We start from the raw sequence: 42,382 nt of genomic DNA, 5'->3' as shown, positions 1-42,382 counted from the left end.
CCGCCAAGCCGCCACCGTTAGACCTCAGGAATGAGGGGTCCTTATTCGACGCCGATCACACCGCTAACGGGGTCCCTTTTCCACGCCGATCCACAGCCTGCGCGCTCAAACCCAACTGCTGCCCCAACGGGCCGGCTCGGAAGGTGACCCGTTCCATCCACGAAGACGCCAGGGACGTCGCCCGCGACATCGCCAGGACCGACGCCTACGTCACCTCCCGACGCGAGCGGAAGAAGGTCGAGATGTTGTTCGCCCACCTCAAGCGCATCCTCCGGCTGGACCGGCTGCGCCTTCGCGGTCCCTGCGGCGCCCGCGACGAGTTCCTACTCGCCGCCACCGCCCAGAACCTGCGTAAAATGGCCCGTCTGATCCAGTTGCAGACCGCCCCGGTGTCCGCCTGAAGGCCCCCGAGCCCCGCGATCTCGTCACCGCCTGACCAATCAGCCGAGCCGCCTCGTCAGCCTGCCGACTTTTTCAACGGTATCCGCCAGAAGCGGACATTGGCGGCTTTGCAAGAACGCGACATAGAAGCTCGGCGTGGGCCTGGTTACTGATTGTTCGTTGAGTTCTGATCTAGGCCCGTCGCCGATGTTTGAACAGTTCACCTTCGATGGATAGTGCGAATGTCAGCCAAAGCGCCATACGATCCGACATCCGCAGTGTCGCCATCCATTCCGATGTCGAGATAGAGTTTTTTGTTCCTCCCGAGCTAACGGATTTGTTGGCGCCTGACGTCATCGACGCAGGTCAGAACGCAATGTTCCACACACGACCCAGACCCCGCCATAGATGACAGCGAGGCCTGTCAGAATGGCTGCCAAACCTGAGACTTCCCAAAGGCTGGCGCCCATGGCGTTCAGGCGAACAAAAGCCTGAACGGCAGCGGTAGACGGTGAAAAATGCGCGAGCCAGACAAGACCTTCAGGCATCATGAAATGCGGCCACGCAGCGCCGGACAAGAAGAACAAGGGCGCGGAAGTGCCGACCAGAACCTGCAAGACCCGTTCGTGGCGATCGAAAAGCGCGCCTAGAAGCAGACCCACAGCGGCGACCGCCGCTGAAAAAATTGGCGCTAGCAGTAGGACGCCGATCAGGTTGCCTGCGCGGGGATAGTCCTGAAACCAGAACACGAAACCGAAATAGAAGAGGCTGGAGGCTGTCCCAATCGCCGTAAGCGCCAGCCACAGACCGAAGCGCGCGCTGCGTTTCAGCCTAGCCGCGCCGGTCTCTCGACGCACGGCTGTGATCACGCCGGCTCCCAGCAATAGCGTCTGCTGCAAGATGATAAGACTGACCGCCGGCACGGCGTAACCGCCGTAGCCCTCCGTCGGGTTGAAGAGGGAAACCTGCTTCAGGGTCGGCGCTAATCTGACGGCGCGGGCGATATCAGGCAGCCCTTTCAACTGCGCCTCGGCGACCTGCGCTGTTGCGGCGGCGACGGCTCTGCCGACCGCTGTGACACGAACCAGATAACCGCCGTTCAGCCAGATGGCCACGCCCGTCGGCGCCCCCCTGACCAGATCGGGCTCAAAACGCTGAGGCAGGACGACGACCCCATCGACCACGCCCCGCCGCATCAGTTCAAAGCCCTCAGCAGGGGATGAAATCACGGCGGCGACCTCGATCTCGCGCGAAGCATTCAGGTCTTCGACAAGAGTGCGCGTCAGCGCGGTCTGCGTCGGTGTCGCTATGGCGATGGGCAGTCCCGTCGCGGCCTGTCCGGCATAGGCGGCCGGATAGTAAAAGGCGTAAAGGACGACGGCCAAGATCAGCAGACTGCTGACCGGCCGCGCACTCGGCAGGTTCCGGAACGTCGCGGCGAAGGCGGCGATAACGCCCTGTTGCGGAAGCGGAAAGTTCAAATCCTCAGGCTTGGGGACAAGACGCGCTCGTACCCGGATGAAAAGCGCCGATAGAAGAAGACCAATGACGGTGACGCCGCTCAGAATCATCAAGTCTCGCCATGCCGATGCGGAAGTCGCACCCGTGACCAGCTGGCCCGTCTGCAGCCGTAGATAGTGCGTATAGGGAAGGATATCGCTCCAGATCCGGGCGAAGCGCGGCCCATGGTCCAACGGGAGAGTGCCGTTGGAAAAGGCGATAGCCGCGCCCGAATAGATGGCGGTGGCCGAGAACGCCATATCCACCTCGCCAAGCGCAGAGACCAGAAAAGCCGACAAGACAACGCTCACCGCCATCAAGGCGAGTATGCCAACGATCAGCAAAGGGAGAGAGCCTGCTACACCCCAGCCCCGGACGCCGCCGAGCCAGGCGATCCAGGCCAACCCCCACAGGCTGAAGATCACGAAGTGCGGAATGAGTCGCCCGATCAGAGCTGTCGTCGTGAAGCCGCCCATCTCGGCCTTGAAGCGTTTGAATGAGCCGCCCTGCATTTGCCGACCAACCGCCAACACCGCGGAACAAGCCGCCAGCAGATGAAGGACACCCGGCGCCAGAAGTCCGCCGAGAAAAAGCTCGAAGCTGAGCTGCGGATTGCCGACGATCGACACCTGAACAGCGGGGTGTTGCAATGCGGTTTCGGGCAATCCTCTCTGGCGCGCGCGTTCTTGCAACTGCTGGCCGGCCGCTGATGCGATGGCCGCGCTCTGCCCCAAGGCCGACAAGGCGCCGACCGTCTGGAAGGCGCCATTGAACGACACGGTCACCTGTTCCGGCCGACGAAACGCCCCGTCAGAAAAACCTGCTGGGAAATGAGCGACGCTGTAAATCTTGCCCCGTCGCATCAAGGCCATGGCCTCCGTCATCGTCGCCGGAGCATGGGTCACGCGAACACCGGCGCTCGCCTCCATGTTGCGAATTGCGGCGCGGCTGAAGACCGAATTGTCCTGATCGACCACGGCGACCGGGGCCTGACGGATCACTCCAGGGGCCAGCATCGTCGCGATGACCATCAGCAGGATCAGTGGCAGGCCAAAGGCGACGAACGCGTCCCACCGTCGGCTCACCAGGACGCGCGCCTCGTCCCGAACGGCCGATACGAAGACGGCCGCGAGGCGTCTCACCGTGCGGACCAATCGAACAGCACGCTCATGCCAGGCCTCAGGCCGCTGACAGGTCGAACAGGCTTGGCCTTGACCTGAAAGCTTCGCACGTCATAGCCGCTCGACTGCCGGGTTGAGCGCCAGGTGGCGAACTCACCTTGAGGATTGATGGCGGTGATCCGGAAGGCGACGTCAGCGAGGCCGAGTGCGGGCACATCGCCACGCACGATCGCGCCGATTTTCAGATCGCGAAACTGATCCTCGCGCACACTGAACGTAACCCAAGGGTCGCCGATGTCCACGATTGTGAAGACTGGCACGCCCGTGAGCACGAGCTCGCCGACATTGGCGAAACGCTCCGCAACCTCGCCGTCGTTTGGAGCAAGCAGTCGTGTCTCACCCTGGAGGCTTTGGACCTCGGCGACTGCGGCCTGCGCGCCTTGCACATTGGCATCGGCAACGGATTTTTCCTGCGGCCGTGTCCCTGCCAACGCCTTCAGATACTGCTGACGGGCGGCTTCGGACTGCGAGGCTGTAGCAGCGCGAGCGGCCACGGCTTCGTCACGGCGTTGGGCGGAAATCACGCCTTCGGCGAACAGATTTTCCGCCCGCCGCGCAGTCTGGTCCGCCAAACGAGCCGTCGCCTGAGCGGCGCGCCAGACGGACTCGACCGACTTCACATCTTCGCGGCGAGCGCCTTCGCGGCTCATCGACTGAATGGCCTCACTCGACTGAAGCAAGGCGCGGGCTTGAGCCTCCTTTGCTGCAACCTCCGGGCTGCTCATCAGAGCCAACTCTTGACCTGCCTTCACGTGATCGCCCTGTGACGCGAGGAAACGCTCCACGCGGCTGGGCACCTTGGTCGCAACGGTGAAGGTTTCGGCCTCGACCATGCCCTGAACCTGATCCTTGGCAGGACGCGCCGCAAGGAAGAGGCCCACGATGATGAAGCCGATCAGCAGCACGAGACCGACGCCTACGATCACAGGCAGAACGCGTCGTCGTGCAGACGTACGACCGGCCGCAATGGTCGGCGCACCGTTTGTCGGGGCATCGGCAAAGGGAGGCGTATCGCTCATGGCGCGCTGATCCGATCTTCGCGTTGCAGATAGTCGTTCAAGGTCAGATCGCTTCCCGACGCCGCTAGCAGGGCGGCCAGACTGAGATCATATTCGAAAGCTGCTGCCGCGCGTTGCAAACGCGCGCCCCCCAGAAGATTGCGGGCGTCAACGACCGAGGCGGCAGTGGCCTCGCCTTCACGGAACCCAACCTCCTGAACCCTAAGATTCTCGCTGGCGGCCTGCAGGCTGCTGTCCATGCTCAAAAACTGACGACGCGCCAATTCCGCCTGATTATAGGCTCGCGTGACCAGCAATCGGGCGTCGTCTCGAGCCTGTCGTTCCACCTCCGCAGCAGCCGAGGCCTGAGCGCGCGCTGCGCCCAGCATGCGTCGTCGATCCACCGTCGATATCAGAGTGTAGCGGGCGCCGATCCCTACCGCCCAATCCGGCTCGGTCGGCAGAGCGTCGTCTGGATTCAAGTTGTAGGTTCCGAATGCATAGACGGACGGCTTCATTCGTGACGCTGCAAGATCGGCGCCCGCCTCGGCCAGATCGCGCCCGGCTTGAGCCTGCGCAAGGCGAGCGTTCGCCTGGCTTGCCTGGTCAAGAAACACGCCGGCGGGACCGACTGGGTCGCGGTTTACGAACAGGGGCGTGGTGGGAACGACGGCGTCATTGGTGTCAACGACTCTGGCGAGGGACGCCACGGCGTTGTCGTGCTCCAGTTCGGCCCTGTTGACCTGCCGCTGCGCCGCATCGCGGGCGACTTCCACCTGAAGCGTCTGGGCGTGGCTGAGCACGCCTTGCGATTCCAGCAGTCGAGCGTTGCGCAAATGCAGATCGAAGCCGTCACGGGTCTCCCGTGCGATCTTCAGTGCTTCGGCTGCCAGCACCTGGCCAAAGTAAGCCCGCGCCAGATTTACGTCCTCCAGACTGACCGCTTCCTGCTGTTTCGCCTGCGCCAGATCCACATTGGCCGACGCCGCTCGTCGTAAGGCTGGGATTGCGCCGCCGGTGTAGATCGGCTGAAGCGCCGTCACTGTGGGGCGAAAGGTCGTGTCGTCGATCTGCAGTCGGACGTCTTGCGGCAAGGCGGCGAAAAATTCGGGAAGCGCCGCTTCCAGCCGCTGACCGACACTCTGCAACATGTCACCCGGCACACCGGGCAAGTCCGCGATGAGCCCAGGAATGGCGGCGCCGAGCTCGGCCTGCGCGCGGTCCAGCGTGTCACCCAGCGAGAGATCGAATGTTTTGCGATAACGGATCAACTGAGCATCGAGCGCTACGGTCGGCCGATTCAGCCCGGCAGCCACATCCGCCTGGGCCCTCGCGGCCTGCATCCCATAGCCCGCAGCGCGACCGAGACTGGAATTGGAGCGCAAACGTTGTTGAGCAGCCGCAAAGGTCAGAGCGACTGTGGCCACGCCTTGGGCCGCCTCTTGGGGCGCGGCCTGAACTTGGGAGACCGCCGCAAGGGCGTTCGGCGCTGATCCGGCCAAAACGCCGACAGCAACTGAACCGATCCAAGCTGCACGCATCGTTTCACCCCGCCGTCAGGAACGACCAAATAACTCAAGCGCAGCCGTTACGTCCAGCAACTGGCGTTGCGAAATCGGCCAAAGGTCCAGCCCTATCCTCGTTATCGAGCGCACGCCGTTGAAGGTTAATTGGCTAGAAGCTGACATCCCTTAGTTCGCCTTGGAGTCAAAAGCGGTGCCACCGGACCCTTGCGCAAAGCGGACGTTGGGAGATTAGAGCTCCTTTCGCATCCGGTCGGCGCGACGCTTCACACCGATTCTCGGATCGAGCGCCAGAGCTGAATCGTAGCTCCGCAGCGCACCGGGATAGTCGCCCAAGACCTCAAGGCAGGAACCTTTGAGTTTTAGCGCCAAGGCCCGCGTGCGCGGGTCGGGATCACCTGCGTTGACAAGGAAACTGTCGAGGCTCAGCACGCATCGGTTCGCCAAATCCGGCGGCGGCACGTCGCCGGCAGCGCGCAGCAGGCGATGGACGACATACACGTCACCCTTGGCAAGGGACGCCTCGACCCATTTTTCTCGCTCCAGGAACGTGCCGTCGAGGCCGTAATCGAAGCCTTCACCCTTGAGATAGACCAGCCGCACAACGGGCCGATCCGTCGGAAACTCGTAGCTGGCCGCCCAGCCCGACTCCGGCACGCAGCTCCCTGTCTCAACCCCGGCTTCGAGGTCGAAGATGACCAGCCGCGAACTATCCTCAGAGTTTGGCGCATTGCACGCTTGGCAGACGGCCAAACGCCCGTCTGGTGACAAGCCGCTCTCATAGATGTTCGCCGCAAAATCACGGGCGATGATCGGGCTACCGTCCGCGCGGAAGGCGAGGAACCTCCCGCAGAGCGCGGAGGTGAACCGCCAGTCGTTGAGGGTGAAAGTGCCGTTGTCCGCAACATGGCCGCTGTTAGGCCGCTCGACCCGACCCTCAGCCACGACGACATCGCCATCAATGAGATAGTAGCGGCCCAAGCCAGATTCTCTGGCCCCGCCCCTTGTCCCTTCGTCGTTGCCGTCCCGCCAGAGGAGCGCGTAGCGCCCATTCGGTGACTGGACACAGTGACCGATGAACTTCAGCTCCGGGATATGGACAATGCTGCCAAGGCTGTCGTCCAGAGTTTGTCGGCGAATGCGGCGACCGGCTGAGGCGCGCGTGGCCGTCTCAGCCGAACCCTCTTTGGCTCCGAACAGCCATTTCAGCATGTCGCCCCCAGCGCTCGCTTATCGACCGCTGGCGATTGGCACCGCCGCCAGCAGCCGTTCAATCTCTGCCGCTACATCCTTCGAGACGGGAAGGTTTGCCCGCTCCCGCGGCCAAACATCCCGGAAGCGTTCGACGGCTTCGAGCGCCGCCGTCCGCGCCAAGGTTTCCGGGAGCCCCGCCTTGGCGGCCATGTAGGTGATTTCGTCGATGCTCAGATCGGTCATGAGCTTGGAGCGGCCAAACCGCAGCGCCATGCTATCGTCGGGAATGTAGACCGTCGTCGACAGGAAATCGTAGGCTGGAGCGAGCTGCGGCGTCCTGCCACCCGGGTAGATGAGCGACCAGTTTTTGAGGTGCATATCGGCATTGCCGATGAGGGTGTTGAATATGAGCCGCGTGATGAACTCGCGGATGCCCGCCTCGCCCGTTTCGATCCAGAGCACCCGTGCGATCGAGCGGTAGCTGCCCTTTCCATACTTGTCTTCGGGATAGATGCCGAAGACCTGGGCGAAGTCCTCGATATGAACCAGACCGCCATCACCCGTGCGATCGAAACGACGGATAGCGAAGGCGCCCTCCTCGATCTTGCCGATCCCGTCGGGCAAGCCTTCGATTTCATCCAGCGGCATGAGGCGGACTTCCGGCACATCCATGCCCATCCCGCTTGCCAATTTCATCATCGAGAACTCGTTCTCGGATACGCCGGCAAAGCGCGTTGAAGGCAGCTTGATGATCCAGTCACCGCCCGCACCACTCGCCGGGATGGTCAACCCGCCCCGCGCCTTTTCGACTGCTGAGAACTTGAGCTGCACGCCCGCCAGCGAAAAGCGAAGCGGGCCTTTCCCCGGCTTCGCCTGGACAGCTTCCGGCAGCTCCTCATCGTCAACCGTCCCCGCCCCAGCCGGGCGGACAGTGACCGCGCCGGGTAGATCCGGCCCAAGCACTTCGAGCAGTGGATATTCCCGCACGACCTTCACATGGGCACGCTTCGCCAAGTAGTCGCGCAGCGATCCTTCCGGCAGCAGGTTCGAGAAGAACGGCAGCAGCCGGGTTTGCTGGTGGTTGAAGTCGCGGATCAGGCCGCCATGCGCATCTTTGAACGAGAGGCTGAGCGTCGGCCGCGCGGCGTCATCGGCATACTCATCCGTGAACGAGAACACCGAACGGTCCCCGTTGAGTGCGGTGAGTGCGCCAATCGGTCGGCCACCAAGGAGAACTTCAAGAACGTCAGCGGCCATCTAGTCCTCCTCATCGAGGCTATAGGCTGGCATCTGCTTGAGGCCTTGGCCGTGCACGGCGATGTTGCGCAGGGTGCGCAGCTCGTGGGTTGCGGCCTTGATGTCGCGGGAGAACCGGGCAGGCGACCGTTTTTTGGTTGTTGCTAAATCTTCGAGACGTTGGGCGACGCCGCCGATCACCTGATTGGCCGCTTTCGGGACGAGGATATAAGCCATTTCCTCGACTTCGAGCGCCGCATCCTTGAGGTGCAAAATGCTCGTCAGATGAGGGTGCGTCTGCTCAAAGGTGCTGACCACCTGGATAAGGCGTTTGAGCGTTTTGCGTAGCGCCGCCTCTTCGGCCTCCCCCTCGCGCTCCTTCACGACCGCAGCGACCGCTTGAACGGCTGAGCGGGGGACAAGCTGGAGATCGAGATCGAGCGTCCTGGCCAACTCGATCAGGCTCGACAGCTGCATGTCGACATCGCCATTTTCAAACCGCGAAATCTGCGGTTGGGCAATGCGCGAACGAGCACTCAGCTCACGCTGACTCCATCCTTTATTGTGGCGAGCCTCTTTGAGCGCGCTGGCTATTTGCTCAAGGCTGTACAGCTTCGATATATTATCCCGCATCAAACACATCCTTTGATGCCGCATTACATATCACACGGAGGATGGAAATGTCAATTTCTGATATATAAAAACATATCAAAAATGACGTTTGATATGTTTTTATATATCACACGACCTGATGGGCGCAAGCGAACCTAGCCAAACACCTGAGCCTTGGGCGCTTCCTCCAGAGCCTCGCGAACCTTCGCTTGATCCTTTCCGCGCTTGGCAACCTGAATACGGAAGGTCTCAAGCTCGTCTAGGTCGGCTTTCATGTCATCAGGCGTAGGCGCAGGAACGTTCTTTCCGGCAGCCATGTCATGGCCAGAACGTTCGGAAACGCGCTTCATCGCCCAATAGACCGTCTTGTAGTCCGAATCTTCGACGACAACATTCTTGAGGCTCTGCGTTTTCACTTCAGAGTTAAAGCGCTCAACGGTCTTCCCTAGCAATACCTCCTCAACGAAGCGCTCCCACGTCTCCCGCAAGTCCGTGTAGAAATCCTTGGCTACCGCTCGATAGGCATCGGTTGAAAAGTCCGCGTGCTCAGCAGCTATTTTGTTCCGCCGATCCGCAGCGTCTCGCGGCGTTAATGGAGCAACTTCTGGATCGTCGGGAGGAATGGGCTGACCAGAGGCGCGGCCATGTCGCGGAGATGCGCAAGCGCGCCACTGAGGCCGAGGCCAAGCTCAATCGGCTCTACGAAGCTATCGAGAACGGTCTGCTGTCGCCGGACGACGCCTCGCTGAAGGATCGGGTCGCTGAACTCTCCGGCGTCCGCGATCAGGCCAGAGCAGACGCTGAGCGAATCAGCGCGTCTGTGGAGCGGCTGGCGCCGACGATCACACCGGACGCCTTGGCGCGCTTCGCCACCGCCGCACGGCGCAAGCTACGGGATCGCACCAGCGGCTATCGTCGGGATCACCTGCGGGCCCTAACGCAGCGCGTGGAGGTCATCAGCAAGACCGAGGCGCGCATCATCGGCTCACGAACCGAGCTTCTGCGGGCCTTGGCGTCTAGCGATGGTGGGAGTTACGCCGCCGCTGGCGGAGTTCTCGGTTTTAAACCGAAGTGGCGCGCCCGGCGCGATTCGAACTTCTATATCGACATGTTGAATCTATCCGCGATCGACAGACGCTTGAGTCGCCCCGACCGCTGTGAACACCGTCTGCATGGAGCTCACGGTCAAAGGGACGGCACAACTAGAAAGCTACCGGGAGCAGCTGCCAACGGCAGCGGACGAAGCGCGGTCTCCGTGGGCCGCCGAGTCATTGACGTGGGAATTCGTGCTCGTTCGCGAGAACGAAAAGGAAAGAAAACCAGAACTGCGTGTGCAAATTTTGCACACGTCGCCCCACAACCTACTGATTACACACCATAATCAGCACCATCCATCATCGGGGCGACGGAGAGTTTGCGGGATTGGTTCTGGGGCATTGTTTGAGCAATATCTCAGCGCACACGGAGCGCACAGGAAAATGGCGGCCTGGTCGAAGCTCCCGTCCAGAACATGGCGGGGCCAGGCCGGGTGTGAGGGGCGCTATATAGGCGAGACCTGTCTCAAAGGCGACGAGGCGTTACGCGGGGCGCGCCATCCACTCGGATCGAAGGAGGGCGTAGATGAACTCATCGCCCCAGATGCCGTCGAAGCAGTCGTTCTGGATCAGGTGCGCCTCGCGTCGAAACCCGAGGCGCCGCATCAAGGCGACCGAGCCAGCGTTCGCCGCGTCGAGGCGTGCGAAGATCCGATGCAGCCCGGCTTGTTCAAACCCCACGCGCACCAGGGCCTTTACCGCTTCGACGGCATAACCGTGTCCGGCCCAGGCGGGGTTGAAGATATAGCCGACTTCCCCCTGCGCGGCCGATTGATTGGCCAGCTTGAGCAGAACTTCGCCGATCATTTCGTCTTTGCCCGTCAAGGTGACGGCCAGGCGGAAGACGTCTCCATCTTCGGCGAATTTCGGCTGCGTAGCGTCCAAGAACTGGGCTTCAAGCGCCTGGTTCTGCGGCGGCGCCGCGTAGAGGAAGCGATAGACATCCGCGCGGCCGTGATAGGTGGCGTAGGCGGGGAAGTCGGCGGCTCTGATTGGTCTAAGGGTCAGGCGGTCAGTGACCAGAGGGAAGTAATCTAGGCTAGGCATTGCCGCCATCTGGTAATCGCCACGGCCTGTGTCCATGCTCCGCGCGGGCGCTTGTTGTCGCAGGCTGTGGGATGAGAAAGCGGATCGTTGGTAATCCTTGGGGGTGCCGGCGTAGCCGCTGCTCAGACCGGCTCTATTGTGCCGCCTTCAGGGCTTCGCCCCGGTCGTCGCTTAGCGCCAGGTCGCGCAGGGTGCGCAGTTGTTGGGCCGTCACGTCGGGGCGAGCGCTGACGGCCATGATCTGGGTGTAGTTGGCCAGACCGCGCTCGAAGGTGTCGCCGTAACCCTTGATCAGGCGCTGGCACAGGATGATCTCCAGGGCGAGGTCGGGTTCGATCGGCGCGGCGCGTTCGATGCGTTCCAGCCAGTCCTCGATCCGGGCCTGCTCCTCGACATAGCGCAGGGAGCGGGGGCGAATGGGGCGCAGGCTGGCGAGGGTGCGCAGGACCAGGAACCAGGGCAGGCTGCTGGTCTTCACATAGCGGCCTTCACGGAAGAAGGGCTCCAGAATGCGGCGCATCGTTGCATTCTTCAGGATCGCACGACCCAGCCCGGCGGGCAGGGTTTCGCAGACTTCCTGAAGGCGCGGGTGCATGAACTCGGTCACCCCCAGCAACTGGCTGTCGCCAACCTTGACCTCGGTGCGGACGCGGTCGATGCGGCTGGCGCGGGTCTTCAGGTCGGCGACGCGGATGGTGTCTTCATAGGCCATCCAAAGGGCCAGGTGACGGGCGGCTTCGACGATCAGGACGTCAGGTCCGTTCAGTCGCGCGATCCGCTCCAGCCGATCAAGATAGAGGGTTCCGTACTGCGGGCCCTGATAGTCGAGCAGTTTATGCAGGCCGTGCAGCGTATTGCGGTGCGCTGGGCGGGGAAGGGTCTTCTGTACGCGCGCGTACAGGGCGCGTCCGGCCTCGGTGGAGGGCGTCGGGGTGTCGTGGTCGACCTGTTCGGGCAGGGCGACCGGGGCCTGGGCGGCGCGATAGCCTTCGTCGAAACCCTTCAGATTGCTCTCGACGGCGATCTTGCTGTGGCGGATCGCGGCCTCAAAGGTTTCGCGCGCGAAGGGCAGGGCGCGGCTGCCCGCCAGAGCGCCGAACATGATCGAGCTGATCACGCTGCCGGAGCGATCGGTTGCGGCCTCCATGTCGAAGCCGATGAAACGCTGGGCGCGCTTGTGCGCGGCCTCGATGATCTTGTCGCCGTCGCCGCGCCCGTCGCCCATCGCCGACTTTTCAGAGATGGCGTAGATGCGGTGGGTTGAGCCGATCAGGGTGGTGCGGTCGGGGCTAGCGAAGCCGCGCACCAGGGCGCGGCCGACCTCCATCAGCTCCGAGGCGATGACGATGTCGACGTCTCCGGGCGCGGGCATCTGGGCCATGATGGGCGCCCGCTCTCCGGTCTGACGCGCCAGTTCGACATAATAGACGGTCGATCCGGTCCGCTGGGCCACGCCCGGCACCGAGGTGCCCTGGGCCAGCCAGCCCTCTGCGCGGGCGACCTCCTGAATCCAGTCTGCGAGAACCCCGCCGCCCTGACCGCCCAGGGCCAGGATCGCGATGCCGATACGTTGTCTTTGGTCGGTCATCAGAAAGCTCTGGCCGCGCGGGCGCGATTGTCCTGGGTTTGAAGAAAGCCGATCACCGCCTGGCGGATGTGCGAGGCGAACCGCTCCCACGCGCCGGGGTTGGAGACGATGTCGGCGCGATAGAAGCTGGGGCACAGGACGGCGGCGTGGCTGACCTCGCCGCACAGGCCGCAGCCGACGCAGCTGTTGTCGACATGGGCGATGGGGTCCTGACGCAAGGGGTCGGGGTTGGGCTTGATCGACAGCGAAGGGCAGCCCGACAGGCGGATGCAGCTGTGGTCGCCTGTGCAGGTGTCGGGGTCGATGCCGAAGCGCTCGCGCACCACACGACGGCCCTGTTTGATAGCGGCCCGCACCAGCGGCTTCTCGCGCCGCTGTTTGTTCAGCATGCATTCGGACTGGGCGATGATGACCTTCGGTCCAGCCTCCTTGGTGGTCAGGGCCTCTTTCAGCGCGTCGCGCATCTTGCGCAGGTCATAGGTGCGGTTGATCGAGCGGACCCAGTCGACGCCGATCCCGCGCACCGCTTTTTCGATGGGGTTGCGCGTGCTTCGGACGCGGTTGTCGGCGCGGGATGACAGGATGTCCTGACCGCCGGTCGCGGCGGAATAGCCGTTGTCCACGATCAGGGTGACGGAATCGTCCTTGTTGAAGACGGCGTTGCCGATCCCGGATGTCAGGCCGTTATGCCAGAAGCCGCCGTCACCCATGACGGCGATGGCCCTGCGATCCTTGGGCTTGAAGGCCGAGGCGCCGGCGCCGCCCAATCCGTATCCCATCGTGGTGTTGCCGATGTTGAACGGCGGCAGGATCGAGAACAGGTGGCAGCCGATGTCCGCCGAGACGTGGGTCGGGCCGATCTCGCGCTCCACCATCTTCATGGCGGTGAAGATCGGGCGTTCGGGACAGCCCGTGCAGAAGCCTGCAGGCCGGGCTGGAATCTGTGAGGCGGTCGTGGGGTCCAGCGGCGTCTGCACGCTCTGGGGCAGGGCGCGGGACGGCCGCCATTCCTCCAGAAACTTCATCAGACCCTTGCGGATGACGTCGCTGGTGTATTCGCCTGCGCGTGGCATGACGCCCTTGCCGACGATGCGGGTCTGCAGATCGCCGCGCCGAACCAGGGTGTTCAGTTCGTGCTCGATGAACTCGGGCTGGCCTTCCTCAAGCACCAGCACCGCCTTCTTGCCGCGGCAGAAGGCGACGACCTCTTCCGGGATCAGCGGATAGGCCACGTTCAGGCAGTAGATCGGCAGTTCGCTGTCGCCATAGGCGTTGGACAGGCCCAGCAGTTCCTGCGCGCGGTTCAGGTTGTTGTAGAGTCCGCCCTGGACGATGACGCCGATGTCGCCCTCTTCGGGGCCGAACAGTTCGTTCAGATGGTTGTCGCGGACGAAGGCGATGCCCGCCGGCCAACGTTTCTCGATCTTCTCGACTTCGTGCAGGAAGTTGGCGGGCGGCAGGACGATGCGGTTCAGGTCGCGCGTCGGGGCGGCGGCCGCTTCAGACACGGTCAGGGGCGGACGACGGTTGTCGCGGGCGGTGAACTCGCCGGTCATGTGGCAGGAGCGGACCCGCAGCTCCAGCATGACGGGGGTGTTGGAGGCCTCCGACAGTTCGAACCCCTTCTCCACCATGTCGACAATGCTGGGCAGGTTGGGGCGCGGGTCCAGCAGCCACATCTGTGACTTCATGGCGAAGGCGTGGGTGCGCTCCTGCATGATCGAGGAGCCTTCGCCATAGTCCTCGCCGACGATGATAAGGGCGCCGCCCTTCACGCCGCCGGACGCCACGTTCGACAGGGCGTCGGAGGCGACATTGGTGCCGACCACCGATTTCCAGGCCACCGCGCCCCGCAACGGATAGTTCACCGAGGCGGCCAGCATGGCGGCGGCGGTGGCCTCCGACGCGCTGGCCTCAAAGTGGACGCCCAGGCTTTCGAGCAGATCGTTCGCGTCGGCGAAGACGTCCATCAGGTGGCTGATGGGCGAACCCTGATAGCCGCCGACATAGGCCACGCCGGACTGGAGCAGGGCCTTTGTGACGGCCAGGATGCCTTCGCCCCGGAAGGTTTCCCCTTCAGAGGCGGTCAGCTTCAGGACCTCGGACTTGAACGAACGCTCGGCCATGACCTCAGGCTCCGACGAGCGCCAGAACGCGCAAGGGGCTGCCCGACCCGTCGCGGATCTTCAGCGGCGGGGCGATGATGACGGCGCCGGTCGGCGGCAGCAGGTCCAGGTTCTCCAGGCACTGCAAGCCATAGCGGCCCGCCGCGTGGAACAGGGTGTGCGCGGGATAGGGCGGCGTCAGCAGATGCGCCTGTCCGGCGTCGGTGCCGATGGTCTCTACGCCGAACCCAAGGGCGTCGCGGTCTTCGACCAGGAAGCGCACGGCGTCGGTGGATGGTCCGGGCGTATGGGCGCCGTCTTCACGACGGTTGGTGTAGGCCTCGCCGATGCGCTTGGACCAGTCGGTGCGGAACAGGATCCAGCTTCTGGGCGGGATGCGGCCATGCTCGGCTTCCCAGGCTGTGATGTGTTCGACTGTCAGCAGGAAGTCGGCGTCGGCGGCGCAGTCATTCGAGCAGTCGATGACGACGGCGGGGGCGATCAGGTCCTGCGTCGGCAGAGTGTCGACCGTATTGTCCGCCAGGTCCTTGCCGCTGACCCAGTGGATCGGCGCGTCGAAGTGGGTACCGGTATGCTCGCCGACGGTGAAGTTGCTCCAGTACCAGGCGACGCCGCGGTCGTCGTAGCGCGAGATTTCATTGCGGCTGAACGGCGCGCACTGGCCGAACTCGGGCGGCAGCACCAGCGTCGGCGTGTCCTCCGAAAGGGTCTGGGTCAGGTCGATCACCCGGATGTCGCCGGTGGCGATTGCGGCGGCGAATTGATTTAGGGTTTGGCTCGTTGGGGTAGACATCTTGCCCTCCTCTATCCCAGTGAGACCTCAAGCCTTGTCCAATAAACTTGCAAACGCAACAAAAATTCGACGGCCATCATGACGGGAGCAGTTTGACATGGCGGATGATCCCAGGGCGCTGGGCGATCCGGGATCGGAATCTTTTCGTGTGGATTCCTACCCCTTCTACCTGCTGAATCGCGCTGTCAGCCGGTACAATGTGATCATCGAGGCCCAGCTTCGGGCCATCGAAATCGACATCCCGACATGGCGCGTCCTGATGGTGCTGGGCGAGGAATCGCCGCGCTCCATCGGCCAGCTGTCCAAGACGGCGGTCATCCACCTGTCGACGATGATGCGCATCATCGAGCGGATGATGAAGGCGGGTCTGGTCGAGCGCGCGCCGGATGCGCAGGACGGCCGCGTCACCAATGTGATCCTGACCGATCTGGGGCGCGAAAAGCTGGCGGCGGCGCGAAAACTCACGGCGCCCCTGTATCGCCAGGTGATCTCGGGCTTCTCGCAGAACGAGTTCACACGCCTGCTGGAAATGCTGAACCGTCTGCACGCCAATCTGGGCTGAACACGGCGACAGGCTTGCCTCCTGCCGAAAACTATTTTAGGCCTAAACTAACTTGAGGGTCTGAAAATGCGTGTTGCCTGTCTCGGCGGTGGACCTGCCGGCATCTATTTTGCGATCTCGATGAAGCTGCGGGACCCCTCGCACGAGGTCCATGTGTTCGAGCGGAACCGTGCGGGCGACACCTTCGGCTGGGGGGTGGTGTTCTCGGACCAGACGCTGGGGAATCTGACGCGCAACGACCCCGTCAGCGCCGAAACCATCATGTCAAGCTTTGCGCACTGGGACGATATCGAAGTGGCCATCGACGGCGCTTCCGAGCGGTCGTCAGGGCACGGTTTCATCGGCATCGGCCGGTTGAAGCTGCTGCAGATCCTGCAGGCACGGGCGCGCGAGCTGGGCGTCATCATGCATTTCGAGCATGAGTTCAGCGCCGATCTGACGTTCTTTGCGGACTATGATCTGATCGTCGCCGCCGACGGGGTGAACAGCCGCATTCGCACCCAGTACGAGGACCGTTTCGACGTCGACATCCAGACGCGGGCCAACAAGTTCATCTGGCTGGGCACCACCAAACAGTTCGACGCCTTCACCTTCGCCTTCGAACAGACCGAGGCGGGCTGGATATGGGCCCACGCCTATCGGTTCGACGAAACCCATTCGACCTTCATCGTCGAGTGCTCGCCCCAGACCTGGGAAGCGTTGGGGCTGGAGCATCTGGATCAGGCTGAGACCATCGCCCTGTGCGAACGCATCTTCGCCCGCCATCTGGACGGACACGCCCTGCTGACAAACGCCTCGCACCTGCGCGGCTCGGCAGCCTGGATCAACTTCCGTCGGGTGATCTGCGGGCGGTGGTCGTTCGACAATGTCGTCCTGCTGGGCGACGCGGCGCATACGGCGCACTTCTCGATCGGATCGGGCACCAAGCTGGCGCTGGAGGATGCGATCAAGCTGGCCGAGGTGCTGAGCCGTTCGGGTCTGGAAGGCCGCGACGACCTGACCAGAGCCCTGGCGGAGTATCAGGACGAGCGTCAGGTCGAGGTTCTGAAAATCCAGAACAGCGCCCGCAACTCGACCGAATGGTTCGAGACTCTTGAGCGATACGCCGGGTTCGACCCGCGCCAGTTCGCCTATTCGCTTCTGACCCGCAGCCAGCGGGTCAGCCACGAGAACCTGCGCCAGCGGGACGAGGCCTGGCTGTCCAAGATCGAGCAATGGTTCGCAGACGAAGCAGACAATGACGACGTCGCCCCACCGCTGCTGACGCCGTTCACGGTCGGCGGCCTGACCCTGAGCAACCGCGTCGTGGTGCCGCCCATGCTGGTCTATGCGGCCCAGGACGACGGCGCGGCCACAGACTTCCACCTGACCCACTATGGCGCGCGCGTGCTGGGCGGGGCGGGTCTGGTCATGACGGAGACGCTGGCGGTGTCACCCGAGGGGCGGATGACCCCGACCTGCCCTGGTCTGTACGACGACGTCCAGATCGACGTCTGGACGCGGATCAATACTCTGGCCCGCAGTCATGACGGCGCCGCCACCTGCGCCCAGATCGGCCACGCCGGGCCGCGCGGATCGTGCCAGCCCCCTGATGCGCGCGGTCGGATAGATGTTCCCCTGGCCCAGCCTTGGCCGGTGGTCGCGGCTTCCGACCGCCCGTGGCGTGACGGCGGCCTGACGCCCCAGCCGCTGGATGAGGCGGGCATGGCGCGGATTCTGGATGATTTCGTCGCGGCGACGCGGCGGGCGGATGCCGCAGGGTTCGACATGCTTGAGGTCCACGCCGGTCATGGCGGGCTTCTGTCCAGCTTTATCACTCCGCTGATGAACCACCGCACGGACGCCTATGGGGGTGACCTGGATAACCGTCTGCGCTTCCCCCTGGCTGTGGTCGCAGCGGTCCGCGCCGTCTGGCCGGCGGCCAAGCCTCTGGCCGTTCGCCTGTCGGCGACCGACTGGGCGGGCGAGGCGGGCGTCACCATCACCGAGGCGGTCGAGATCGCCCGACGCCTGAAGACGGCTGGCGCCGATCTGATCGACGTGTCGGCAGGCGAAACCGATCCGAAGGCGCGCCCTGTCTATGGCCGCATGTTCCAGACGCCGATGGCCGACCAGATACGCAACGAAGCGGGCGTGCCGGTGATCGCCGTGGGCAACATCACCGAGGCGGATCAGGCCAACTCCATCCTGGCGGCGGGCCGCGCCGATCTGGTGGCGCTGGGCCGTCCGCATCTGGCCGACCCGGTCTGGACCCTGCGCGCCGCAGCCCAGGCCGGGCGCGCGATCAGCACGCCTGCGGCGTATCGCTCAGGCCAGGATCAGCTTATTCGCCAGTTCCAGAAACAGGCGGAAATGGCGCGTGGGTGATGGACGACAAGACTAGACCGGCCTCGATCTCCATGCCGGAAAAGCTGGACGGCGGGGCCAGCGGGCCGATGGACGTGCGGGTGTGGCTGCGGATGCTCAGCTGCACCATGACCATCGAAAAGATGCTGCGCCGCAATTTCCAGGATCAGTTCAACACGACCCTGCCGCGCTTCGACGTCATGGCCTCGCTGAACCGGCACCCGGACGGCCAGACCATGGGGCAGCTGTCGCGCGCGCTGCTGGTGTCCAACGGCAATGTCACGGCCATTGTGCGCCAGCTGCAGGAGCAGGGATTGGTGGAGGCGCGGGCCGATCCAGAGGACCGGCGCTCGTCCATCGTGGTGCTGAGCGCGGCGGGCAAGGCGCAGTTCGACCAACTGGCGGCGGCGCACCATCGCTGGATCGCCGGGGTGTTCGCCGAGGTCGGCGTCGAGGATCAGACGCAGCTCTACGGGCTGCTGGCGACACTAAAGGCGTCCATCGCCGGAAAAGGACAAGGATGAGTTTCGAGACCCGATTGAAGGTGCGTTTCGCCGACGTCGATCCCGCCGGGATCGTCTTCTATCCGCGCTATTTCGAGATGCTGAATGCGGTGCTGGAAGACTGGTTCGCCGACATGGGCGCCGACTTCGCCGCCATGCACCTGACCCGCCGCACCGGCGTGCCGACGGTCAAGCTGGAGTGCGAGTTCATGGCGCCGGGCATGCTGGGCGACGAACTGTCGGTGACGGTGCGTCCCACCCGCATCGGCCGCAGCAGCTGCAATATCGAATATGGGATCACCGGCGGCGGCGTGGACCGCATCCGCGCATCCGCCGTTCTGGTCTGCATGGACCTGGATCGGCAGAAGGCTGTCGAATGGCCTCAGGACATCCGTGAGCGGATCGAGGCATTGCTGGCGGACTGAAGGTCGAGCGACTATGCAAAAGTAGAAGGGGAGGACGGATGTCCTCCCCTTTTTTCGTCAGGCGGCGATGACGGCGTGACGCAGTCGGCCGATGCCCTGCACCTCGGCTTCGATGGTGTCGCCGGGCCACAGCCATTCCTGCGGATCAAGACCGGCGCCGACGCCTGCGGGCGTGCCCGTGGCGATGATGTCGCCCGGCTCCAGGGTGATGCCCTGGCTGATGTCGGCGATCAGCTCATCGACCTTGAACAGCATATAGGCGGTGTTGCTGGACTGTTTCTGCACGCCGTTGACCGACAGGCTCAGGTCCAGGGTCTGCGGGTCCGGGATCTCGTCGGCGGTGACGATGCACGGGCCCATGGGGGCGAAGGTGTCCTGGCCCTTGGAATAGATCCACTGACCGGCGCGGCGGCAGTCGCGGGCGCTCATGTCGATCAGGACCGTATAGCCGAAGACGTGGGCCAGGGCGTCCTCACGCGCCACGCCCTTGGCGGCGACGCCGATGACGGCTGCCAGTTCGACTTCCCAATCAAGCTGCTGGGTGATCTTGGCGTTGTGGACGATGGGATCGCCGGGGCCGACGACCGTGGTCGGAGGCTTGGAGAAGATCACCGGTTGGCGCGGCAGGTCCGCAGAGGTGTCCAGCGACCGGGCGGATTCGGCGACATGTTCGGTGTAGTTCAGGCCGATGCCGAAGATGTTCTTGCGCGGGCGCGGGATGGGGGCCAGCAGCTTCACATTGGCGAGCGGCGTCGCGACCCCGACCGGGAACAGGCCGTTGACCACAGCGATCAGATCGCTGGCGATGGTTACGGCATTGGGGCCCAGGTCGATGAACTCCAGCATGGTGGACGGCAGCGGCGTGTTGGTCGCCGCGCCCAGTCGTTGCAGGTCCACCACCAGAGAGCCGCTGATGGCTCCCAGCCGGGCTTCCGCCTCTATGGACGCGCGGTAGGTTACAAGGCGCATGGTCTGGTCTTTCTAGCGAGAGAGAATGGGTTGACGGCCGTCGTTCTCGCTCAGGGCTTCCTCGCGATAGAGGCCCAGGGCGCGGATGGACGGCAGGTCGTTGAACGAGAACAGGCAGGCGTCTTCGCGGTCCGAGGCGTTGGCGTGCTCGTGATAGGCCCAGGACGGAACCACGAAGATGTCGCGTTCCTTCCAGTCGAAGCGGCGGCCGTTGATGATCGAATATCCGGCGCCCTTGGCGCACTGATAGACGATGCTGCCGGTATGGCGGTGGGCGCGGGTGTGCTCGCCGGGACGAAGCATCTGCATCGCCGCGCCTATGGTCTGCATGACCGAGCCGCCGGTGTGGGGGTTCACATATTCCATGTGGACGCCGTCGTAGGGCGAGCCGTCCGTGACGCGCGCGAACTTCTCCAGCGCCTCATAGGTCGGCGCCCATTCGTATTTCAGCAGGGGCGAATAGCGACGCGTCCAACTGTGTCCGGCCGGGCGCAGGCCAGCCCCCGCCCAGGTCGCCGTGCTGTCGTCGATAGGGTAGGCGATGGCCTGGTTCAGGTCCGGGTGGACCTCATAGAAGTTGGCCTCAAGCGCATTCATCAGCGGGATATCCAGGCCGTCCTGCCAGATGCAGATGGTGCCCGATTCATCGACGCCGTGTTCGTGCCACGTGCCGTTTGGCGTCAGGACGAAGTCGTTGGCGCCCAGGGTCATCTTGTGCCCGTCGACATTTGTGAAGGCGCCGCTGCCCTCCATGATGAAGCGCAGGGCAGAGGCGCTGTGACGGTGGCTGGACGCGCATTCGCCGGGCTTCATCACCTGCAGGCCGGAATAGAGCCAACCGACGGCGGCGACCACGTCCGCGCGACCTTCGTTCTCCAGATAGATGACGCGGCGTCCGGCCTGTTCCGGCGTCACCAGCTCCAGCGCCTTCAGCACATGGTCGCGCAGATCGTCATAGCGCCACAGCATCGGCTTTGACGTCGAAACCGGCTCCCACGGCTCGATCTTGTTGGCGACGGTCCACAGGGCGCCGACGCCCAGTCTGGAAAGCTGTCTGTAATAATCGACGAGCGCGGGGGTGTCGGCGACATTGGCGCGGCCGATGACGTCCTCCCGGTACTGATCATATCCGCCAGCGGACATGGACGCCTCCCTTCGGTCAATATATTATAGGTCTAAAATATCTTCCATTTACTGTCAAATGCAACTAATCTGCAGAACGTCAGTCGAGGTATCGGAGAGACCCGCATGAGCCCGTCCTACAAGGCCGCCGTCGTCCAGGCCGCGTCTTCGCCACATGATCCCCAGGCCTCTGCGGACAAGGCGGCGGGCCTGATCCGTGAAGCGGCCGCTGCGGGCGCGCGGCTGATCGTTTTTCCTGAGGCCTTCCTGGGCGGCTATCCCAAGGGGGCGTCGTTCGGCACGCCGGTGGGAATGCGCAAGCCGGAAGGGCGCGCCGACTATCAGCGCTATTATCAGGGGGCGGTCGATCTGGACGGGCCCGAGGTCGCGGCGGTGGTCGAGGCGGTCGCCGAAACCGAGGCCTTTGTGGTCATGGGGGTGATCGAGCGCGACGGCGGCACGCTTTACTGCACCGCCCTGTTCTTCGACGGCGCGCGGGGCCTGATCGCCAAACACCGCAAGCTGATGCCTACAGGGGCCGAGCGTCTGATCTGGGGCTTCGGCGATGGTTCGACCCTGCCGGTGATCGAGACCAGCCTGGGACGGATCGGCGCGGTGATCTGCTGGGAGAACTATATGCCGATGCTGCGCATGGCGATGTACGACCAGGGGATCGGCATCTATTGCGCGCCGACGGCGGACGACCGCGACGGCTGGGCCGCGACGATGCAGCATGTCGCGCTGGAGGGGCGGTGCTTTGTTCTGTCTGCCTGTCAGCATATCCGTCGGGGCGCCTACGCCGCCGATTATGACTGCGCGCTGGGCGACGATCCTGATACGGTCCTGATGCGCGGCGGCAGCATGATCGTCGCGCCGTTGGGCGAGGTTCTGGCCGGACCTGACTATTCGGGCGAGACGATCCTCTACGCCGACATCGACCTGTCGGCTGTGACGCGCGGCAAGTACGATTTCGACGTGGCGGGCCATTATTCGCGGCCGGATGTGTTCCAACTCAGCGTCAACGCCGCGCCCCAGACGCCGGTCGCCTGGAAGGGCGGCAAGGGCTGATGCAGTTCGATTTCAGCCGTCTGGCCGCCGCCGACCGCTACAAGCTGATGAGCGCCTCGATCACGCCCCGGCCCATCGCCTGGGTGACCAGCCTGTCGAAGGCGGGGATCAGGAATGCGGCGCCCTACAGCTTCTTCAACATGATGTCGGCGGAACCGCCTTTGGTGGCCCTGGGCCTGATGCGGCGTCCTGACGGCGCCTATAAGGACACCTGCGCCAATATTCTGGAGACGGGCGAGTTCGTCGTGAACCTGGTGGCCGAGGCCGATCTGGATGCGATGAACTTCACCTGCATCGACGCGCCGCCGGGCATCGACGAACTGCACGCCGGGGCCATAGAGACGGTGGCGTCGATCGATGTGGCGCCGCCGCGCATCGTCTCGGCGCCGGTCAGCATGGAATGCCGCCTGAAGCACCGGATCGATGTCAGCGACGCCTCGACCGTGGTGCTGGGCGAGGTGACGGTTTTTCACATCGACGACCGTTTCGTCGATGGCGAGCGTCTGCATGTCGATGCGGCGGCCATGGGCCTGATGGCGCGGATGCATGGTGCGGGCTGGTATGCGCGCCGACCCGACATGGTGCGGCGCGATCGTCCGGCCTGGGCGGATTTCTGCGAACAGGCGCGCTGACGCAGGTTGCGGCCTGATCGGGTGCGCCGGAAAGCCGCGCCCCGTATGTTGCGAAAAACGCAACTTCATGAGGCTTGTTGTTGCATTGTTACTTCCGAACGGACTTTTAAAGTGATCCTGCGGGGCGCGTAAAGCCGGTCTGTTTTCGGAGGGGAAAATGAGCAAATCGATCCTAAATCGCTGGTTGCGAGGCTGCGCCTTGATGGTGGCTTTCGCCGCATCGACCGCTGTCGCCGCGCCTGCGGACAAGCGCGTGGCGCTGGTCGGCGGTTCGGTGGTGTCTGTTGAAAACGGAACCACGCTTAATGACGCCGTGGTCCTGATCGAGGGCGAACGGATCGTGCAGATCGGCCCACGCGCCTCGGTCGTGGTGCCCCAGGACGCCGAGGTGGTGCCGATGGACGGCCGCTGGCTGATCCCCGGCCTGATGAACATGCACGTCCATTTCGGGCTCAAGCTGCCGGGCGCGGCGGGCGCGGAATTGCAGAATGAAACCGACGCCCAGCAGGCGCTGCGGATGGCGGCCAACGCCCGGCGGTCTCTGCATGCAGGCGTGACCACTGTGCGTCTGGTCGCCGAAAGCCACGGCAATGATTTCGCCCTGCGCCGCGCCATCGAGCGTGGCGAGGCTGTCGGTCCGCGGATCGAAACGGCGGGCGAGCTGATCGTGCCGACCGGGGGCCACGGCTTCCTGGAGGTGGATGGTCCCTACGCCTTCGCCCGCGCGGCGCGCGAACAGATCAAACAGGGCGCCAGCTGGATCAAGATCGCCATCTCCGGCGGCATTTCGGACGTGCACGGCGACATCGCCGCCGCCCCCATGACCAATGACGAACTGTCGACCCTGATCGAAGTGGCGCACCGCAACGGCGTGCGCGTCACGGCCCACAACGGCTCGCCCGAGGCCGCCATGCAGGCGCTGGAATACGGCATCGACTGTTTCGAACACGGCTATCACCTGACCGAGCCGGTGCTGCGCCGCATGGTGCAGCAGAAAGCCTGGCTGGTGCCGACCATCGTGGTCAGCCAGCCGGGGGCCAAGGACTTCTATCGCCGCATCGGTTCGCCTGACTGGTACCTGGCGCGCGTCGACAGCGTCGGCCGCGACCACTGGGCCGTGCTGCAGTCCGCCATCCGCATGGGCGTGCCGATCGCTCTGGGCACCGACCAGTTCCCGTTCGAAGACAACGAGGGCACGACGGCGACGGTGCGCGAGGCCGAACTGTATGTCGACGCCGGCATGACGCCCGTGCAGGCGCTTCAGGCCGCGACCATCCAGCCCGCGCGCATGATGCGTCGTGACGCCGACATCGGCAGCATCACCGTCGGCAAATATGCGGATATCGTCGCCGTGCGCGCCGACCCGACCAAGGACATCAGCGCCCTGCGCACGATCGACTTCGTCATGAAGGGCGGGGACGTGGTTCGCCACGACGCGCCCGCCGCCGCGCACTAGCCGACCGCGATCCGAGTAAGCTTATGACCGCTTTATCGCCGCGCACGGCGTCCTGGAAACTCTATGGCCATCGCTGGCTGTTGCTCATTCCCTTCATCTGGCAGATCGGCTGCGCGCCGTTCGTCAACTCGGCCTCGGTGCGGGTCTTCTCCCTGCCGTTGCCGCTGGTCTGGCAGATGACGGGCATCCTGATCGCCAGCGCCCTGATCGCCCTGGTCTTCAGGCTGGATGAGCGCATGGAGCGGGCGCTAGGCCTGGATGAAGACAGCGCGGGTCGCGCCGCCGATGCGGAGGCGTCCTCGTGATCCTGTTCCTGACGATTTCAATCGTCGTCGCGACCATGCTGGGCGCGATGCTGTACGGCCATCAGAAAAGCCGGGCCAAGAGCGTGTCCGAATGGGCCGTGGGCGGGCGGCGGTTCGGCACCCTGATCTTCTGGTTCCTGAACGCGGGCGAAATCTACACCACCTTCGCCGTGCTGGGGATTTCCGGCTTCGCCTGGGCCTATGGCGCCCCGGCCTATCTGGCCTTCACCTCCGTGTCGTTGGCCGCCACGCTGGGCTATTGGCTGATGCCGCGCATCTGGCAGGCGGGCCGCGAGGGGGGCTTCATTACTCAGGCCGACTTCTTCGCCGCCCGTTACAAGGCGACCTGGCTGGGCTGCGTGGTGGGTCTGGCGGGCATCATCGCCATCATCGTCTATGTGCAGATCCAGATCACGGCCCTGAGCATGATCCTGCGTCTGACTTTGGGCGCGGAAGTGTCGGTTCTGGCCTCGGCCATTCTGGCAGCGGTCATCATGCTGGGCTTCGTCTATGTGGCGGGCCTGCGTTCGGCGGCTTTTGCGGCGGGCGTCAAGGATGTGTTGATGGTGGTGCTGGTGGTCGCTCTCAGCGCCACGGTGGCGCACAAGGTCGGGGCGACCTCGATCCTGGACGTCTTTGACAAGGTGCAGGATCAGCATCCGGGCATCGGCGTCTTCCCCGGCCTGGTTCCCGAGGCGGGCCTGACGGTGACCTGGTTGATGACCTCGGCCCTGAACGTGGCCCTGGGCACGTGGATTTTCCCGCACATGTTCCAGCTCTGCTATGCGGCGGGCAGCCGTAAGGCGATCCGGCGCAACGCCGTCTGGCAGCCGCTGTACTCGCTGTCCTTCTTCTTCATCATCCTGCTGGGCTTTGCGGCCCTGCTGGCGGGGACCCAGCCTCCTGGCGGCGATGTGAATGCGGCCCTGCTGCAGTTCGTCTCTGATTCCTATCCCTCGTGGATGATCGGCCTTCTGGCGGGAACCGCCTGTCTGCTGGCCCTGGTGCCGGGATCGGTCCTGCTGCTGACGGCGGGTTCGATCTTCAGTCGCAACGTGCTGACGCCCCTGCGTCCGGGTCTCAGCGATCAGGCCGCGCTTCGGGCTTCACGCCTGTCCATGGTGGTGTTTGCAGGCGTCGCCGTCTGGCTGACGGTGGGGGCGACCGCGTCCCTGGTCGAGATCGGCCTGTCCGCCTACGCCGCCATCGGCATGCTGGCGCCGGGCGTGTTCCTGGCCTTCCTGTGGCCGCGCGCCAACGCCATCGGCGTCGCCGCTGGCATGGCGGCAGGCTATGTGGTGCTGCTTGCGCCCGCCGCCCAGACCCTGTTCGGCGCCCTGTTCCCGGAATGGGAGAAGGGGTTGGTCGCCATGGGTGTCAACGCCATCGTGGCGGTCCTGGTCATCCTGATCACCAGCGCGCGCGAAAAGACGGCCCAGCCCCAGCCCGTCGCGGGCTAGGGGCACCCGTCCGGGACTATTCCGCCGCCCGCTCGCCTTCGTTTGCGCTCCAGGCCTTCAGCTTGGCTTCGAGCGTGGACAACAGGCGGGCGGGCGCGCCGTCCAGCTGGCGGCCCAGACGGTGAATCAGGCTGACGGTGGTGTATTCCAGGCTGGCCTCGTGGATGGGCCGCGCCACCAGCGACCCTTCGGCCAGCTCCGTCGTCGCCGCGATCTTGGGCAGGACCGTCACCATCCGCCCGGCCTTTGCGGCCTCACGCATCACATAGATCGACGTGGTGGTCAGTTTCGGCTCCAGCCAGATTTCTTCGCGGCGTTCCGCATCGCGCAGCAGTTGGCGAATCCGCAAGGCGGCGTCGGGCAGACACAGGTCGAACTGGCTCAGGTCCTGAAGCGACAGGGCGTCCATCTGGGCGGCCGGATGATGCGGCGCGCACAGCACCATCAGCGGCTGGGCCGCCGTGGCGCGCACGCGGATCTTGGGCTCGTTGCAGTCATTGAAGATCAGGCCGCAATGGGCGCTGTCGTCCAGCACCCGTTTGACGATGTCCGCCGTCGACAACACGGAAATGGTGACGGACACGCCGGGGTGCTGGCTCTGGAAGCCCTCGATGGTCTCCAGCAGGAAGCCGCCCAGGAAGCCCTCGCCGATCGAGATATCGATCTTGCCCGCCTTCAGCTGACGATAATCGTGCAGGCGATTCTTGAACGCCTCCTCGTTCGACATGCACCCCTGATAATATTCGTAGGTCAGCCGCCCGGCCTCGGTCAGGCGTATCGTGCGGCGTCCGCGCTCGATCAGGGCGACCCCCATTTCCCGCTCAAGCTGGGCGATCTGACGGCTGATGGAAGAGACGGCGACGCCGATCTTGTCGCTGGCCAGGCGCATCGAGCCCAGGCTGGCGGCCTGATAAAAATAGTGCAGCGAGGTGACCTGCATGCCGTTTGTCTCCCAACAGACGATCGAATTCTGCGTTGCGTTTGCCGCAACGATTTTGCGCATTCATACCATCTTGTGAGCGTGACGAAAATGCCGGAGACAGTGCCAAATCTATAATCAGCACTACAAAGAGGTGCTCGTTGACATCCAAGAGAATGCGCGTCGACTGGCGCGGTTACATACCCGCTATAACGACGCCGTTTGATCGCGATGGAGCGATGGACTTTCCTGCGCTCGGGCGATTGCTTGAGTGGCTGCACAGTGAGGGCATGCATGGCCTTGTCGTTGCAGGAACAACTGGCGAGTGGACAAGTATAAGTGCTGTAGAGCGCCATGCGCTTTTCAATGCGGTCGGCGCCCAGATGAAGGGAAAGCTGCCGCTCATCGCGGGCTGCACTGCCTTTACGGCGGCAGAGGTCGTGGACTTCACCATTTCGGCCGCGGCGTCGGGCTTCGAAGGCGCCCTGGTGACCCCGCCGCCCTACATCCGGCCGGGCGACGACGAGATCGTCAACTTCTACCGCGCCGTGTCCGAAGGCTCGGCCCTGCCGATCTGCGTTTATAACTGGCCCCCCGGCACCGGCATCGACATGCCGTACAGCGTGCTGGAGCGTTTGGCGGCGCTTGAGAACGTGGTCGCCATCAAGCAATCGACGGGCGACCTTCGGGCCTTCACCCAGACCTATTTTGGCCTGAAGGATCAGGTGCGGGTGTTCGGCCACAGCATGGACGACGCCGGTCTAGCCCTGCTGAAGGGTGCGGGCGGCGACGGAACCATGGGGGCGGGCGGCGTGCTTGGCCGCGCGCAGCCGGACTTCTATAATCACATCTGGGCCGGTGATTTTGACGCGGCGCGGGCGTGCGGACGCCAGGACCGGGTTATTATGGACGCGTGGTACACACCCAATCTGGTCGGACGCTTCGGCTCCGGACCGGCCATCCTGAAGGCGGCCCTTAACGTGCAGAACCTGCCGGGCGGTCATGTCCGCGCGCCGTTGATGGACGTGTCGGATCGGGATCTGGACAGCATCCGCGCGACCCTGGCCAGCCTGGGGCGTGTCTGAGCAGGATGCGAAGCGTCGATGTTCTGGTGATCGGCGGCGGACTGGTGGGCTGCGCAACAGCCTGCCGTCTCGCCGGCGCCGGGGCGTCGGTCGAACTGATCGAGGCGTCGTATCTGAACGCGGGGGCGTCGGGCGCCAATGCGGGCTCGCTGCATTTCCAGATCGAGCGCCGGTTTCTTGAGAATGGCGACGCTCTGGCCGATCAGGCGGCGCAGATCCTGAGCCTGAACCGTCTGGCCATCGACGAATGGCGTGGGCTTGAGGCGGAACTGGGCGACAGCCTGCACGTCCATATGCGTGGCGGTCTGATGGTGGCCCAGACCCCGCAGGAGCTCGCCCTGCTGGAGGCCAAGGTTGCGCGTGAAACGGCGGGCGGCCTGCCCAGCCGCTTGATCGACGGGGAGGAGGCCCGGGCCATCGCGCCCGTTTTGTCGCCATCCATCGTCGCCGCCAGCTATCTGGAATCCGAAGGCCATGCCGATCCCAAGGCTCTGACCCTGGCGTTCGCGGCTGAGGCCGAAAGACAGGGGGCGCGGCTGTCGCTGGGCGCACGGGCCGTCGCCGCGCGCCGTGTGCATGACGGATATGAGATCACCGTGGAGACGGGGCGCACACGTTCGTCTATCCGCGCTTCAAAGGTGCTGATCGCCGCCGGCGCCTGGAGCGGGCGCATGGGCGAACTGTTCAACCTGCACCTGCCGATTTTTCCGGTCGCCCTGCTGATGAATGTGACAGAGCGCGCGCCGCCTCTGATCGATCAACTGATCCAGCATGTCGGTCGGCGCCTGTCGATGAAACAGGCCTATGCGGGCAATATTCTGATCGGCGGCGGCTGGCCGTCGCGGATGAGGCTTGACGCCTCGGGCAGGTTTGATCCGGGCCAGCAGGCGGACCTGATCGAGACCTCGTTGCGGGGCAATCTGGCGGTGGCGGTCGATGTCGCGCCCCAGGTCGCGCAACTGAACCTGATACGCAGCTGGACCGCCGTGACCGCCGTGACAGCGGATCAACTGCCGCTGGTGGGTGAAGTCCCCCAGGCGCCGGGCGTCTATGTGGCGGCGGGCGGATCGGCCTTCACATTGGGCCCCACCTTCGCGCGTCTGTTGGCGCGACAGATTCTGGACGAACCGGAAGACCGGCTGCGCCTGTTCTCGCCCGCCCGCTTCAGCCACCTCAACAGCTTCATGGGGATGGCCGGTGCGTAGCCGTCAGGGCGTGGTTCGCGGACGGCCCCTCAGCCTTCAGATCGATGGCCGGGTGATCGAAGCCTATGAGGGGGAGACCCTGGCCGCGGCCATGCTGGCGGTGGATGCGCGCGTCTTCCGACGCGACACCCAGGACCGGCCGCGCGGCCTGTTCTGCAACATGGGCGTCTGCAGCGAATGTCTGGTCGATGTGACGCAAGCCGGTCAGCCGACGCGAAGGCTTCGCGCCTGCGTGACGGACGTGCAGGCGGACATGGTTGTTTCGACAACGCGTGCCGAAACATGAACGTGCGCGAAGACTATGATCTGATCGTCGTCGGCGGCGGTCCTGCGGGGCAGGCGGCCTGTCTGGCGCTGCAGGACCGATTGGCGCGTGTCGCCGTCATCGACGAGCAGTCGCGGCCCGGCGGGCAGATTCTGCGCCAGCCGCCGCGCGCCTTCACTGTCTCGAACTGGCAGGCGGGCGGGACGTACCGCAAACTTAAGGCTCAGCTGCGCGCCTTTGAGACCTTGAGCGGGGTGGACTGGCTGGGCGGGCGATCGGTTCTGGATGTCCGGGCCGAGGGCGACGGCTGGCGGGTTCTGGTTTCCGACGGGGCGCAGGTCGCCAGTCTGCGGACGCGACGGGTTCTGATCGCGGCAGGCTGCTATGACATGACCACGCCCTTGCCGGGCTGGACCTTGCCGGGCGTGATGAGCGCGGGGGCGGTGCAGGCCTTCGTCAAGAGCCAGCGGCTGACGCCGGGCCGACGCATTGCGCTTGCGGGCAGCCATCCTCTGCAGTTGCTGGTCGCCGAACAGATCATCGAGGCGGGCGGCGAAGTGCCGGCCCTGGCCTTCGCGCAGTCCCTTCAATCCGCACTCGTCCAGGCGGCGCGGCGGCCGATGACGGTGCTGGCCCATGCGCCCCAGTTGCTGAAGGTGCTGCTGGGCGGATTGCGTCTGACGGCGTCGGGCTGTCGGATCAGGTTCGGCGATCGGCCGGTCGAGGTCGTGGGAGAGGAACAGGTCCAGGCCCTGCGCCTGGCGTCGGGCGCGCAGATCGACTGTGACGCCGTCGCCCTGTGTTTCGGTTTTCTGCCGCAGTCGGACCTGGTGCGCGGAATGGGTCTGAACGTCCTTCAGGGACGGTTCGGCGGCTGGACCGCCGTCCATGATCCGTGGATGCGAAGCTCGCGTCCCGGCGTCTATGTCGCCGGTGAGACGACGGGCGTGAAGGGGGCGGAGGCGGCCGGGGCCGAGGGGGCGCTGGCGGGGCTCGCCATCGCTCTGGACGAAGGCTTGATCACGAGCGTCGAGGCGGAGCGGCGGGCGCGCGGCCCGCGCAGGCGCCGGGGGCGGGCCATAAGATTCGCCGAACTGCTGGACGCGATCGCCGATCCGTCTGTCTTCCTGTCTCAGGCCCAGCCTGCCGACACCATCCTGTGCCGGTGCGAGGATGTGACGCAGGGCGCTGTCGACGCCGCTGTCGCGACCGTGGAAACCCCCAATGCGGTGAAGCTTTCGACCCGTTGCGGCATGGGGCCGTGCCAGGGGCGAAACTGCGAACATTTGCTGCTGCAGCGCATGAATAGTGTCGAAAAAGCCCCTCAGGGGTTCCGTGCGCGCTTCCCGGCGCGGCCGGTGCGAATCGGTGACCTGACGGCCTGATATCTGTTGCGTTCAACGCAACGATCTTTGCAAACCCACTCATTGTTTGCTTCGTCAGACCGACACAAAACTATCACCAGGGAAGGCGAGGCTGTTAGACCAAGGGGAAGGTTATGGCTGAGAACCACACTGCCGGGGAGGGCGGTCGGCCTGCGTTCAACGTTGTCGACCACGTGTCCTGGACCGTTCCGGATCTGGACGCCGCACTCGCATTCTATCGCGATGTGCTGGGGGCGGCGGAGCTCTATCGCATGGGGCCGCTGGATGCGGCGGACCTGCCGGTCGGGACTGATGGGCGCGACTGGATGGCGTCGCATGTCGGGGTTTCCGGCGCGCGTCTGACGCTGGTCATGCTGAAGTTGAGCGACAATCTCAACTTCCAGCTGGTCCAGTACGACAAGCCGTCGGATCGGCGTCAGGATGTGCCGCGCAACTGTGATCGCGGCGGGCATCACCTCGCGTTCCGGGTCGATGATGTCGAAGCCGCCGCCGTCTGGCTGGCGCAGCACGGCTGCACGCCGCTGGAGGTGATCGAGATCGCCGAAGGCCCGCTGGCCGGCAAGAAGAACCTCTACATTCAGGACCCCTTCGGGCATCAGCTCGAACTGGTCGATTGAGCGGAGACGACCATGCCCATCACCAAGATCAATCCGCCCCATCTGTATGAAAGCGTGCCGTTCGGCTTTTCCCATGCGGCGCTTCAGGAAGGCGGCCGCACCCTGCATCTGGCGGGTCAGGTGGCCTGGGACGCCCAGTGCAATGTCATCGGCGAGGGCGATCTGGCCCGCCAGGTCGAGGTCGCGCTGCAGAACCTGTCCGCCGTGCTGGCCGAGGCGGGCGCGGATGCTGGGAACCTGGTGCGTCTGCGGACCTATATCGTTGACAACACGCCCGAAAAACTCGGGATCGTGGTCGGCGCCATCAACCGTTTCTATGCCGGAGCCACGCCAGCGCCCAACACGGTCGTCGGTGTTTCCGGCCTGGCCCTGCCGGACTTCCTCGTCGAGATCGAGGCCACAGCCAGCCTCGACTAGAGGCGCACCTTTTTCGCCCCGGGCTCTGTCCGCGGCGTCCTTCAACACAAGAATAGCGTTCTGGAGTTTCAGTCTTGATTTGCAGTTTCACGCGACAGCGCCTGTTGGCGTCCACCATGATCGGCGGCTTCGCCGCCATCGCCTTCGCCGCAGCCCCTGCCGCCGCCCAGACCGAGGATTCGGACGGCGTCTCCTCCGTCGGCGAGATCGTCGTCACGGGTTCGCGCATCGTCCGTCAGGACTACAACTCCACCAGCCCGATCGTCACGGTCGGTCGTGAGGACTTCCAGGCGGCGGGTTCGGTGACGGCCGAAACCCTGATGAACGACATGCCGCAGTTCATGCCGGGCACCAGCCACGGCTCGGTCAATCCCGGCAACGGCGGTCAGGCGAACCTGAACCTGCGTGGTCTGGGCACCAACCGCACCCTGGTGCTGATGAACGGCCGCCGCATCGTGCCGTCCAACGCCAACGGCACGGTCGACATCAACATCCTGCCCGCCGCCCTGATCCGCAATGTCGAGGTCATCTCGGGCGGCGCCTCGGCAGCCTATGGTTCGGACGCCCTGGCGGGCGTGGCCAACTTCATCATCGATGAAAGCTTCTCGGGCGTTCACATCGACGCCCAGTACGGCGAGACCGAGCGCGGCGACGGCGCGACCCAAAGCTACACCATCACCATGGGCGGCAACTTCAACGACGACCGCGGCAACGCTGTCTTCTCGATCGGCCGTTCGACCCGTGAAGCCATCATGAGCGTGGCGCGCGACTTCTCGGCCGTGTCGGGCCGCAACAGCGTCTCGCCTCTGGGTCTGACGACCTTCGACTCGGCCAACCTGCCCAGCCAGTCGTTCCTCAACACCTATCTGAACTGCGCCAACTGCGTCACCCCGACGGGCGAGTTCGGCTATAACCCCGACGGTTCGCTGTTCAGCTATCTGGGCGCGCACAACTTCAAGAGCCCGGGCGGCCCAGCCTATGACGCCTATCATCAGCCGGGCGTCGCCTGGGCGTTCAACACCGGCGCCACGGGCATGCTCAGCATCCCGCTGGAGCGTTGGAACGGCTATGCCGGCGCGCGCTACAAGCTGACGGACTCTGCGGAGCTGTACGGCAACATGCTGTACACCCAGTATTCGTCCGACATCCGTCTGGCTGCGACGCCGATGCCTGGTCCGTCACCGACCTACGGCTTCCGCATTCCGTCGACCAACCCCTTCATCTCCAGCGACCTGCGCGCCTTCCTGAACTCGCGCGCCGATCCGAATGCGTCGTTCGGCTACAACAAGCGTTTTGACGCCATCGGCGGCCGTCTGGCCCGCGACAGCACCACGGTCTTCCAAGTGACGACCGGCGTGCGCGGCGACCTGCCGTTCCGCGACTGGCGCTATGACGTCAGCGCCCAGTACGGCCGTGTCGACAACTCGACCGAACAGTCGGGCAACGTGTCGCGTTCGGCGGTCCAGCGCCTGCTGGACGATCCCACCGGCGGCGCCAACATCTGCGAAGGCGGCTTCAACCCGTTCGGCCTGACCAGCCTGTCGGCGGCCTGCATCAACTACATCAACCGCAACAGCAAGAACGCCACCCTCAGCGAGCAGTCGATCGTCGAGGCCTCGATCCAGGGCGGCCTGTTCGAACTGCCTGCCGGTCAGGTGCGTTTCGCAGCGGGCGTCCAGTATCGTGAGGACACCTTCTCCTTCCGTCCCGACGCGGGTCTGTCGCAGAGCAATCCCATCGTCGACCACCTGGGCGCCAACGGGCTTCCGGACGGCGGCAAGATCGGCGGCGTGGAAGTCGCAGGCTTCAACCCGGTCCAGCCCCTGACGGGTTCGACCAACTCGACCGAGTTCTTCATCGAAGCCCTGATCCCGGTCGTGGCGGACCTGCCGTTCGTCCAGAGCCTGGATCTGAACCTGGCCTATCGCTACTCGGACTACGCCACCATAGGCGGCGTCAGCGCCTACAAGGCTGATGTCGACTGGGCTGTATTCGACGGCCTGCGCGTTCGCGGCGGTCTGCAACGCGCCGTGCGTGCGCCGTCCATCGGCGAACTGTACGGCAACCGCGACATCGACTCGCCCCAGATCGGCGCGCCTCAGAACGCAGCGGGCGCTCCGGTGTTCGGCGGCGACCCGTGCGATATCCGCGGCGCATACCGCAATGGTCCGAACGCGGCGCAGGTGAAGGCCTTGTGCCTGGCGCAGGGTCTCTCGGCCGCGGCCATCGACAGCTATGTCTTCAACAGCACCCAGATTCAGGGCTTCGTCGGGGGCAACCGCGATTTGAAGGAAGAAACGGCTGACTCCTGGACCCTGGGCGCCGTCTATCGCCCGAAGTTCGATCACCCGCTGCTGTCGCGCGTCTCGGCCTCAGTCGACTACTACAGCATCGAGATCAAGGACGTGATCGGCAGCATCACCGCCGCGAACCAGCTGCAGGGCTGCTTCAACGCCACGGGCCTGACCAACGCCACCTATGATGTGAACAACGGCTATTGCCAGCTGTTCCAACGCGACGCCTCCACGGGCAACATCGTCAACAGCCTGGGCCTGCTGCAGAACCTGGCGACGATGAAGACCTCGGGCGTCGACCTTCAGGTGGACTGGGGCTTCGATCTGGTCGACGCAGGCCTGCCGGACGTAGGGTCGCTGAACCTCAACTTCGTGGTCGGCTGGCTGGAGACCTGGGAGCGTCAGGACGCCGCCGGCGGTCCGTTCAACGCCCGCACCGGCACGATCGACTCGACCAACGGCTTCACCTTCCCGGAATGGAAGTTCCTGACCTCGGTGAACTACAAGTACGGCGATTACGGCGTGGGCGTTCGCTGGCGCCGGGTCGGCGAAATGCAGATCTACAACACCGCCAACAAGCTGGACGCCATCGACTACTTCGACCTGATGGGCACCTGGACGGTGAACGAGCGTGTCTCGCTGCGTGCAGGCGTCAACAACCTGACGGACCAGGCGCCTCGTACCTGGACGCCGGGCATCCAGGCCAACACCGACCCGTCGACCTATGACACCCTGGGACGGCGTTACTTCGTGGGTCTGACGTCGCGCTTCTGATCGCGACTTCAGGCAAGGCTTGACGGCGATGATGGCCCCATGATCGCCGTTGGTCCCCCTGTGTTGCGTTTCAGGGGGAAGTGCGCGGCGTATTTCGCGCATGAAGCAGCTCCCGGTCGTAGGGCCGGGAGCTGCATCAGTACAAAGAGGAATGGCTTATGAGACGGCGTGAATTGCTTCTGGGCGCGGCAGGCGCCGCAACGGCTGCGGTGGTCATGTCCACGCCGGTTTCGGCCGCCATTCTGGGCCAGGACGACGTCCGCGCCCGCTTCGCCCAGGTGGTCCGCGACGGCCAGCGGGCGGACGATGCGCTCAATCCGCTGGGGCTGGCCCGGCGCGGAGAGCGCCCGATCGGCGACCTGTTCGTCGATCCCCTCAGCGACGCCTATGCGGCCAAGCTGGAGCAGAACAAGCGCGGCGAGCTGCGCGCCCTGGCGGCCATCGACCGCGCGGCCCTGCCGCCCGGCGACCAGATCGCCTATGACGTCTTCCGCTATCAAGCCGAAAAGGCGCTGGAGGACATCGACAGCGGCGTCTTCGCCATCCGCCGCATGGCCCCGCTGAATGCCTCGTTCGGGCTTCATGTCGAGTTCCCGGACTATATGTCCTCGGCCAGCGGCTTCGACACGGTTCAGGACTACGAGGACCGGCTGGTCCAGCTGGACGGCTTCACCGGCTTCATGACCGCGACGGTCGCGCGCCTGCGCCAGGGCATGGCGGCGGGCTATCATCAGCCGCGCATCGTGGTCCGCAATGTCCTGGGACAGGTCGAGGCCTTCCTGTCCCTGCCGGTGGATCAGAGCCCGCTCTATTCGCCCGTCACCCGCTTCCCCGACGCCATTGGCGCGGCGGACCGGACGCGCCTGGAGGCGGCCTATCGCCAGGCGGTGGAGCAACGCGCCTATCCGGCCTACGCCCTGTGGCGCGACTTCCTGCGGGACGAATACCTGCCGCATGCCACCGAGGGCGCGGGCCTGTGGGCGATGAAGGACGGGGCGCGGGTCTATGCCTCCGACCTGGTCCGCCACACCACCACGACCATGGCCGCCGAGGAGATCCACCGCGTCGGCCTGAAAGAGGTTGCCAGCATCCGCGAGGAGATGGAGGGCGCACGCCGCGCCGCCGGGTTCCAGGGCGACCTGTCCGCCTTCTTCGAACATGTCCGCACCGAACCCAGCTTCTATTACACCAAGCCCGCTGACCTGATCGCCCACTTCGAACGCATCGAGGCCAAGGTCTGGCAGAAGATGCCGGAACTGTTCTCGCGGCGGCCCAAGGCGGCGTTCGAGGTGCGTCCCCTGCCTGCGCTGGGCGACCAAAGGGGCACGGGCTATTACCGCCCCGGCCCGCCTGACGCCTCGCAACCCGGCGTGCTGTATTTCAACATGGCGATGCTGAACACGCGCCCCATCCCGACGCTGGAGACCCTGGCGCTGCACGAGGGCGTGCCCGGCCACCACTATCAGATCTCGTTGGTTCAGGAGGACGCCAGCCTGCCGGACCTGCTGCGGTTCCGTTTGGCGCCTGCAACCGCCTACAGCGAGGGATGGGGCCTGTACGCCGAGTCTCTGGGCAAGGATCTGGGCCTGTTCACCGACCCCTACCAATGGTTCGGCCATCTGGACATGGAGATGCTGCGGGCGGTGCGTCTGGTGGTCGACACCGGCCTGCACGCCCTGCGCTGGGACCGCCAGCAGGCCATCGACTACATGCTGGCCAACACCTCGATGGCCGAGCGGGACGTGGCGGTCGAGATCGACCGATATATCACCAACGCCGGTCAGGCCTGCGCCTACAAGATCGGCGAACTGAAGATCCAGGAACTGCGCCAGCGCAGCGAACAGGCGCAAGGGACAGCCTTCGACATCCGCCGCTTCCACGATCAGATTCTGGACACGGGCGCCCTGCCGCTGGACGTGCTGGAAGCCAAGATCGACCGCTGGCTGAGCGAAGCCTGATGGGCGTGTGCAGCGGCGGACGGGGGACATGGGCATGAACCGACGGCAGATGCTGGCCGGCGTCGCCGCCGCTGCGGCGGCGACGGGGATCACGGGCGGCGCGGCTCACGCTGCGGGGACGCAGGATGCGCGTCTGGCTGCGATGCTGGACCGGCACGCGATCTCGTTGCGGGCGCTGGGCGGGGATGACGACGGCCCCGTCGGCGACCGCTCGCTGGAGGGCAGGGCCGCCGCCCGACGCGCCAACACCCAGCGGATCAGCGAACTGGCCAGCGTCCCGCGCGACAGCCTGTCGGCGACCGCCCGGATCGACCACGACACCGCCGCCTTCGTGTACGGCGTGCTGGACGATCAGCTTGCGCGGCCCGGCACGATCGACCTGGACCTGCGGCCCAGCCCCTATGTCGTAAGCCAGATGAACGGCGCCTACTACTGGCTGCCGTCACAACTGGGCGTGCGGCTGAAGCCGGACGACGCCGCCAGCCGCAGCGCCTATCTGGACACTATCGCCGCCCTGGCGCGGGGTGTGGATCAGGAAAGCGCGCGCATCCTTCATGACGGCGCGCAGGGCGTCACGCCGCCAGATTTCGTTCTGGCCGCGACCCTGGCGCAGGTTCGGGGGCTGCGTGACAGTGATCCGGCCGCCAACCCCCTGTTGTCGCGGACGGTCGGTGCCGATCCCGAACTGGCGGCGCAGGCGGTGCAGCAGTTCCGTCAGCTTGTCGCACCCGCGCTTGACCGGCAGGCTGCGGCGCTGGAGACGCTGACGGGGCGCGCGACATCGACAGCGGGCGTCTGGGCTCAGCCGGACGGTGACGCCAACTACGCCTCGTCCCTGCGGGCCAACACCACGACCAGCATCCCGCCCGCCGCGCTTCACCGGATGGGGCTGGACTGGGTGCGCGAACTCAGCGGCGAGATCGACCATGACCTGCGCGCGGTCGGCCTGACCGAAGGCTCGGTCGGCGAACGCATCGCCGCCCTCAACATCGACCCCCGTTTCCGTCAGCCCGACACGGATCAGGGTCGGGCGGCGGTCCAGAAGCAGGCCGAGGCCTATCTGGCCGCCGCGCGGGGGCGTCTGCCGCGCGCCCTGACGCCGCTGATCGACACTCCGGTCGAGGTGCGCCGCATGCCGCGCACCAGCGAGGATAGCTCGCCCGTCGCCTTCTACAACGCCGGGCATGACGGGGCGCCGGGGGGCGTGCTGCTGAACCTGAAGACGCCCAGCGACCTGCCGTCGTGGCGCCTGCCGACCCTGATCCACCATGAGGGCGTGCCTGGACACCACACCCAGTCGGCGGTGATGCGCGACGCGGGCGCCCTGTCGGCCTTCCGTCGCACGGCGCGTTTTTCGGCCTGGACCGAGGGCTGGGCCCTGTATGCCGAACACATGGCCGATGAGATCGGCGCCTATCAGGACGATCCGTTCGGTCGCATAGGCTATCTACAGGCCCAGCTCTGGCGCGCGGGCCGCGTCGTCGTCGACACCGGCCTGCACCACGAACGCTGGAGCCGCGAGCAGGCCGTGGCCTATATGGTCGATGTCGTCGGCGAACTGCCCGGCCCGACGGCGCGAGAAGTCGACCGTTACTGCGTCTATCCGGGGCAGGCCTGCTGCTTCATGGTCGGCAAGCAACAGCTTGTCGCGTCGCGCGAGACGGCGCGGGCGGCGATGGGCGGCCGGTTCGCCCTGGGCGACTACAATAATCTGATCCTGCGTTCCGGACCGCTTCCGATGGAGGTTCTGGACGCCATGGTGCGACAATGGAGTGCTGCGTAATGCGTCGTCGTGATCTTCTGGCAGGCGTTGCGGCGCTGGGCGTTCTGACGCCGTTGTCGGCCTGCGCGAGCACGAGCGCTGCTCTGGGCGAGACGTCCGCTGACCGGCGCCTGACGGCGATGCTGGAGCGCCACGCCGAGGCCTTGAGCGAACAGGGCGGCGGATCAGAACGCCTGGGCGACTATTCTCTGGCCGGGCGGGCTCGGGCGCGTCAGGCCAATGCGGCCCGCCTGGCCGAGCTGCGCACCGTGGACCGAGCAGTCCTGTCGCCCCGCGCCGCCGTCGACTACGACACCGCCCTGTTTGTCTATCAGGCGATGGCCGATCAATACGGCCGCTACGGCTTCTCCGACATCAATCTGCGCCCCAGCCCCTATGTGGTCAGCCAGATGAACGGCGCCTATTACTGGCTGCCCGAAGGGATCAGTTCGCGCTCGCCCATGTCCACGGCGGCGGACGCAGAAGCTTATCTGGCCAAGCTGAACCAACTGGCGGTGGTGCTGGATCAGGAAACGGAACAGATCATCCATGACGCGGGACTGGGCGTCATCCCGCCCAGCTTCATCCTGGCCAAGACGGTGGCCCAGATCGGCAAGCTGCGCGACACGGCACCTGGTGAAAACCCGCTACTGGCCTCGGCGTTCGAACGCGCCCGCTCTGCTGGCCTGAACGATCTTCCGACCCGGGCCGAGGCTGTGTTCCGTACCCGGATTCAACCCGCCCTGACACGCCAAATCGACGCCCTGTCGGCCCTGAAGCCGCGCGCCACCGATCAGGCGGGCGTCTGGGCCAAGCCGGACGGCGACGCCTATTATGTCTCGGGCCTGCATTCGAACTCGACCGCCAGCTACTCTCCCGCCGAACTGCATCAACTGGGGCTTAAGTGGGTGCGTGACCTGTCGTCAGAGATCGACCGGCTGCTGCGCGAACAGGGCCTGACCGAAGGCAGCGTCGGCGAACGCATGACCAGGCTGGATCATGATCCGCGCTTCCTGAGCCCGGACACTGAGGCTGGCCGCCAGTCCATCATCGACGCCGCCAATGCGCGCCTGGACGTGGTGCGCGCCTGTCTGCCGCGCGGCTTCACCGTCATTCCGAACGACCCTGTGGTGGTTCGGCGCGTGTCGCCCGCCATTGAGAATGGCGCGCCCGGCGGCTTCTACAGCGCCAGCAGCGACCCGAACCAGCCGTCGGTCATCTTCATCAATCTGCGCTCGGTCGAGGAGAACGCCCTGTGGCGCATCCCGACCCTGCTGCACCACGAAGGCATTCCGGGCCACCACTTCCAGGCGGGCGCCTTGAGGGCGGCGGGCGAACTGTCGCTGTTCCGCCGTACGGTGCGGTTTTCGGCCTGGACCGAGGGTTGGGCGCTGTACGCCGAGCAACTGGCCGATGAGATCGGCGCCTATGAAAATGATCCGTTCGGCCGCATCGGCTATCTGCAGGGTCAACTGTTCCGCGCCTGCCGCGTGGTGGTCGACACCGGTCTTCACCATGCCCGCTGGACCCGCGACCAGGCCATCGACTGGATGGTCGCCAACGCCGGCGAACACCGTGACGCCGCCGAACGCGAGATCGACCGTTACTGCGTCTATCCGGGCCAGGCCTGCAGCTTCATGGTCGGCAAACAGGGCATCCTGGCCTCACGCGAAAAGGCCCGCGCCACGCTGGGCGACCGTTTCGACCTGCGCAAATACAACGACCTGATCCTAGCCTCCGGTCCTCTGCCGGTCGATGTGCTGGACGCCATGGTCGCGCATTGGGCCGCCAAGGCTTAATAGCCGATGAGGCAACTTCGTTCTTCGCTAGGCTCAGGCCCCAGCGATGTGAGGCGCGCGACCTGATTCAGGCTTCTGGGGAGTGTGGATATGAGTGACCTGTGCTGGCTGACGGACGAGCAGATGACTCGGCTGGAGCCCTATTTCCCCAACTTTCGCAGCGAATGCAGAGGTTGGCGAGGCCGTCACCCTTGGTGACTAGAGGAGAGGGGCCAAGGATCGTTAGCCGCTTCCAGTCCGAACATGGTTGCGCAAATGACGCCGGTCTGTCGAGGTTTTGCAGCCGTGGCCGTGTCGTCGCTTACGATCTCCAGCAGCAGGGCTTCCCAACCTTTCAGAGCTGAGCGCTTATCGACCATATACTCATTCAAGTCATAGCGCGCGCTGGAAACTTGGGCGCCTCCGCCTGTGTCGGAGCTATGGCCGAGCACCTTGGAGCGGATGAGCGGCGATACCCGTAGGCGCTCGCTCGTCACTGCGGTCGATCCGGTGCGGCGTAGGTCGTGCACTGTCCGGTCGTCGACGCCTATCAGCTCTCTCAATCGACTCATCGCACGCGTCAGTGCGGCCGACTTCATCGGCTTGGTGGTGTCGCGCGGGGGCGTGGAACACGGGGCCCGACATCCGGTCAGAAGGTAGGCCGGAAAGGGTTATCGCCTTGCGGATCAGTTCCACGGAGTACGGCGGCAGCGGGACTTGATGTGGGCGACCTGACTTCATCCGATCCGGGAAAATGCTTCAGGCGCCTTGATCGAGATCTAGCTCTGACAGGTCCATGCCTACGATCTGCGTTCGACGTTGAAGGAGCAGCATGGAGAGTTGGAGACAGCCTTATTCCAAGATGGAGATCGCTGTCGCCTTCTCGGGCAGGGTGCTTGAGGCGCAAACTATCGTCCATCACCTGCAGCAGCCTGTCGAACCTAGGGGCCCCCGAAGGCGGTGAGCCGCGGGTTGAACCGAACGCGCTTGGCGAGTGGACTCGTCGGCTTGTGGAGCGCTACTTCGCCAGCCACAACGAGCGACACAGTGCAACCGTGACGCTGATCATCTTTGGTTGGTCTGGACAGACGCCTTGGCACCAGACGGTCCGCTGGGACAGAACCGCGGCCACCTTGGAAAGTGGTGTCTTCGACGACGAGACGTTCCTACATGCGGGCGAGGATGCCAAGTTCGTCCATGACGCCGTAACCGAACTCCGGTCGGCGATCATGGGCCACAAGCGCAGAATGGCGAATGTCTTTGAGGGCGAGGATGGTGTTCACGAGGCCGAGAAAGTCAGCAGCCAGCATGATAGCGCCGCCCGGCGCGTTGCAGAGCAGAGCCTGATCGACAAAATCCTTAGCGAGGCCAACGAATCGATCGGCGGAACCCTGCAAAAGCTGGAACTAGCGCCGGGGCAGCGCGCCGCCTGCACGCGGATGTCGGCTGAGTACTCACTGGATCAAGACATGAATCTTTCAGCAGACGGTCTGCTATTTCGGATCGACTACACCGAGGAGATGGGGCGACCCTGCGGGGGACCGCGAGCTACGACCTCGGCCTAACGGCGATCCAATCGAGCGCATTTGCCTCCAGCCGCTTCGCAAGCGGTGCAAGGTCCGATCGAACCCGAAGTGGATCGCGGCGGCAGTCGAACGTCGGCTTTCCGGGCTGCTCCCAGTGTCCGCTATGGGCCGATTTCGTTGAAAAAGGCGGCCTGGGCAATTGGCATGAGGGCGCAGCGCTGATTCACTCTGGTCGTTGAGGCTGGAGATCCAGCGATGATGGGCGAGCGGCGGGTC

General features: G+C 64.8%; 37 protein-coding genes. 22 read left to right on the top strand and 15 right to left on the bottom strand.

Annotated features, from left to right (window positions below):
* Positions 1-401: transposase (locus tag JKF87_RS17650; protein WP_370874361.1), on the top strand; the 401-nt coding region annotated here is incomplete at its 5' end.
* Between the two features lie 333 nt (positions 402-734).
* On the opposite strand, the gene JKF87_RS17645 is transcribed toward JKF87_RS17650, so the two are convergent.
* From JKF87_RS17645 to JKF87_RS17615, 7 genes are all read right to left on the bottom strand, one after another.
* Positions 735-3,035 carry an ABC transporter permease gene (locus tag JKF87_RS17645; RefSeq protein ID WP_236261491.1) on the bottom strand — a complete coding sequence of 767 codons (2,301 nt, stop codon included), beginning with the start codon at positions 3,033-3,035 and terminating at the stop codon, positions 735-737.
* Entirely contained in the window at positions 3,020-4,081 is a 1,062-nt protein-coding gene (locus JKF87_RS17640) for an HlyD family secretion protein (RefSeq protein WP_236261490.1), read from the bottom strand. Before JKF87_RS17640 ends, JKF87_RS17645 begins: the two co-directional genes overlap by 16 nt.
* The gene (locus tag JKF87_RS17635; protein ID WP_307418345.1) at positions 4,078-5,487 is read right to left on the bottom strand and encodes a TolC family protein; all 1,410 of its coding nucleotides are present in this window, start codon (positions 5,485-5,487) and stop codon (positions 4,078-4,080) included. Before JKF87_RS17635 ends, JKF87_RS17640 begins: the two co-directional genes overlap by 4 nt.
* Before the next feature lie 327 nt (positions 5,488-5,814).
* Positions 5,815-6,795 (bottom strand): tetratricopeptide repeat protein, encoded by a 981-nt coding sequence (locus JKF87_RS17630; RefSeq protein WP_201101190.1) that lies wholly within the window; start codon positions 6,793-6,795, stop codon positions 5,815-5,817.
* An 18-nt stretch (positions 6,796-6,813) separates the two neighbouring features.
* Positions 6,814-8,034 carry a type II toxin-antitoxin system HipA family toxin gene (locus JKF87_RS17625; RefSeq protein WP_201101189.1) on the bottom strand — a complete coding sequence of 407 codons (1,221 nt, stop codon included), beginning with the start codon at positions 8,032-8,034 and terminating at the stop codon, positions 6,814-6,816.
* Positions 8,035-8,646, bottom strand: coding sequence for a helix-turn-helix domain-containing protein (locus JKF87_RS17620; protein ID WP_201101188.1), 612 nt, complete (start codon positions 8,644-8,646; stop codon positions 8,035-8,037).
* A 134-nt stretch (positions 8,647-8,780) separates the two neighbouring features.
* Entirely contained in the window at positions 8,781-9,077 is a 297-nt protein-coding gene (locus JKF87_RS17615; RefSeq protein ID WP_201101187.1) for a hypothetical protein, read from the bottom strand.
* 140 nt (positions 9,078-9,217) lie between these two features.
* Here JKF87_RS17615 and JKF87_RS17610 point away from each other — a divergent pair, with 140 nt between their 5' ends.
* Positions 9,218-10,006 carry a hypothetical protein gene (locus JKF87_RS17610; protein ID WP_201101186.1) on the top strand — a complete coding sequence of 263 codons (789 nt, stop codon included), beginning with the start codon at positions 9,218-9,220 and terminating at the stop codon, positions 10,004-10,006.
* Positions 10,007-10,202: 196 nt separating this feature from the next.
* Here the strand turns inward: JKF87_RS17610 and JKF87_RS17605 are convergent, their stop codons facing one another.
* The 4 genes from JKF87_RS17605 to JKF87_RS17590 all read right to left on the bottom strand — a co-directional run bounded on the left by JKF87_RS17605 (position 10,203) and on the right by JKF87_RS17590 (position 15,273).
* A complete protein-coding gene (locus JKF87_RS17605) occupies positions 10,203-10,802 on the bottom strand; it encodes a GNAT family N-acetyltransferase (RefSeq protein ID WP_236261489.1) in 600 nt (199 codons plus the stop codon).
* Between the two features lie 97 nt (positions 10,803-10,899).
* The gene (locus JKF87_RS17600) at positions 10,900-12,354 is read right to left on the bottom strand and encodes an indolepyruvate oxidoreductase subunit beta family protein (RefSeq protein ID WP_201101185.1); all 1,455 of its coding nucleotides are present in this window, start codon (positions 12,352-12,354) and stop codon (positions 10,900-10,902) included.
* Positions 12,354-14,480: an indolepyruvate ferredoxin oxidoreductase subunit alpha gene (locus tag JKF87_RS17595; protein ID WP_201101184.1), complete on the bottom strand. Its 2,127-nt coding sequence runs from the start codon at positions 14,478-14,480 to the stop codon at positions 12,354-12,356. Before JKF87_RS17595 ends, JKF87_RS17600 begins: the two co-directional genes overlap by 1 nt.
* A 4-nt stretch (positions 14,481-14,484) precedes the next feature.
* Positions 14,485-15,273: a cyclase family protein gene (locus JKF87_RS17590; RefSeq protein ID WP_201101183.1), complete on the bottom strand. Its 789-nt coding sequence runs from the start codon at positions 15,271-15,273 to the stop codon at positions 14,485-14,487.
* Between the two features lie 97 nt (positions 15,274-15,370).
* Between JKF87_RS17590 and JKF87_RS17585 the strand changes: the two genes are divergently transcribed.
* The 4 genes from JKF87_RS17585 (at position 15,371) to JKF87_RS17570 (ending at position 19,109) form a co-directional block, all read left to right on the top strand.
* Positions 15,371-15,835, top strand: coding sequence for a MarR family winged helix-turn-helix transcriptional regulator (locus JKF87_RS17585; RefSeq protein ID WP_201101182.1), 465 nt, complete (start codon positions 15,371-15,373; stop codon positions 15,833-15,835).
* A 66-nt stretch (positions 15,836-15,901) separates the two neighbouring features.
* On the top strand, positions 15,902-18,202 hold the full coding sequence (locus JKF87_RS17580) for a bifunctional salicylyl-CoA 5-hydroxylase/oxidoreductase (protein WP_201101181.1): 2,301 nt from the start codon (positions 15,902-15,904) through the stop codon (positions 18,200-18,202).
* Complete coding sequence (locus JKF87_RS17575) at positions 18,202-18,705, top strand: MarR family winged helix-turn-helix transcriptional regulator (RefSeq protein WP_236261487.1); 504 nt, start codon at positions 18,202-18,204, stop codon at positions 18,703-18,705. The genes JKF87_RS17580 and JKF87_RS17575 overlap by 1 nt, the downstream gene beginning before the upstream one ends.
* The gene (locus tag JKF87_RS17570) at positions 18,702-19,109 is read left to right on the top strand and encodes an acyl-CoA thioesterase (RefSeq protein WP_201101180.1); all 408 of its coding nucleotides are present in this window, start codon (positions 18,702-18,704) and stop codon (positions 19,107-19,109) included. The genes JKF87_RS17575 and JKF87_RS17570 overlap by 4 nt, the downstream gene beginning before the upstream one ends.
* Before the next feature lie 57 nt (positions 19,110-19,166).
* Here JKF87_RS17570 and JKF87_RS17565 read toward each other — a convergent pair whose 3' ends face one another.
* Both JKF87_RS17565 and JKF87_RS17560 read right to left on the bottom strand, forming a co-directional pair.
* Positions 19,167-20,078 carry a fumarylacetoacetate hydrolase family protein gene (locus JKF87_RS17565; RefSeq protein WP_201101179.1) on the bottom strand — a complete coding sequence of 304 codons (912 nt, stop codon included), beginning with the start codon at positions 20,076-20,078 and terminating at the stop codon, positions 19,167-19,169.
* 12 nt (positions 20,079-20,090) lie between these two features.
* Positions 20,091-21,221 (bottom strand): cupin domain-containing protein, encoded by a 1,131-nt coding sequence (locus JKF87_RS17560; protein WP_201101178.1) that lies wholly within the window; start codon positions 21,219-21,221, stop codon positions 20,091-20,093.
* Between the two features lie 105 nt (positions 21,222-21,326).
* On the opposite strand from JKF87_RS17560, the gene JKF87_RS17555 reads away from it, so the two are divergent.
* From JKF87_RS17555 to JKF87_RS17535, 5 genes are all read left to right on the top strand, one after another.
* A complete protein-coding gene (locus JKF87_RS17555; protein WP_201101177.1) occupies positions 21,327-22,268 on the top strand; it encodes a carbon-nitrogen hydrolase family protein in 942 nt (313 codons plus the stop codon).
* Positions 22,268-22,900 carry a flavin reductase family protein gene (locus JKF87_RS17550; protein ID WP_201101176.1) on the top strand — a complete coding sequence of 211 codons (633 nt, stop codon included), beginning with the start codon at positions 22,268-22,270 and terminating at the stop codon, positions 22,898-22,900. The genes JKF87_RS17555 and JKF87_RS17550 overlap by 1 nt, the downstream gene beginning before the upstream one ends.
* Positions 22,901-23,057: 157 nt before the next feature.
* Complete coding sequence (locus tag JKF87_RS17545; protein WP_236261486.1) at positions 23,058-24,356, top strand: amidohydrolase family protein; 1,299 nt, start codon at positions 23,058-23,060, stop codon at positions 24,354-24,356.
* A gap of 23 nt (positions 24,357-24,379) precedes the next feature.
* A complete protein-coding gene (locus JKF87_RS17540) occupies positions 24,380-24,661 on the top strand; it encodes a DUF3311 domain-containing protein (RefSeq protein ID WP_201101175.1) in 282 nt (93 codons plus the stop codon).
* Positions 24,658-26,121 (top strand): sodium:solute symporter family protein, encoded by a 1,464-nt coding sequence (locus JKF87_RS17535; RefSeq protein WP_201101174.1) that lies wholly within the window; start codon positions 24,658-24,660, stop codon positions 26,119-26,121. The genes JKF87_RS17540 and JKF87_RS17535 overlap by 4 nt, the downstream gene beginning before the upstream one ends.
* A gap of 16 nt (positions 26,122-26,137) precedes the next feature.
* Here JKF87_RS17535 and JKF87_RS17530 read toward each other — a convergent pair whose 3' ends face one another.
* The gene (locus JKF87_RS17530; protein WP_201101173.1) at positions 26,138-27,061 is read right to left on the bottom strand and encodes a LysR family transcriptional regulator; all 924 of its coding nucleotides are present in this window, start codon (positions 27,059-27,061) and stop codon (positions 26,138-26,140) included.
* A gap of 155 nt (positions 27,062-27,216) precedes the next feature.
* On the opposite strand from JKF87_RS17530, the gene JKF87_RS17525 reads away from it, so the two are divergent.
* The 10 genes from JKF87_RS17525 to JKF87_RS17480 all read left to right on the top strand — a co-directional run bounded on the left by JKF87_RS17525 (position 27,217) and on the right by JKF87_RS17480 (position 40,601).
* Positions 27,217-28,125: a dihydrodipicolinate synthase family protein gene (locus JKF87_RS17525; RefSeq protein WP_201101193.1), complete on the top strand. Its 909-nt coding sequence runs from the start codon at positions 27,217-27,219 to the stop codon at positions 28,123-28,125.
* A 5-nt stretch (positions 28,126-28,130) separates the two neighbouring features.
* Positions 28,131-29,330, top strand: a complete 1,200-nt coding sequence (locus JKF87_RS17520) for an NAD(P)/FAD-dependent oxidoreductase (protein WP_201101172.1) — start codon at positions 28,131-28,133, stop codon at positions 29,328-29,330.
* A complete protein-coding gene (locus JKF87_RS17515; protein WP_201101171.1) occupies positions 29,323-29,616 on the top strand; it encodes a (2Fe-2S)-binding protein in 294 nt (97 codons plus the stop codon). Before JKF87_RS17520 ends, JKF87_RS17515 begins: the two co-directional genes overlap by 8 nt.
* Positions 29,613-30,980, top strand: a complete 1,368-nt coding sequence (locus tag JKF87_RS17510; protein WP_201101170.1) for an FAD-dependent oxidoreductase — start codon at positions 29,613-29,615, stop codon at positions 30,978-30,980. The genes JKF87_RS17515 and JKF87_RS17510 overlap by 4 nt, the downstream gene beginning before the upstream one ends.
* A gap of 113 nt (positions 30,981-31,093) precedes the next feature.
* On the top strand, positions 31,094-31,597 hold the full coding sequence (locus JKF87_RS17505; protein WP_201101169.1) for a VOC family protein: 504 nt from the start codon (positions 31,094-31,096) through the stop codon (positions 31,595-31,597).
* Positions 31,598-31,609: 12 nt separating this feature from the next.
* Complete coding sequence (locus JKF87_RS17500; RefSeq protein ID WP_201101168.1) at positions 31,610-32,014, top strand: RidA family protein; 405 nt, start codon at positions 31,610-31,612, stop codon at positions 32,012-32,014.
* A 104-nt stretch (positions 32,015-32,118) separates the two neighbouring features.
* Positions 32,119-35,082 (top strand): TonB-dependent receptor domain-containing protein, encoded by a 2,964-nt coding sequence (locus JKF87_RS17495; protein ID WP_307418332.1) that lies wholly within the window; start codon positions 32,119-32,121, stop codon positions 35,080-35,082.
* 158 nt (positions 35,083-35,240) lie between these two features.
* The gene (locus tag JKF87_RS17490) at positions 35,241-37,040 is read left to right on the top strand and encodes a DUF885 domain-containing protein (protein ID WP_201101167.1); all 1,800 of its coding nucleotides are present in this window, start codon (positions 35,241-35,243) and stop codon (positions 37,038-37,040) included.
* A 34-nt stretch (positions 37,041-37,074) separates the two neighbouring features.
* Complete coding sequence (locus JKF87_RS17485) at positions 37,075-38,823, top strand: DUF885 domain-containing protein (protein WP_201101166.1); 1,749 nt, start codon at positions 37,075-37,077, stop codon at positions 38,821-38,823.
* Positions 38,823-40,601, top strand: a complete 1,779-nt coding sequence (locus tag JKF87_RS17480) for a DUF885 domain-containing protein (RefSeq protein ID WP_236261484.1) — start codon at positions 38,823-38,825, stop codon at positions 40,599-40,601. The genes JKF87_RS17485 and JKF87_RS17480 overlap by 1 nt, the downstream gene beginning before the upstream one ends.
* A 185-nt stretch (positions 40,602-40,786) precedes the next feature.
* Here the strand turns inward: JKF87_RS17480 and JKF87_RS17475 are convergent, their stop codons facing one another.
* On the bottom strand, positions 40,787-41,179 hold the full coding sequence (locus tag JKF87_RS17475; protein ID WP_201101164.1) for a site-specific integrase: 393 nt from the start codon (positions 41,177-41,179) through the stop codon (positions 40,787-40,789).
* Positions 41,180-41,590: 411 nt separating this feature from the next.
* Between JKF87_RS17475 and JKF87_RS17470 the strand changes: the two genes are divergently transcribed.
* A complete protein-coding gene (locus JKF87_RS17470; RefSeq protein ID WP_201101163.1) occupies positions 41,591-42,145 on the top strand; it encodes a hypothetical protein in 555 nt (184 codons plus the stop codon).
* The last annotated feature ends 237 nt before the right edge of the window (positions 42,146-42,382 follow it).

It is taken from the genome of Brevundimonas nasdae, assembly GCF_016654005.1.
Taxonomy (GTDB): Bacteria; Pseudomonadota; Alphaproteobacteria; order Caulobacterales; family Caulobacteraceae; genus Brevundimonas; species Brevundimonas nasdae.
The sequence above is the reverse complement of the archived record's forward strand: the minus strand, read 5'-3'. Positions and strand labels throughout refer to the sequence as shown.

Excerpts from the sequence above, each read along its gene's own strand:
- JKF87_RS17640 (WP_236261490.1), bottom strand. The coding sequence starts at position 4,081 with ATGAGCGATACGCCTCCCTTTGCCGATGCCCCGACAAACGGTGCGCCG.
- JKF87_RS17630 (WP_201101190.1), bottom strand. The coding sequence starts at position 6,795 with ATGCTGAAATGGCTGTTCGGAGCCAAAGAGGGTTCGGCTGAGACGGCC.
- JKF87_RS17625 (WP_201101189.1), bottom strand. The coding sequence starts at position 8,034 with ATGGCCGCTGACGTTCTTGAAGTTCTCCTTGGTGGCCGACCGATTGGC.
- JKF87_RS17620 (WP_201101188.1), bottom strand. The coding sequence starts at position 8,646 with ATGCGGGATAATATATCGAAGCTGTACAGCCTTGAGCAAATAGCCAGC.
- JKF87_RS17610 (WP_201101186.1), top strand. The coding sequence starts at position 9,218 with ATGGAGCAACTTCTGGATCGTCGGGAGGAATGGGCTGACCAGAGGCGC.
- JKF87_RS17605 (WP_236261489.1), bottom strand. The coding sequence starts at position 10,802 with ATGGACACAGGCCGTGGCGATTACCAGATGGCGGCAATGCCTAGCCTA.
- JKF87_RS17600 (WP_201101185.1), bottom strand. The coding sequence starts at position 12,354 with ATGACCGACCAAAGACAACGTATCGGCATCGCGATCCTGGCCCTGGGC.
- JKF87_RS17595 (WP_201101184.1), bottom strand. The coding sequence starts at position 14,480 with ATGGCCGAGCGTTCGTTCAAGTCCGAGGTCCTGAAGCTGACCGCCTCT.
- JKF87_RS17590 (WP_201101183.1), bottom strand. The coding sequence starts at position 15,273 with ATGTCTACCCCAACGAGCCAAACCCTAAATCAATTCGCCGCCGCAATC.
- JKF87_RS17585 (WP_201101182.1), top strand. The coding sequence starts at position 15,371 with ATGGCGGATGATCCCAGGGCGCTGGGCGATCCGGGATCGGAATCTTTT.
- JKF87_RS17580 (WP_201101181.1), top strand. The coding sequence starts at position 15,902 with ATGCGTGTTGCCTGTCTCGGCGGTGGACCTGCCGGCATCTATTTTGCG.
- JKF87_RS17575 (WP_236261487.1), top strand. The coding sequence starts at position 18,202 with ATGGACGACAAGACTAGACCGGCCTCGATCTCCATGCCGGAAAAGCTG.
- JKF87_RS17570 (WP_201101180.1), top strand. The coding sequence starts at position 18,702 with ATGAGTTTCGAGACCCGATTGAAGGTGCGTTTCGCCGACGTCGATCCC.
- JKF87_RS17565 (WP_201101179.1), bottom strand. The coding sequence starts at position 20,078 with ATGCGCCTTGTAACCTACCGCGCGTCCATAGAGGCGGAAGCCCGGCTG.
- JKF87_RS17560 (WP_201101178.1), bottom strand. The coding sequence starts at position 21,221 with ATGTCCGCTGGCGGATATGATCAGTACCGGGAGGACGTCATCGGCCGC.
- JKF87_RS17555 (WP_201101177.1), top strand. The coding sequence starts at position 21,327 with ATGAGCCCGTCCTACAAGGCCGCCGTCGTCCAGGCCGCGTCTTCGCCA.
- JKF87_RS17550 (WP_201101176.1), top strand. The coding sequence starts at position 22,268 with ATGCAGTTCGATTTCAGCCGTCTGGCCGCCGCCGACCGCTACAAGCTG.
- JKF87_RS17545 (WP_236261486.1), top strand. The coding sequence starts at position 23,058 with ATGAGCAAATCGATCCTAAATCGCTGGTTGCGAGGCTGCGCCTTGATG.
- JKF87_RS17540 (WP_201101175.1), top strand. The coding sequence starts at position 24,380 with ATGACCGCTTTATCGCCGCGCACGGCGTCCTGGAAACTCTATGGCCAT.
- JKF87_RS17530 (WP_201101173.1), bottom strand. The coding sequence starts at position 27,061 with ATGCAGGTCACCTCGCTGCACTATTTTTATCAGGCCGCCAGCCTGGGC.
- JKF87_RS17525 (WP_201101193.1), top strand. The coding sequence starts at position 27,217 with ATGCGCGTCGACTGGCGCGGTTACATACCCGCTATAACGACGCCGTTT.
- JKF87_RS17520 (WP_201101172.1), top strand. The coding sequence starts at position 28,131 with ATGCGAAGCGTCGATGTTCTGGTGATCGGCGGCGGACTGGTGGGCTGC.
- JKF87_RS17510 (WP_201101170.1), top strand. The coding sequence starts at position 29,613 with ATGAACGTGCGCGAAGACTATGATCTGATCGTCGTCGGCGGCGGTCCT.
- JKF87_RS17505 (WP_201101169.1), top strand. The coding sequence starts at position 31,094 with ATGGCTGAGAACCACACTGCCGGGGAGGGCGGTCGGCCTGCGTTCAAC.
- JKF87_RS17500 (WP_201101168.1), top strand. The coding sequence starts at position 31,610 with ATGCCCATCACCAAGATCAATCCGCCCCATCTGTATGAAAGCGTGCCG.
- JKF87_RS17490 (WP_201101167.1), top strand. The coding sequence starts at position 35,241 with ATGAGACGGCGTGAATTGCTTCTGGGCGCGGCAGGCGCCGCAACGGCT.
- JKF87_RS17485 (WP_201101166.1), top strand. The coding sequence starts at position 37,075 with ATGAACCGACGGCAGATGCTGGCCGGCGTCGCCGCCGCTGCGGCGGCG.
- JKF87_RS17480 (WP_236261484.1), top strand. The coding sequence starts at position 38,823 with ATGCGTCGTCGTGATCTTCTGGCAGGCGTTGCGGCGCTGGGCGTTCTG.
- JKF87_RS17475 (WP_201101164.1), bottom strand. The coding sequence starts at position 41,179 with ATGAAGTCGGCCGCACTGACGCGTGCGATGAGTCGATTGAGAGAGCTG.